We start from the raw sequence: 56700 nt of genomic DNA, 5'->3' as shown, positions 1-56700 counted from the left end.
GCACCGAAATGAACGAACGGTAATGTCCCTAACGTCGCTTTACCCAGGTTAAGAGCTGTTGAATACAGCGGCTTACCCAAATTATTGAACGAGGTGTTAGCAACAAACTGTGCGCCGTTAAAGATGAAACTGATCGCCACATAAGTACAAAATGCCGCTACGATAACCTGAGCGTCCCCTTGCAAACTGAACATGCTGACGATCAAGTCTTGAGCAAAATAGAGAATGGCACATACCGCTAGGGTATATACGGTTGTGACAATAAGTGAGTTGTTGAGTGTCTCTTTCACACGGTCCATACGTTCAGCGCCATAGTTTTGGCCAATGATCGGACCAACTGCCCCCGACAAAGCAAAGATGACAGCGAAACAAACCGGAGTTAATCGGCCAATAACAGCGAAGCCTGCAACATAGTTTTCACCGAACTGGGCGATGGATGAGGTAACAATAGCGTTACCAATCGGTGTGGCGATATTGGTAATAACCGCAGGGACGGCAATTGCAAGAATCAGTTTTAAATTGCTTCGCCACACTGAGTAGTTAAAACGCGCCACCAACTGATGCACTTTAATCAGTGGATAAAGGGAGAAGAATAGAACAGTAAAACGAGCAAACACCGAGGCTAACGCGGCACCTTCAACGTTCCACCCAAAACCAAAGATAAAAATAGGGTCAAGAATAGCGTTAACGATACCACCAGCAAGCGTTGCCCACATCGAACGCTTAGCATCCCCAGCAGCGCGAAGCCCAGCCCCCGCAGCCATCGCAACCGCAATGACCGGCGCACTCGGCAGGATAATTCTCAAATACGCTTCTGCGCGCTCCGCTGCAACACCTTGCGCCCCGATGGCCTGTAACAGTTCAGGGATATAGGTAAACATGATACCCGACACCAAAATACTGATGGCCACGGCGGTAAACATGATGCTCGTGGTGAGCTGTTTGGCATGCTGATGCTGCTTGGCCCCAATGGCTTTCGACACCAGCGCGCCCATCGCGATAGAGGTACCAATTGAAATCGATGTAGAGAAGAAAACCAGTGTGCCCGCAAACCCGACAGCGGCGGCCAATTCAACTTGGCCCAACATACTAATGAACAGCATGTCGATTAAATCAACGACAAACAAGGCCATCAGACCCACCGAGCCTGCTCCCGACATCACCAATATGTGGCGCATGGTAGACCCTTCGACGAATTTGGCTGTTTGATCGGTCATTGATTTTCTCTTCATTCTTTAGAACAAGAAAAGGCGCACACAGCGCCTTTTTCTAACAATTTGTAACAACATTCTATACTGGATGCTTAAAACAATCATCTAGGTTTTTGGCAACCGCTCTGAGCACATCACGTCGTGTGATAATACCGACTAACTTGCCTGCATCAATAACTGGATATACTTTCGGTCGCCCTACTTTCATCATATCTGCCAGATCAATAATCGAAGTCTCTGATGTCACTGAGAGCACATCTTTGTGCATGCAGTCTGAAACAATGTGGGTGTCTTGACAGTAATAACTGACCTTAACCAATTTATCGAGCAAATCCTGACCAGATAAAAAGCCAATGACTTCTCGTTGTTCATTGATAACCGGACCACCCAAATATCTTGAGTTCATAACCTTATCTAAAGCGGCACTTAACGACATTTCAGGGGTAAATGTCACCGCTTGTAGTGTCATATAGTCTTTTACTTTTAATGATTCCATTGACGTCTCCTTAACGTGCCAGCCACGCTGCCTATATTGTAATTGTTGTCTAATTTCTTGATTTTACTAAATGGAAATCAACAATTTTTACAATAGACGCTACCTATCACGTTTCGAAGTGCTATCAGTTCTATCCTGTTGAACACTGAAAGGCCTGTCAAACTGTGCGCTACAGCGACGAACCTTCGACTCCAATCTTTCATGACTTAATGCGTGGCTTTAAGCTCAAAGCGCTCTCTAACTCTCCATCTAGAGACTAAACTATATAAGGAGTGCGATGTAACCCAGAGGAGTACAGATGGTGAAATCCATTTTTTCGGCGGAAGTTACAAACAATCCGGACTTAATGCATGTGGTGTTTGAGGCAATGCCAGAGCCGACTTTTCTTATCGATAAGTCAGGGACCTATGTTGAAGCATGGGGAGGTAGAGACACCAAGCGTCACCATAATCCCTCCGCTTTGATTGGCCTCAATCAATACCAAGTACTCCCTGCTGACAAAGCAGTCTGGTTTAGCCAAGTCATTGTCGATGTGATTGAAAGCCAAACAGCGACAGAAATTGAATACAACTTAGATCCAAACGATCTTACATGCTTCGAAGGTATTGAGGGGCCAACCGACACCCAGCACTTTAGCGCCCTAGTGATCCCATTGCCCAATACGTCACTCGTATTATGGACAGTGCGCAATATTACCGAATACAAGAGAACACTCGATAAGCTGGCTCAAAATCAGCTAGAACTAGAAAAGCTCACCTATATTGACCACCTAACCCAAATCTACAACCGCTATGCATTGGATTCGCTGCTACCTGACGCGATTGAACTGGCTAAGCTCGAACTCTCTGGCGCTGCTCTCTTAATGATCGATATCGACTGTTTTAAGCAATATAACGACAGCTACGGACATATCAAAGGAGATCGAGTCCTTTCTTCTCTAGGTCAAACGATTAGAGCTTGGGCAAAACCAAGTGACCTTTGCTTTCGATATGGTGGTGATGAGTTTTTGGTATTTGTTCCCAATACCTCTGATGATGAAATCTTATCAAGGGCAAAACAACTTCAAACGGATGTAAAAAGTCTAGCCATTCCACATAACGCCTCGACTGTCGGCAATATATTCTCAATCACCATCGGTGTTCAACAATATAAGCTCATGCCTGAAACGATGAAAGCCGAAGAGTTTATCGCCATTGCAGACAAGGCACTGTTCTTTGCTAAGAGCCAACAGCGCGGCTCGATTCATCAATTGAGTGGAAATGAAAAAAGCTCCCTATCACTAGGGAGCTTTAAGTAAAACAGAGTTAAGTGCTAAGGCGTTACTTTTGCCAGCGCTCAGCCGCTTTAGCGTCGGAGTCTCTTGAATCGACCCAGCGAGTTTCTTCAGTGGTGCGCTCTTTCTTCCAAAACGGGGCTTTGGTCTTCAAGTAGTCCATTACAAACTCACACGCTTCAAAGGCTGCGCCTCGATGAGCACTGGAGACACCAACAAACACGATCTGGTCACCAATGTCTAAGTCGCCAACACGATGAATCACTCGGATATTCAGTAACGGCCAACGCTTTTCTGCCTCGTCACAGATTTCTCCCAGAGCTTTCTCAGTCATTCCAGGATAATGTTCAAGGGATAAGCCAGTCACATTGTCGCCTAGGTTCATGTCGCGAACTTTACCAACAAAAGTCACCACAGCGCCGGCAGCCGTACCTTGCGCTAACGCGTCATATTCCGCGCCAATAGAGAAATCATCAAACTGTACAGAAACTCGATTGTCCATCATTAACCACCTGTTACTGGCGGGAAAAAGGCAACTTCATCACCTGCTTGAATTGGGTGTTCAAGAGGAACAATGGATTGGTTTACCGCAGCAAGCAACTTGCCTTGCTCTAAGGCGATATCCCATTTACCTTCTTGCTTAGCAAGGTGACTACGAATCGCTTCTACCGTTTGAAAGTCACCTTCTAGCTGAAGTTCATCGACACCCACTAGCTCGCGAGTTTGCGCAAAAAATAGTACTTTAATCATGCTTCCACCTTAAAGTGACCCGATTTTCCGCCCGTTTTCTCTAACAGTCTAACTTGGCCAATCACCATATCTTTCTGTACCGCTTTACACATATCGTAGATAGTCAATGCAGCAACAGAAGCGGCTGTCAGCGCTTCCATCTCTACCCCAGTCTTACCTGCTAGCTTACACACAGATTCAATACGAACCATATTTTCAGCTTCAATCGCTTCAAGTTGAACTTCAACTTTTGACAACAATAATGGATGGCAAAGAGGAATCAAATCCCAGGTTTTTTTCGCCGCTTGAATACCTGCAATACGTGCCGTTGCAAACACATCACCTTTATGGTGAGAGCCAGATACGATCAGTTGCAATGTTTCAGGAGCCATGTGAACAAACGCTTCCGCGCGCGCTTCGCGTACGGTTTCAGCTTTCGCTGACACGTCAACCATATTCGCCTCGCCAGAAGCATTGATATGAGTAAATTCGCTCATGGTTTGCTCCGGATGTTAAACAGATAGGTGAGGCATGAAGTTACATGGACGGTGACTTGCATCTAGCTGTTGCTTGATGATCTTAGTCCAACCCGTGCGGCAAGCACCTGTAGAGCCAGGCATTGCAAAAATAACCGTATGGTTAGCAAAACCTGCAATCGCGCGAGATTGAATGGTTGATGTACCAATCTCTTCGTAAGACACTTGGCGGAACAACTCACCAAAGCCTTCAACTTCTTTATCAAATAGTGGTTTTAGCGCTTCTGGAGTGCTGTCACGTGAAGTAAAACCAGTGCCGCCAGTAATCATGATTGCTTGAACGTTTTCGTCAGCAATCCACTGAGAAACAATCGCACGAATCTTGTACATATCATCAATAACAATTTGCTTATCAACAACATTATGGCCTGCTTCTTTCGCGTTCTCGACTAGGTAACCGCCAGAAGTGTCATTCTCTTCTGTACGAGTATCTGAAACAGTTAGTACGGCAATATTAGCTGGTTGGAATTTGCTTTCTGCGTGACCCATTTGTTCACCTATTTTTCTTAAAGTATTGTTCGCTCTAAGCTCATGCTTAGTCGATAAATTGATATTGATTGGAAAGATCAGCCGCCAATAGAGGCTAAATGCGGCGTCATGCCTGAATTTCCATCATGAAGGAAATGGCTGACTGATTTAGTTTGCAACTGCTCTTGAATTCGCTTGATCAGCGCAGCTTCTTGAGAATCTTCTTGCAGTAAATCTCTTAGCTCTACGCCGTGATCGCCAAATAGACAAAGGTGAAGCTTACCAAGCGCAGAGACACGCAGGCGGTTACAGCTTTCACAAAAGTCTTTTTCATAAGGCATAATCAGACCGATTTCACCTTGGTAATCAGGATGGACAAAAACCTGCGCAGGTCCGTCATTGTGATCACGAACCTTCAATAGCCAACCGTTGGCGATAAGTTGATTACGAATCGCGACGCCAGAGACATGATGACGTTGGAATAACTCATCCATTTCACCGGTTTGCATCAGCTCGATAAAACGCAGTTGGATTGGGCGGTCTTTAATCCAGTTTAGAAAGGCTGGCAATTCATGAGCATTTAAGTCTTTCATCAGTACAACATTGACTTTAACTTGCTCATAGCCCACTTCGAATGCACGGTCGATACCGCCCATTACTTGAGTGAACTTATTTTCGCCTGTAATTTGATGAAACATTCGAGGATCTAGGCTATCGACACTGACATTAATATGAGTCAGGCCAGCATCTTTCCAATCCGCGACTTGTTTCTCCATACGATAGCCATTGGTTGTGGTTGCCACTTTACGAATACCCTTCGTTGAAGCGACTGCATGGATAATGTCATTGAAATCTTTGCGTAAACTCGGCTCACCACCGGTAATACGCACCTTAGACGTTCCGCAATCTGCGAACGCTCTAACGACACGTTTAATCTCTGGTAGTGCTAAAAAAGACGAGTTTTTCTGCCCCGAAGGTTTGTAACCATCAGGTAAACAGTATGTGCATTTAAAGTTACAGACGTCTGTAACGGAAAGTCGCAAGTAATAAAACTTACGATGGAATCTATCTTCGAATTGTTGCGCCACGGAACACCTTTCCAAACACGGGAGGCAGAGTCATTTCCAACTTTGCCCTTGTGACAACATGTCACTGGCTCAGCACGCTTATTCATTGTGAACTTAGCTTATTGAGCTCGGAGTTATGGCAACTACCTCACGTATGGGTAGCAGCTAGCCTATAAAATACTTAATAATTGTGTGTGTTTCTACCTTTAAAGCCAAAAAATCCTGCTTACTGCTCATTTTACCTATTCTTGAGTAGGGGATATTAATGCAATAATCTAAATTGTAGTTGGTTATAAATAGAATAGAAGCTCAGCATGACAATTTACGCTAGCAAAAAAATCGTAGCTGTTGGTGGTGGTCACGGTCTTGGCCGTATGCTTGCCGCGCTTAAAGAGTTTGGCTCGAATGCCACGGGGATTGTTGCCACCACGGATAATGGTGGCTCAACTGGTCGAATCCGCAATTGCCAGGGGGGCATTGCTTGGGGTGATACACGCAACTGCATCAATCAGCTTATCACTGATCCTTCCATCAGCTCGATGATGTTTGAATACCGTTTCAAGGGAGCTGGTGAGCTAGATGGCCATAACCTTGGTAACCTAATGCTGACTGCGTTAGACAACCTTTCAGTAAGACCATTGGATGCAACCAATCTTATCCGCAATATGCTCAAGGTGGACGTCAATATCATCCCGATGTCCGAACACCCTTCAGACCTTAAAGCGCTCTCGCCAGATGGACGTTGGGTCACCGGTGAAACCAGTGTCGATGAAATGCCGGATAAGCTACTAAGGCTCGACCTAGAACCAGAAGTCCCAGCGACGAAAGAAGGCGTGATGGCCATTGAACAAGCGGACGCGATCATTTTAGGGCCAGGCAGCTTTTTAACCAGCATCATGCCACCGCTTCTCCTACCAGAAGTCGGTAGAGCCATTTCTTGCAACACCAAAGCGCAACTTATCTTTGTCGAGAACCTATCGCCTGAATATGGGCCTGCAGGCAAAATGACTCTGAAGGAAAAGTTAGAATGGTGTGAGCGTTCATGCCGTGGACGCAAAATTGATGTTGTGCTTGGAGAGGAGCCTCACCCTGAGCTCTCTGAGTGGAACTGCGTTACCGTACCGCTTGCTTCACCTAACCGAGACTGGCGTCACGATCGCACAAAGCTTCAGCAAGCGGTAGAGTTTTTGTTAGCTGACTAACGTCTGATATCTCTGCTGAGTTTCTCTGAGCAGAGATATCATTTTCGCTACATCCTGCTCAATATTAAGCAAAGCACCTGACTTTGCCACGCTATCAATTTCAACCGAATACGCACACAAAGCTTCGGCACCAAAACTGGCGGCACTGCTTTTCAAAGCATGACAAATCTCTTTCATATAGGCGTCATGCTCACTTTGATCTTGCTGAGTTAGGTTGTCGATATACATAGTTAGTTCACCCAAGAATATATCAAGCAAAACCGGCACATTATCTGCTCCAATTTCACCCGCTAATCGATCAATCTTACTCTGGTTTAAAATATCCACTATTGTACTTCCTTGGCGTTCCATGCCTGTAATTTTCTATAAATGGTCGATGGACTGACATCCAAATATCCTGCCGCTTTTGGAATATTGCCATCACAGGCTTTAATTGCCTGCTCAATAGCATTCTTTTCAGTTAGCCATAGCGGGAAAATATCTTGTACCGATACCGAATCTGGTTGCGGCAGCATCACTCGAATTTCATTGGCTGAAGGTTGATTTAATGGCGGTGGCAGCATCTCTAAATGAATTTCTCGGCCATTGTTCAACACAACCACATTACGCAGCACATTTTGTAGCTGACGTACATTGCCCGGCCATTCATACCGCGCGAAACGTTCAACCACTTCAGGCGCTAGTCGGATAAAGTCTTTCCCTTCTTCTTTCGACATGAAACCAAGCAATGAATAGGCAATTTCAATAATGTCGTCACCACGTTCTCGAAGTGGTGGAAGGTGAAGTGGTATCACGTATAAGCGGTAGTAGAGATCTTCTCTAAAGCGCCCTTCTTCGACCTCTTTCCATGGATCTCGGTTGGTGGCACAAACAAAACGCACATCCACGCTCTTCATTTTAGAAGACCCCACCTTTTGGAAGGTACCCGTTTGGATAAATCGCAAAAGCTTGGTTTGTAATTCTAGGTCCATTTCACACAGTTCGTCGAGAAACAGTGTGCCGCCATCAGCAAGTTCGGCAGCCCCTTGTCTATCGGTCGCTGCACCAGTAAAGGCCCCTTTGACGTGACCAAACAGCTCACTTTCAATCAGGTCTTTTGGAATAGCCGCACAGTTGATTGCGATAAACGGTTTATCACCACGCTTACTCGTCGCGTGAATCGCTTCTGCGCACACCTCTTTACCGGTACCACTTTCACCAGTAATGAAAATACTCGCTTTACTGCTGGCGGCCGAGTCAATGGTTCGATATACAGCTTGCATGGTATGGCTACTGCCGATAAAGCCTTGATAACCTTGGCTACCAGAACTGTCCGCATCATTCTTCAGCTTGTTCGCTTTGCGTAGCGCGTTATTGACGGTGACACGTAAGCGGTCTGCTTCACAGGGCTTAATCAAGAAATCCTGAGCGCCATGTCGCATCGCTTCAACAGCGGTATCAATCGAACCGTGCGCCGTCATAAAGATAACAGGAACATCAGGGTTCTTTTCTTTCACCGCGTGCAGTACGTCCATGCCTGTCATATCTGGGAGACGTAAATCAAGCAGGATCAGATCTGGTGTTCTAAAATTCAGGCTATCAATTGCGTCACGTCCAGTGCCAACAATATTGATATCAATTTGAAGTGGTGTGAGATAAGAACGATACAAGGCCGCCACTGAAGCGGTGTCTTCTACCATTAATAAATATTTTGCGTTTTTCTTTTGCGTATTATGTTGCATAACCTAGCCAGGGTATTCTTCGCATTTTGTATAAATCATTGCATTAGGCTTTGCATTATGCAATTTAAAAGCTAATAAATACTCAATTATGGTGATGAATGGCTCATTTTCACCAGAATTATTTTGGCACGCTATCTGCTAAATATCTTATGACCCGCAAGGGTCACCTAGCCAACTGACGTTGTTAGTGAACTTAGTATTCACAAATTACAGCCAATAGAACCCTGTTTCTACTGGCTATTTTTTTGCCTCAAATTTAAATAACTTAGCTATTAGTAATAAACTGGCTACGTAATTTATCTATTTGGTCGCGCTTCTGCGCTGCTAGCTCAAACTCCAAGTCTTGCGCATGCTGGTACATCTGAGCTTCGAGTTTGCTGATCTCTTTATCCAGTTGTTGAGGGGTCATCACATCATAACTTTGTGACGGCTCGGCCACTTTAGACAGTGGTACCGCCTTGCTAGTGCGTTGCTTCTTACCCTTAGCGATATCACCAAGCTCCATAATATCTTTGATATTACGTTTCAGCGCTTGTGGCTCAATCCCCATTTTAGCATTGTATTCTTGCTGCTTCTCACGACGGCGGCTAGTTTCACCCATAGCTTTTTCCATCGATTTAGTAATCGAATCAGCGTACAAGATAGCTTTACCGGCGAGGTTACGCGCTGCACGACCAATGGTCTGAATCAGAGAACGCTCAGAACGTAGGAAGCCCTCTTTATCGGCATCAAGAATCGCCACTAAAGAAACCTCTGGCATATCTAAGCCTTCTCGCAGCAAGTTGATCCCGACGAGTACATCAAACTCACCTAAGCGTAAGTCTCGAATGATTTCTACTCGTTCTACAGTATCGATATCTGAGTGCAAGTAACGCACCTTAACATCATGCTCGGTGAGATATTCGGTTAAATCTTCTGCCATACGCTTGGTCAGCGTCGTCACAAGCACGCGTTCATCTTTTGCCGCTCGAATGCGAATTTCAGAAAGTAGATCATCAACCTGAGTTGCAACGGGCCTCACTTCAAGTTCAGGATCTAAAAGACCGGTTGGGCGCACAACCTGATCAGCAATTTCACCGTCTGACTTTTCGAGCTCATAGTTGCCAGGCGTTGCCGAAACAAAGATAGTTTGTGGGGCAATCGACTCGAACTCTTCAAACTTCATTGGTCGGTTATCGAGCGCTGACGGCAAGCGGAAACCAAACTCCACCAGCGTCTCTTTACGTGAGCGATCACCTTTGTACATAGCGCCAATTTGCGGCACCGTTACGTGGGATTCGTCAATAATCAGTAAGCCATCATGAGGAAGGTAGTCAAATAACGTCGGTGGCGGCTCACCTTCACTGCGTCCACTTAAGTAGCGCGAGTAGTTTTCGATGCCCGAACAAAAGCCCAACTCATTCATCATTTCAATGTCGAACTGAGTACGTTGAGAGATACGCTGCTCTTCCAATAATTTATTGTTATCCAGCAGGTACTTTTTGCGGCTCTCCAGTTCAACCTTAATATCTTCAATCGCTGCAAGGATTCGCTCACGAGGCGTCACATAGTGCGTTTTTGGGTAGATAGTATAACGAGCAAGATCGCGTTGTTTTACCGCTCCAGTAAGTGGGTCGAACACACTGATACAATCAATTTCATCATCAAACATCTCAATTCTAACCGCATCTTGATCCGATTCCGCCGGGAAGATGTCGATTACTTCGCCACGCACACGGAACTGACCACGCTCAAACGCAACATCATTGCGGCTGTATTGAAGCTCGGCTAAGCGGCGAAGAATATCGCGCTGATCCATCACGTCCCCGCGACGAACATGTAGCATCATTTTCAAATAGGATTCTGGGTCACCTAAGCCGTATATCGCAGAGACAGAAGCGACAATGATGGCATCTTTTCGTTCGAGTAAGGCTTTGGTCGCCGACAAACGCATCTGTTCAATATGCGCATTGACCGACGCGTCTTTTTCGATAAACGTATCCGTGGTAGGAACGTAAGCTTCAGGTTGGTAATAGTCATAGTATGAGACAAAGTATTCGACCGCGTTGTTCGGGAAGAACGCCTTCATTTCACCATAGAGCTGAGCTGCCAGAGTTTTATTCGGCGCTAATAGAATCGCTGGCCGCTGTGCACTCGCGATCACATTGGCTAGGGTAAAAGTTTTACCTGAACCAGTAACCCCAAGTAAGGTTTGATGGGCTAGGCCTGAGTCTAAGCCTTCAAGCAACTGATGTATTGCGGTTGGCTGGTCACCTGACGGTTGATAGTCAGACACCAAATCAAAAACTTTACTCATATTCGAACTCTATTCGCAGGTAGTCAGTACCTCTATTGTGTCTGTATATATATACAGACACAATAGCTACAAAAGAAATTAATCGCTGTTTTATTGAAAGTCTTCATTAGTCACTAGATCATTACTGATGAACCTGATATTATTCTTCGCCCACCAGATCCACACCTTAGAAAAACTCACTTTTTCGCCCACAAGTTATTCACATTTTTCTCTAGAAATAGCAAAATACCCACAGCTAACGTCTGACACTCAACTTTTGTCACTTTATCCAGAATCAGCTATAAATACCCATTTTACAGTACGTTATGACTTCCTTTCGCCTTCCGACAATAGCGCTTGTCCGTTGATATTTTACATTATTCTGACTTACTCAATTTTAACCCACACACTTATCCACAATTTTGGTGGATAAGTAAATATAGCCCTTGCTGGATAAGGGATACAGAAAAGTAAAGCGAAAAAAGTGCGAATATTTGCAATTATTTTAACTGTCGAGAGTTGACACCCGATATTTCCATAGCTAAGATTCGCCTCGCTTTAAAGCAATTCCTCCTTAGCTCAGTTGGTAGAGCGACGGACTGTTAATCCGCAGGTCGCTGGTTCGAGCCCAGCAGGAGGAGCCAACTTTAGAAAAAGCCGCATCTACTGATGCGGCTTTTTTGTTTCTAGCAGATAGAACCTATTCGACACTTTCTATTCTGAGCATCACCGCATCAGGCCGCCAGTACTCATGCTCGCAGTCCATCACTTCACCATCTTGCTTATCGTTCACGCGACATATTTTTAATACAGGTTGGCCTTCTACAAGGTTCAACGCTTTAGCGACATGAGAAGGCGCTGAAGTCGGTATGACATCGAATCGAGAGCGCTGCGTCTCATAACCATACTTTTCACGATAAATTCCGGTCAGCGACATGGTTAAGTTTTCAGATAAGATGCCGTCAAATAGCGACGCTTTAAGCACGTTTTCAACAAATAACACCGGGCGCCCATCAATATAACGCAGTCGCTCTATAATATGGATTGGCGTCAAGAGCCCTACCTCTAAAGCCCTTGCGTATTCACCTGCAGCGACTTCGCTACGCACATTCACCAACTTAGTCTCGGCGATGCGGTGCTGATCTCGAATCATTTGATGAAAGTGAGTACGCGATAGCGGGTTGTAGCAAATCCGTTCTGGCGACACAAACCAGCCTCGCCGCTCTTCTCTATATATCAGTCCTTCTGTCTCTAGTGAGATCAGTGCATCTTTCAATGTGATGCGTGTGGTTGAAAACAGTTGGCTGAGGTCTCTTTCCGAAGGTAGCTTTTGCCCTTCAGCCAAACTTCCAGAATGAATTTGTTCTCTTAAGCTCTTTTTGATTTTTCCTAGCTGTGTCTGGGGTTGACAGCTTACGACGACGCTCATGTTGTGATTTAGCCCATTGGTAATGTAACCAAAACAATAAGAGCAGCAGATAACAAAAATATGACATACCTTAACGTAGGGTACATTTCGTACTGATGAAATATTACTGCCATAGAAACGCATCAAAACTGTCAAAATAGTTGCGCCAAATCGTCACACTTTCTGCCTAGGATAATTTTCGAACTTACTGACCTAGTCCAGAAGGATAGAGACAATGAAAACTTTGCTAAATCGTTCAACTACTTTTTCCGCAAAGAAAATCGTGCCAGCAGCACTGATCGCTGCAACATTATCACTGCCAGCAATGGCAAAAGATGCAGACCTAGAATCACTGGTTAAAGCCGCGCAAAAAGAAGGAGCAGTTTACAGTGTAGGTATGCCAGACAGCTGGGCCAACTGGAAAGATACTTGGCTCGACTTGAAAACAAACTACGGTTTGAGACATCAAGATACCGATATGAGCTCAGCGCAAGAAATTGCAAAGTTCGAAGCTGAGAAGAAAAACGCTACCGCTGATATTGGTGATGTCGGTTTTGCGTTTGCCCGAGTAGCAGTGAAAAAGGGCGTCACTCAACCTTATAAACCAACCACTTGGAGTAATGTTCCAGACTGGGCAAAAGACAAAGATGGCCACTGGGCTCTAGCCTACACTGGCACTATCTCGTTTATCTCAAATAACAACTTAGTTAAAGATGCGCCTAAAACATGGGCTGACATACTGAAAGGTGACTACAAGGTTACCGTTGGTGATGTCGGTGTTGCGTCTCAGGCCAACAACGCAGTCCTTGCTGCTGCTTTTGCTAACGGCGGTGACGAGTCTAACCTAAAGCCTGCGATCAAGTTCTTCGCTGAGCTATCCAAGCAAGGTCGCCTATCGTTCACTAACCCAAGTATCGCTAACCTAGAAAAAGGCGAAGTGGAAGTGGCGATTCTGTGGGATTTCAATGCACTTAGTTACCGTGACCAAATTGACCGCGAGCGTTTCTCGGTCAATATTCCTCAAGATGGCTCGGTCATTTCAGGTTACACCACCATTATCAACAAATACGCTAAGAACCCTAACGCAGCTAAACTTGCTCGCGAATATATCTTCAGCGACCAAGGCCAAATCAACTTAGCCGAAGGTTATGCGCGCCCAATCCGTACTGATGTGACTCTACCTCAATCGGTACAAGACAAATTGATTGCTAATGACCAATACAGCAATGTTCATCCAGTGACTGATTTCAAAGCGTGGGAAAAGTCAGCACGTAAGTTGCCTCGCCAATGGCAAGAAAGTGTCTTGATTCACCAGCAATAAGAGCCTGTAACTATGAGCAATAAGGTTATCCTTGTTGTTCTAGATGGACTGAACTATCAGGTAGCCCAAACTTGTATGGGCTACCTAAACGGTCTTTTAGAACAACGTCATCCGCAGCCAAGCATGCGTGCAACGCTGTATCCAATACAATGCGAATTACCATCACTGTCACGCCCACTTTATGAATGTATTTTGACTGGTGTTCGCCCGGTTGAAAGCGGCATCACTAACAATGATATCGTGCGCCTATCGACTCACGACTCCATTTTCAGCCTCGCTAAATCACAAGGTAAAGTGACTGCTGCAGCGGCTTATCACTGGGTTAGTGAGCTTTACAATCGCGCGCCGTTTATTCCAGTGCGTGACCGCTTTACCCATGACGAGTCACTCAATATCCAACATGGCTGTTTCTATCATTGGGACCACTACCCTGATGAAGCCCTGTTCCTAGATGCTGAGCACTTACGTCAAACCCACCAGCCGGACTTCTTACTGATCCACCCGATGAACATTGATGATATGGGTCATAAACACGGCTTAGATTCTCGTCAGTATCGTAATAGCGCTCGCCACGCCGACATTATTCTTTCTAACTATATCGAGCAATGGCTTAGCGATGGCTATCAAGTGATGGTGACCAGTGATCATGGCATGAACAACGATCTTTCTCACGGCGGTATTCTCGCCGAAGAGCGTGAAGTGCCGTTGTTTGTGATTGGTGACAAGTTCACTCACCAGGAGTGCCACATCAAACAAACTGATCTCTGCGGCACGGTTTGCCAGCTATTAAATCTCGACCACACAAAATCTTATACTCAGGAATTGTTAGCACTATGAGCAGCTCCGTTCTCACTCCCAGCACTAGTGAGCCACGCCAAGCGACCGTGGGCACATGGTTAAAGCGAGTAAGACCCGCCCTCTGGCTGGCCCCTTTCGCGCTATTCTTCTACCTGTTTCAATTAGCACCGATGATTTGGGTGCTGATCAACAGCTTTATCTACGATGATAAATTTGCTCTCGATAACTACATTGAAGTGTTCGATTCTGCGTTTATGATGCAGGCTTTTGGCAACAGTTTATGGCTGGCGGTGTGGTCAAGCATCATCGGCCTATTGATTGCCACTGTATTGGTTTCTTCGCTACGTTGGGTAAATTCTCGAATCCGTGATGGCGTGATTGCCTTTACCAACATGAGCAGCAACTTTGCTGGTGTGCCTTTATCCTTCGCCTTCATCATTATTTTGGGCACCAATGGGGCAATTACCTTGTTACTTAAGCAATATGGCTTGCTCGGTGATTTTGACCTGTATGGAAAATGGGGCTTGTTGGCGATCTATATCTATTTCCAAATCCCCCTTGCGGTATTGCTGCTCTACCCTGCCTTTGATGCCTTAAGTGATGATTGGCAAGCCGCGGCATCGTTACTCGGTGCGCGTACATCTCAATATTGGACAAAGGTGGCGTTACCTGTGCTTTCTCCGGCACTGTTGGGCACTTTCATTATCTTAGTTGCCAATGCGATTGGCGCATATGCCAGCGTTTACGCGCTAACTTCGGGTAACTACAACCTTATTACCATTCGTATTGCGAGCCTGGTTTCTGGTGATTTATTCCTTGAGCCAAACCTAGCCGCAGCAATTTCGGTCATTCTGATGCTTCTTCTCGCCTTCATTACAGTCATTAACCAATGGCTGATTTCTAAAAGCTACGCGGGCAAGAGTGCTAGGAAGTAAGTGATGCAAAATATTAATACTCGATTCCACCAAACCGTGGTGTACACCATCGTCACCATTATGTTGATACCGATACTGGCTACCTTTGTCTATTCAATCTCATCACGTTGGGGCGCGACCATTCTTCCTGACGGTTTTACATTAGATTGGTATATCAAACTACTTACAGACCCGCGATTTTTGCAAGCATTTGGACGTTCACTGTTTATCTGTATCGCCTCATTAACTCTGAGCGTTGCATTGATTCTACCGGCAATTTTTGTGGTGTTTTATTACTTTCCGAAACTGGATAAGCTAATGAACATCATGATATTGCTGCCTTTCGCCGTGCCGCCTGTTGTGTCATCGGTCGGCTTACTTCAGCTTTACGCCGACAGTGAAATATCCCTAATTGGCACGCCCTGGATCTTGATTGGTACATACTTCACCATCGCGCTGCCATTTATGTATCGTGCAATTTCAAATAGCTTTGATGCGATCAATCTGCACGACTTAATGGATGCCGCCCATCTGCTCGGTGCCAGCACCACCAAAGCGTTTCTGATGATCATTCTACCGAACGTGAAAAAGGGGTTAATGGCCTCACTGTTCCTATCGTTCTCGTTCTTATTAGGGGAATTCGTTTTTGCCAATATCTTAGTCGGCACTCGCTACGAAACCCTACAAATCTACCTATACAACATGCGTCAAACTAGCGGCCACTTTACCTCTGCTCTAGTGATGACCTACTTCCTATTTATTTTCTTACTAACTTGGCTAGCAAGTCGTTTTAGCCGAGGAGCACAATCATGAGTTACGTAACTGCACACAACCTGACGAAACGTTTTGGCGACAACACCGTATTTGAAGATATTCAGTTCACTATTGAGCAAGGAGAGTTCATCACCCTTCTCGGACCAAGTGGTTGTGGTAAATCGACATTGCTGCGCAGCCTTGCAGGGTTAAACCCAGTTGATGGTGGTGAGATTTGGGTCAACGATGAAGAGATCACTCACCAAGTGCCTCAGGAGCGTGGCATTGGCATGGTCTTTCAGTCTTATGCCCTATTCCCCAACATGACAGTTGAAGGCAATATCGCCTTTGGTTTGAAGATGAAAAAACTGGGTGCCGATACCATTCAAGCTGAAGTTGCCAAAGTGATTGAGCTGGTTGATCTCAAAGGTAAAAAGAAACACTACCCACACCAACTTTCTGGCGGTCAACGTCAGCGTGTTGCCCTCGCCCGCGCATTAGTGGTGAAACCGCGAATCTTGCTACTTGATGAACCCTTATCCGCACTGGATGCCAAAATCCGTAAGCATCTACGTCAGCAAATCCGTGATATTCAAAAAGAGATGAACCTGACCACCATTTTCGTTACTCACGACCAAGAAGAAGCGATGATCATGTCTGATCGTATCTTTCTAATGAATAAAGGCGAAATCGTCCAAGCAGGCACACCAGAAGAGATTTACACTCAACCCGCTAACGAGTTTGTCGCTGGGTTTATGGGTCATTACAACCTAGTTGAAGCAAATCATGCGAAGCAGCTTTTCAATATCGACACTGAGTGGAAAGTAGCGATTCGCCCAGAATCCATTTACGTCAAAGAGCAAGGCCGCCACTATGGTGAGCATATCTCGTCACCGCAAGTTGCGACGATCAAAAACCATCAGCTATTGGGTAACGTGATCCGCTACCAAGTAGACGTTGAAGAGTGCGAACTCACGGTTGATTTACTCAATCGTTCATCAGAGCGGCTACTGGCTAATGGCAGTCAATTAGAGCTACTGTTTAACCTTAACGAAATCCAACCTGTGAGTGCCTAAACATGCCTAAACCTTTGTACGTATTCGATATGGACGAAACCCTAATCAACGCCGATTGCGCGATGATTTGGAATCAGTTTATGGTTGAGAAAGGCATAGTCACCCAACCTGACTTTATCGAACAAGATCAGCGCTTAATGAAGCTCTACGCTGAAGGTAAAATGGATATGGAAGACTATTTACAGTTTTCCATCGCGCCGCTGGCTAATATGCCTACCGATCGAGTCAATGCGCTGGTGGAAGAGTGTGTAGAGAACCACATTCTAAATAAGCAATTTGCCCAATCAAAGACCTTAATCGAGCAGCTCTCACGTGATGGGATTGATATGGTGATCATTTCAGCTAGTGTGACATTTTTAGTCGAAGCGGTCGGTCGTCGACTTGGCATTAGCACTGCGCTTGGCATCGACTTGGTTGAAAGGAACGATTACTACACGGCCGAGATAGCGGGAGTTCCAAGCTATCGAGAAGGCAAGGTGACTCGCTTAAAACAATGGCTAGACGCACAGCCAAAAGCCTACAGTGAGATCCACTTTTATACGGACTCGATCAACGATTTACCTTTATGCGAATATGCAGATTACGCTTACCTGGTCAATCCATGTCCTCAATTAGCTCAACAGGCCACTCATCACAACTGGCCAGTTCTAAAGTGGGATTAGTTTTCAATCCAAACTTTAGCTTAGTTCCTCAATAAACCTTCTCCTAAAGAGCAGTATTTGCTGCTCTTTTCATCTAGAAAATATTCATATCGTGAAAGATAAGCGTTCGATTTCCTTCACCTAGACGTATTTATTCAACTTTTTTAAGACAATCTCGTATAATTTTTACTCAACAATATAAAACCTTATCTTTCCTTGGTTGTTATTGAACTGGCAAAGCAGGATAATGTTGGGATCGGAATTTCTTAAATAAATAACTATGACCGAATATCTTTTGTTGTTGGTCGGCACTGTGCTGGTTAACAACTTTGTACTGGTGAAGTTTTTGGGCTTATGTCCATTCATGGGCGTTTCTAAAAAACTAGAAACCGCGATTGGTATGGGGTTAGCAACGACTTTCGTGCTGACTCTCGCATCCGTGTGCGCCTACCTAGTTGAAAGTTACATCCTTGAACCATTACATCTGCAATATCTGCGTACGATGAGCTTTATTTTGGTGATTGCCGTTGTGGTGCAATTTACCGAAATGGTGGTCCACAAAACCAGCCCGACCTTGTATCGATTGCTAGGCATCTTCCTGCCACTGATCACCACTAACTGTGCAGTGCTCGGTGTTGCGCTGCTGAACATCAACGAAAACCATAACTTCATTGAATCGATCATTTATGGATTTGGTGCTGCTGTAGGCTTCTCACTTGTACTGATTCTATTTGCCTCAATGCGTGAGCGTATTGGCGCTGCTGACGTCCCAGCTCCTTTTAAAGGTGCCTCTATTGCGATGATCACCGCAGGCTTGATGTCACTAGCCTTTATGGGCTTTACAGGTTTGGTGAAGTTGTAATGAGCTCAATATTAATCGCAGTTATTGCTATCGCTGTTCTTGCCGCGATATTTGGCGCCGTTTTAGGCTTTGCCTCGATCCGTTTCAAAGTAGAAGCGGATCCTATCGTCGATCAGATCGACAATATTCTTCCGCAAACCCAGTGTGGCCAGTGTGGCTACCCAGGCTGCCGTCCTTATGCGGAAGCTATCGCTAATGGCGATGAGATCAATAAGTGCCCTCCGGGCGGTCAAGCAACGATCGAAAAGCTTGCCGATCTAATGGGCGTTGAAGCAACTGACTCTGCACATGACCTTGAAAATGCGGTAAAGACTGTCGCATTTATCCACGAGGATATGTGTATTGGCTGTACTAAATGTATTCAAGCTTGTCCTGTTGACGCGATTGTCGGCGGTACAAAAGCACTTCACACCGTCATTAAGGATGAGTGTACAGGTTGCGACCTTTGTGTTGCCCCGTGCCCTACTGACTGTATTGAAATGATACCTGTAGAAACCACTACAGCGAGCTGGAAGTGGCAAATGGACGCCATTCCTGTTGTTGATATTACCGATTCTGCTGCTGAGCAGAAAAGTGTGAATTAAGGACTGGTATGTTGTCACTAATCGAACAAATCAAATCTGGTGCGCTGTGGACATTTCCCGGCGGTGTACACCCAGCAGAAAACAAAACTCAGTCGGTCAAGACCGCCATTGCGCGCGCGCAAATACCCGCTGAAATTGTTTTACCGGTAAAACAGCATATTGGTAAACCCGGAACCCTAACAGTCGAGGTTGGCGAACAGGTGCTAAAAGGCCAAGCGCTAACCAAATACGACATGAGTTTCATGCTGCCAGTCCACGCGCCGACTTCTGGTCGCGTGGTCGCTATCGAGCCAAGAACCACCGCGCACCCATCAGGTCTGAGTGAAACTTGTATCGTTATCGAACCTGATTTTGAAGACGCTTGGGTAGAACGTGAAACATGGGGTGACTTTTCCCAGCGCACACCTGACGAACTGATCGAAAAAATCCGTTTAGCGGGGGTCTCAGGTATGGGTGGTGCAGGTTTCCCTACCGCGAAAAAAATTCAATCGGGTTTAGCTCGCACAGAGATTCTGATCATCAATGCGGCGGAGTGTGAACCTTACATTACTGCCGATGATATGCTGATGCGTGAACACGCAGATGAAATCATCCAAGGCATTGAGGTCGTTGAACATATTCTAAAACCAAAACTGACGGTTATTGGTATAGAAGACAACAAACCTGAAGCCGTTAAAGCCTTACAGAAAGCAGCTGAGCATAAAGATATTGTTATCCGCGTGATTCCGACCAAATACCCATCTGGTGGTGAAAAGCAGCTGATCAAAATCCTAACTGATAAGGAAGTGCCAAATGGCGGTATTCCTGCAGACATCGGTATTTTGGTTCAGAACGTCGGTTCTCTCTACGCTATCAAACGTGCTGTGGTTGACGGTGAGGCACTGGTCGATCGAATCGTGACATTAACTGGTGACACCTTCAAGCAACCACGTAATGTCTGGTCACTGCTTGGTACTCCAGTTCAGTCATTACTTGATGAGTTTGGTTACAAAGCCGATAAGAAGTTACCTCGGCTAATCATGGGTGGTCCAATGATGGGCTTTACCCTGCCCCATGCACAGGTGCCGATCACCAAAACATCTAACTGTATTCTAGCGCCAACACGCAAAGAAATTTCACCAAACCAGTATGAAATGGCCTGTATCCGCTGCGGACAATGTGCCGAAGCGTGCCCTGCATCTCTACTGCCACAACAGCTTTTATGGCATTCAAAAGCCGAAGAGTTAGATAAGTGTGAAGAACTCAATATCAAAGATTGTATTGAGTGTGGCGCTTGTGCCTTCGTCTGCCCAAGTGAAATTCCACTGGTGCAATATTACCGCCAAGCAAAAGCGGAAATCCGTACCCGTAAAGAAGAGTCAGAATCAGCAGAGCGCGCTAAGGTGCGTTTCGAAGAGAAGAAAGCACGTCTAGAACGCGATAAAGCGGCACGCGAAAACCGCTTTAAGAAAGCCGCTGACGATCGTCGTAAAGAGATGAAATCGACAGGCAGTGATGACGCTATTGCGGCAGCGATTGCACGCGTTAAAGCTCAGAAATCAGAAGCAAGCTCGCCAGAAGAGAAAGCCGTTAAACCTGCAGTTGCAGCTGCGATTGCCAAAGCGAAAGCAAAACAAGCTGCCGCGAGTGGTCAAGCTGAACCTGATAACTCAGAAATGGCTAAACTGCGTGAAGAGCGTAAGCAACAAGCTCGCGCACGCAAAGCAGCCAAAGAGCAACAAGATACTGCAAGCTCAACGGACAACAAGAAAGATGCTGTCGCAGCAGCCATTGCCCGTGCCAAGGCGAAAAAAGCCGAACAGGCACAAAACGCTAGCTCAGATGCTCCTGCAGAAGATAAGAAAGCTGCAGTTGCCGCTGCTATTGCTCGCGCAAAAGCGAAGAAAGCGCAAACAAGTGAGTCAGTTGAGTCTGATGCACCAGTAGCTTCAGACGATAAAAAAGCCGCTGTAGCTGCTGCGATTGCCCGTGCTAAAGCGAAGAAAGCGCAAGCAAGCGAGTCAAATGAATCGGATGTTCCACCAGCTTCAGACGATAAGAAAGCCGCTGTAGCTGCTGCGATTGCCCGAGCTAAAGCGCGTAAAGCTGAGCAACAAGCGGCAAAAACAGATGTAAGCAATGACTCTATCGAGGAACAACCTGCCGAGGAAGATCCGAAGAAAGCCGCCGTCGCTGCTGCCATTGCCCGTGCCAAAGCGCGTAAAGCTGAACAGCAAGCGGCAAAAACAGATGAAAGCAATGACGCTACTGAGGAACAACCCGTTGAGGAAGATCCGAAGAAAGCGGCCGTTGCTGCTGCCATCGCCCGTGCCAAAGCACGTAAAGCTGAGCAACAAGCGGTAAAAGCAGACGAAAGCAATGGCAATGACGCTACCGAGGAACAACCTGTCGAGGAAGATCCAAAGAAAGCGGCCGTTGCTGCTGCTATTGCCCGAGCTAAAGCTCGTAAAGCCGAAAAAGAACAACAAAAACAAACTGAGGAGAAAGAGTAGTGGCCTTTTTTATTGCCAGCTCACCCCACGCGCATAGTCGTAGAAGCACTCCTGACCTAATGAAATGGGTAGCGCTTTGTGCCCTACCCGGCTTAGCCGCTCAGACATACTTTTTTGGTTGGGGCACGATCATCCAACTACTATTGGCTATTGTCATTGGCTTAAGTCTTGAAGCACTTGTTATGCTCGCAAGAAAGCGCCCACCAATGTCTGCACTAAGAGACAACAGTGCCTTAGTGACAGCGTGGTTACTTGCAATTGCGATACCGCCACTTTCTCCGTGGTGGGTAATCACTATCGGTTTGATTTTCGCCATTGTAATTGCGAAGCATCTATACGGCGGTATTGGCCAGAACCTTTTCAACCCAGCAATGGTCGCTTACGTTGTGCTGCTTATTTCATTCCCAGTACAAATGACCAGTTGGATCTCTCCACAAGAGCTTCAAGCTACACCTGTATCTAGTGGCGATGCATTCTCGCTCATTTTCACCGGCTTTAACCTTGAAGGGCTTTCGCTGCAACAAATTCGAACTGGTATTGATGGCATAACCATGGCGACGCCACTGGATGCATTCAAGACAGCCTTAACTGCAGGAAATACCGCTAGTGAAGCACTAACTCAACCCCAGTTCGGCGGCTTAGCGGGTATTGGTTGGGAATGGGTTAACCTCGCTTATTTAGTCGGCGGCTTGCTTCTTATTAAACTGCGAGTCATTAATTGGCATATTCCGGTAAGCTTTTTAGTTAGCTTAACCCTGATTAGTGGCCTATTTATGTTGCTAAGCCCTGGTACAACGGCATCACCAACCATTCACCTGCTTTCAGGTGCGACCATGCTGGGTGCATTCTTTATCGCGACTGACCCAGTTTCAGCTTCAACGACCGTCAAAGGTCGATTGATCTTTGGTGCATTCATTGGGGCAATGGTCTTTATCATTCGTTCTTGGGGTGGCTTCCCTGATGGTGTTGCATTTGCAGTGCTACTCGGCAATATGTGTGTACCATTGATTGATTACTACACCAAACCAAGAACCTACGGTCACTAAGGCGTTATCATGTTAAATGCAATTAAAAAAAATGGTGCTGTTTTAGCGATTTTTGCCTGTGCATCAACGGGGGTTGTTGCGCTGACCAACTATTTAACAAAAGATCGTATTCAACTACAGGAGCAGAAGCAGCTTCTTTCAGTATTAAACCAAGTCATTCCCCACGACTTGCACGATAACGACCTTTATCAAGCGTGTACCTTAGTCAGCGATCCTAAACTAGGTACTGACCAAGCAATGCCAGTCTACATGGCGACACTCAACGGTGAACCGTCAGCCATGGCGATTGAAGCCATCGCACCTGATGGCTATAACGGCGCGATTAAAATTATTGTGGGTATTGAGCAAGATGGCACGATTTCCGGCACTCGCATCTTAAGCCACCAAGAAACACCGGGGCTTGGTGATAAAATAGACCTACGTATCTCTGACTGGATTCTTGGCTTTACCGGTAAACAAGTGACTGACAACAATCAAGCCGATTGGAAAGTACGCAAAGATGGTGGCCAATTTGATCAGTTTACTGGCGCAACCATTACACCACGCGCGGTAGTGAAGGCGGTCAAGAACACAGTAGATTTCGTCAATAGCAATCGTGACCAGATTCAGTCTCAGCCACTAAATTGTGGAGGCAATAATGAGTGACCATAAAACACTGATTAAAAATGGCATGTGGGATAACAACCCTGCGCTGGTTCAGCTACTGGGTCTATGTCCACTACTGGCGGTTTCTTCAACCGTCACTAACGCGTTGGGCCTCGGTATTGCAACCCTACTGGTATTGGTCGGTTCAAACGTCACGGTTTCACTGGTACGTGATTACGTGCCGAAAGAAGTGCGCATCCCAGTATTCGTCATGATCATTGCCGCGCTGGTTACTTGTGTACAGCTATTGATGAACGCATACGCTTACGGTCTATACCTATCGCTAGGTATCTTTATTCCATTGATCGTAACCAACTGTATCATCATTGGTCGTGCAGAAGCGTTTGCTTCAAAAAATGATGTGTTACCTTCTGCTCAAGATGGTTTTTGGATGGGGCTAGGTATGACAAGTGTGTTAGCCATACTCGGCGCAATGCGCGAAATCATCGGTAATGGCACCCTATTCGACGGTGCGGATTTACTGCTCGGCGAATGGGCAACATCACTCCGTATTGAAGTATTCCAATTCGATAATAGTTTCTTATTAGCACTGCTCCCACCAGGTGCCTTTATTGGTGTGGGACTGCTTATTGCACTTAAGAATGTTATCGATAAACAGATTGCCGCTCGTCAGCCAAAACCAGAAAAACAAGCGATTGAACGAGCAAGAGTGACTAACCAATAATAGTCATCAAACAAACTCTGTATTGATGAACACAAGCACTGGAAAGCAGCCTCAACATGAACAAAGACAAACGAAGATTAATCCTAGAGCGTCTTAGAGAGAACAATCCCAACCCGCAAACAGAGCTCAACTGGAGTACCCCATTTGAACTTTTGATCGCGGTACTGCTCTCAGCTCAGGCAACCGACGTAAGTGTTAACAAAGCGACCGATAAACTCTATCCGGTCGCGAATACGCCACAAGGGCTATTTGACTTGGGTGTGGATGGCGTCAAAGAGTACATCAAGACCATCGGCTTATTTAACTCAAAAGCTGAGAACGTCATCAAAACGTGTAGGATCATCCTTGATAAACACAACGGTGAAGTTCCAGAAGATCGCGAAGCGTTAGAGGCCCTACCTGGTGTTGGTCGAAAAACGGCAAACGTAGTGCTTAACACTGCTTTTGGCTGGCCTACCATCGCGGTTGATACTCATATCTATCGTGTTTCCAATCGAACTAAGCTGGCCATGGGCAAGAATGTCGACCAAGTAGAAGAAAAGCTTCTCAAAGTCGTGCCTAAAGAGTTTAAGTTGGATGTTCATCACTGGTTGATTCTTCATGGGCGTTACACCTGTGTCGCGCGAAAGCCACGCTGTGGTAGCTGCATCATCGAAGACCTGTGTGAATTCAAAGAAAAAGTTTACCCAGAAGATTAGGAGAACAGACAATGTCAAATGGACGTATTCTTCACACCATGCTACGTGTTGGTGACTTAGATAAATCGATTCAGTTTTACACTGACGTAATGGGTATGCAGCTACTGCGTACCAATGAAAACAAAGAGTATGAATATACTTTGGCTTTTCTTGGCTTCGGAGATGAGTCTCAAGGCGCCGTCATTGAGCTAACGTATAACTGGGGTACAACTGAGTACGACCTCGGTTCTGCGTTTGGTCATATCGCAATTGGCGTTGATGATATTTACACTACGTGCGATGCAATTAAAGCGGCAGGCGGTAACGTAACTCGTGAACCTGGCCCAGTAAAAGGCGGTTCAACTCATATCGCTTTTGTAAAAGACCCTGACGGCTACATGATTGAATTAATTCAAAACAAACAAGCTTCAGCCGGTTTAGAAGGCTAAGCCACAGCCATCAATGCTATTAAAAATGGGACAGCACTTCGCTGTTCCATTTTTTTAACTTTACTCGATAATAATTATCATTTAACCTCTACCTATTCGGAGTTAGGAGATCACAACAATGGCTATTGCAGAATGGGAGAAACATACTCTACTCGCTGATATGGCATTAAAGGAAAATGACCACTTGCGCAGTATTCTTCACTACCAACAGGCCCTTACCTTAAGTGAGCGTATCGGTGATGAAACTGACGTTGATGTCGAAGACCGACTGATGATTTCTGTGATTTCATGCCACAATATGGCAATGTTTTGGCGCAATATTGGCGATATTAAGTACGAGCTTAAATATCTACAGTTAGCCTCAGAAAAAGTGCTGACCTTGGTACCGCAATGCCCGAATACCGATTGTGACGCTTTCATCGACTCGATGGGATGTTGTAAAAAAGCCCTTGTAGAGTTTATGAAGCGCCACCCGAATCCGAAGATTGCTCAGTTGGTACAAGATATCGATACCGCGACAAACTGCAATCTCATCGCTAAGTTCCGTCTCAACTAAACCCTAGCTCCAGCATGATCAAAAAAGGCCACTCTCTGTGGCCTTTGTGCTTTATACCTGTGTTCTTCCTAAAGAAATCACTACGCGTCGGTTTCTGTCTTTACCAATCGGTGACGCGTTATCATCAATTGGTCGACGCTTACCATAGCCTTGCACACGGATGCGGTCTTCAGGCAAGCCTAGCGACTTAAAGTAGTTCTGTAGTACTTCAGCGCGGCGCTCAGATAAGTTCTGACTTGCGCTCTTACTGTCTTCCGCATCGGTGTATGTCGATACCAACACCAAATCAATATATTGGTTGTGTTTAATGTACTCAGCGATTTGCGCCAGACGTTTTTGCGATTGCTTGTTCAGCTCAACGCTGGTTCGATCATAATGAAGAATCGTGAAGGCAATATCTTCAAAGCTATATGGCAATAAATTAGCGATACAGTCACTAAAAACATTGTATGAACGTTGGAATAATACCGAGGACAGCGCGACTTCTACACGTTGATCTCGGCTTCGCCACTCTTGATAACTAAAAGTCGGGTAACGTCCCTTCTCTAGCTCACCGAGAACATTCCAAGCCGTTTGACCACCTACATAGCCATCAAACTGTTGGAAGAATCGAATGTTCGTAATGCGGTCAGCACTATCACCTGGTCGCCATGCTGGTGGCATAGAAATTAGGCTCACATCACGGGTCTGACCCATTGGCCGTTTCATCTTCAACTCAAGGTCGAGATTAATTTTTTTACTCGCGTAAGATGAGAACACGGCTTCGCCATAATTAGGAATTGGATGAACCAAGCGACACTCTAATGGCGTATTGGCAACCATTTGCCATGTCGACTGTTGAGGCGTTGCAACGTACTGCTTTTCAAGCGCGAACACCGAGGGTGCTAACGTTATCAAAGACATAGCGATACTGGTTGCAAACAACTTCTTCATACAAACTTCTTCTCTCATTAGGGCTGGCGGAACTTAACTTGCCGCTAGAAAATCTTCTATCTGATTAATGCAAAAACCTAGCCAGAATATTTGTATAGTACAAATCACCACTGTTTCTTTTTCAATCAGCATTTACGGTTTTTCTTCCGCCTAGAATCTGCAATAATGCCAGCCCTGTCACATTATATGAAGTACACATGACTATAGAAAACGAAGCATTGACGCTTAAAAAACGATTCCGTGGCTACTTTCCGGTAGTTATTGACGTGGAGACTGCGGGTTTCAACGCCAAGACGGACGCGCTTCTGGAAATCTGCGCCGTTACTTTAAAAATGGATGAAAACGGCAACTTAGTACCTGCTTCAACCATTCATTATCATGTCGAACCTTTTGAAGGTGCCAACCTTGAAAAAGAAGCGTTAGAGTTTAATGGTATTCGCGACCCATTTAGCCCTCTACGCGGTGCTGTGACAGAAGCGGAAGCCCTCAAAGAGATCTACAAACTCGTCCGCAAAGAACAAAAAGCTGCAGACTGTAGCCGTGCCATCATGGTGGCCCACAATGCCACCTTCGATCACAGCTTTGTGATGGAAGCGAGCGAGCGCTGCAAGCTTAAACGTGTCCCTTTTCATCCCTTCGCGACGTTTGATACCGCTGCACTAAGTGGCTTGGCTTACGGCCAAACCGTGTTAGCTAAAGCGTGTAAAACCGCTGGGATGGATTTTGACAATAAAGAAGCCCACTCTGCCCTATACGATACTCAAAAAACGGCAGAACTCTTCTGCGGTATCGTCAACAAATGGAAAGCCCTTGGCGGTTGGCCAGTGGTTGAACCCGACACCGACAAAAAATAAAAACGTAAACACAACACACGAGTAAATTATGAACCCTGTTGTCATTTCTGTATGTATCATGCTTGCCTTAGCACTGATGCGCGTGAATGTCGTCGTTGCTTTGACATTCAGTGCCATCATCGGTGGTTTGGCTTCCGGCATGGAGCTCAATCAAGCCGTGGCTGCTTTTGAAAGTGGTTTAGGCGGTGGTGCAACCATCGCATTAAGCTACGCAATGTTAGGTACATTCGCCGTTGCGATCTCTCGCTCTGGTATCACTGACCTACTAGCCAATAGCGTTATCAAACGCATTCACGGTAAAGAGAATGCGGCTGCATCGACTGGCCTAAAATATGCGGTATTAATTGCATTAGTTCTTGTGACTATGTCGTCTCAGAACGTTATTCCTGTCCATATCGCCTTTATCCCGATTTTAATTCCACCTTTATTGGGCGTATTCGCTAAGTTAAATCTTGACCGTCGTATGATTGCCTGTGTGCTGACATTTGGTCTAGTCACACCTTATATGGTTCTTCCAATCGGTTTTGGTGGTATTTTCTTAAACAACATTCTATTGAAAAACTTGCATGACAACGGTTTAGAAAACGTTGTTGCAAGCCAAGTACCTGTCGCAATGTTATTGCCTGCTGCAGGTATGATCTTTGGTCTTATCACAGCGATCTTCTTTAGCTACCGTAAACCACGTCAGTATAAAGAGACTGAGCTAACTCGTGTTGATACTGATACAAAAGAGATCCAACCAAAGAACATTCTGGTTGCTGCTGCTGGTATTGTTGCTGCGCTAAGTGTTCAGCTTATGACTGGCTCAATGATCATCGGTGGCCTTGCTGGTTTCATGGTGTTCACCTTTGGTGGTGTGATTGCTTGGAAAGAGACGCACGACGTCTTTACTAAAGGCGTACACATGATGGCGATGATCGGCTTTATCATGATCGCGGCAGCAGGTTTTGCCGCAGTAATGAAGCAAACTGGCGGTGTTGAGTCTTTGGTTGAAGCGCTAGCAACAAGCATTGGCGATAATAAGCCTCTAGCGGCACTATTGATGTTGGTTGTTGGTCTACTGGTTACTATGGGTATTGGCTCATCGTTCTCCACGATTCCAATCCTAGCGACAATTTACGTTCCACTGGCAGCAGCGTTTGGCTTCTCACCAATGGCAACGATTGCTCTAGTGGGTACTGCAGCAGCACTTGGTGATGCAGGCTCACCAGCGTCAGACTCAACGTTAGGTCCAACGTCAGGCCTAAACGCTGATGGCCAGCACGAGCATATTTGGGAAACTGTAGTTCCGACCTTCATCCACTACAATATCCCACTGATTGTGTTTGGTTGGATTGCCGCAATGGTTCTGTAGCCTAAATTAGGCTCAGATATTCAAGGCATAAAAAAGCTGACATCATGTCAGCTTTTTTTATTACCTGTCATTTCTGGCTACTTCGATTGTTTTTCAACAACAGCAGCTAGCACAGGCGCCATATCTTGCAGTAACTGCTCTTCAACCGGCTTGCCCGTTGAGTCTGTCACGTTGATTGAAGTTCGGTTACCAAGGTCACCAAATAGGAAAGTATAAGTGCCAGATTTAAGTGCAATCGGCTTAACACCAATATCATTCCAGAACTCATCATCCGGAGAAGCGTACTTCGCTTTAACATGACCTTGAGATTGATTACGCTCTTCTAAAGTAAAGCCCATCTCTGGAAGCAGTTTCGGTAGACGCTGCCACAATACGTTATATGGCGTACGAGCGATAATAACCGGGAAGCCACTGCGGTCGGTGCCCATAGTAACCGGAATTTTCTTCACAAGTTCTTGCGCTTTACGTGCCGCTTCTTCACGCAGATCTAAGTCGTAGCGCGCAGTCACTAAGTTGGTCATCAGAGCGTTATAGCGCTCTTTATTGGTTGCAGTAACAGGCATATCTTTGCCTGCTTCACGCCAATCAATCAATGAGATCTTAAAGCCATGACGTCCACCAGCAGCAACACGTTCGATAGCGTAACGAGCGCCAAGCTCACCGTCTTCATCTTCTGATGTCCAAGTAACCCAGTCGGTCTCAATGCGCGTTTCCGTTTGCTCTCGAACACCGATTTGACGTTCTTCTAGCATGGTTAAAGCTGTCTGCCACACCTTATCTACTTCGTCTTCACGCAGTAGCCATAGTGTAGTTTCGCCCTGCTGCCTTTCAGCACGTGCACCTGGAATAAGCTCTAATACTTGTTGCGGTGGTCGAATATCAACTTCACGACCAACACCACCAGTAAACTCTCCCTGAGGGATTTTGTAGTCAATGTAAAACTGACGTTTTGCACCGTCAGCTAACGTCCACTCTTCTAACGGTGGCGTATTTAAGTACTCAAAGTCATCTTTAGCCTGACGACGTTGAGTCGCACTACCTGAACATGCACTTAAAACAAAAACAGCTAGTGAACTGACGACTAGCTGGTGTGACAATTTCATTGAAACTCCTGATACCTATATGCCGGAGCATTAAACTCCGGCAATCCATCTTTAATTTAGTAAATGCAAGCTTCTGTCATTGCTTGAGCAACAATCGGGCGAGCTTTTTCTGACAACTCGGTCAGCGGCAAACGTAAATCGCCATGCTCAATTAGACCCATTTTGTGTGCTGCCCATTTTACTGGAATTGGGCTAGATTCAACGAATAAGTTCTTGTGTAGCGGCATCAAACGTTGGTTGATGATTTCTGCTTCTTCAAACTTACCTTCTTTCGCTAATCTGAACATTTTTGCCATGTCTTCAGCAGCAATGTTGTTCGTTACCGAGATAACACCGTGGCCACCTTGCTTAACGAATTCAAGGCCAGATGAATCATCGCCACTTAGTAAGATAAAATCTTCGCCACAAAGTTCACGATGAATTGCAATTCTGCTTAAATCACCCGTCGCATCTTTCAATGCAACAATGTTTTCGATCTCTGCTAGACGCGCCACAGTCTCTGGTAACAGGTCTACCGCCGTACGGCCCGGTACATTATACAGAATCTGTGGCACATCGCTTTCTTCAGCGATCGCTTTATAGTGTTGGAACAAACCTTCTTGAGTTGGCTTGTTGTAGTAAGGTGTCACGCTTAGGCAGCCTGCAATGCCTGAGTTATTCAATAGGCGGCTAAAAGTAACAGACTCATGTGTTGCATTGGCACCTGTGCCTGCAATCACTGGAATGCGCCCTTCAGCAAACTCAACCACCTTAGTGACAACCTTGACATGCTCTTCAATAGTCAGCGTCGCCGATTCACCAGTGGTACCTACTGCAACGATGCCATCGCTTTTTGCTGCAACATGGTACTCAACCAGTTTCTTCAGGCTTACGTAATCAACTTCGCCATCATTATTAAACGGTGTAATTAACGCTACAATACTTCCTGAAAACATGTCTTTCTCCCTAATTTAGATACTAATCGCATGGTACTGTAAGGCGATTGAAAAAGACAAGCACTGAGACCCGCTTAAATCACCTATTTGAGTGAATATTTATCAGATGTTAGAACTTTGGCAACTTACTCCTTTAATTTCGGCTAATGTCAGTTCCTAGCAAGGAATACGCATGGTCGCTCACAGCTGTCTAATTTACACCCTAACACACTCATAAAATGCGTTTGAGGTGCATTTCTATAGCGGTCTAATGTGCTAAGCTATCTGATTAATAATTGGAACATTGATAAGTGAAGTTATGACTCAACATTTAGTGATTACTGCCGTAGGAACGGATCGCCCTGGGGTGTGCAACCAAGTTGTACATTTAGTCACTCAATCCGGATGCAATATTGTTGATAGTCGTATTGCTCTATTTGGTAACGAATTCACACTCATCATGCTTCTTTCTGGCAATAACGCGGCCGTCACTCGCGTGGAAACAACATTGCCACTACTTGGCCAAGAACATGATCTCATTACTATCATGAAGCGTACATCAACCCATGCGCACTTGGACAATGCCTACACATTAGAAGTTTTTGTCGAATCTGAAGACAAGCCTGGGTTAACGGAAAAGTTCACTCACTTCTTTGCTCAAAAGAATATTGGCCTGTCATCGCTCAGTGCCCAAACCATCGACAAAGACAAAATTAATGCAGAGACAAACCAGTTCCACATTGCGATCACCGCAACTGTCGACTCTGAGTGCAATTTAATGCAACTACAAGAAGAGTTTGACAATCTGTGTCAGCAATTGTCAGTTCAAGGCTCTCTAAACTTTATAAAAAACAGTCAATAAAAAGGAATCTCCATGAACACGCTTACCGCAGGCGCTCCAGCTCCAGCGTTCTCTCTTCTCGACCAAAATGGCGAAACAGTTTCTCTAAACGACTTTAAAGGTAAAAAGGTTCTGTTTTACTTCTACCCTAAAGCGATGACTCCAGGCTGTACGGTTCAAGCTCAAGGTCTGCGTGATGTAAAAGCAGAGCTAGATGCGCACAATGTTGTCGTACTAGGCGTGAGTATCGATCCAGTGAAACGTCTAGGCAAGTTCATCGAACGTGACGAACTCAACTTTACGCTACTGTCAGATGAAGACCATGCTGTTGCCGATCAATTTGGCGTATGGGGCGAGAAGAAATTTATGGGTAAGATCTATGACGGTCTGCACCGCATCAGCTTCCTAATCAATGAAGAAGGCGTGATTGAACACGTCTTCAACAAGTTCAAAACCAAGACTCACCATGAAGTGGTGCTTGATTACTTAAACGAAAATAAGTAATTCAACCAAATAAAAAGACGCCAGCGATATCGCTGGCGTTTTTGTTTGCTGTATCCAATAAGTTTATACGATGAACTTATTCAAAATTGCATCTTGTTCACGAACATTTTCAGTCTGAACTTGCATCGCCATGTTAGCTTCTTCTGCTGAATCAGCCACTTGAGTCGACAGGTCTTTGATCTTAACCGTATTACTGTTGATCTCTTCTGCCACTAAGCTTTGCTCTTCTGCCGCTGAAGCAATCTGCATGTTCATATCACTGATGCGCTGAATTGCCTCACGGATTCTCTGTAGTGCACCGTCAGCCGCTTGAGCTTTATCGACCGCATCGACCGCGGTGTTTTTACTTTCGTTCATCGCTGCAGACACCGAGCTTGCGCCCGCTTGAAGCTGCTCGATCATGCTACGGATTTCAGTGGTTGACTCTTGAGTACGCTGAGCAAGAGTTCTTACTTCATCAGCTACTACCGCAAAGCCTCGACCTGACTCACCCGCACGTGCTGCCTCAATCGCTGCATTGAGTGCCAACAAGTTAGTTTGGTCCGCGATATCATTGATAACCTTCAAGATGGTTTCGATATTTGCCGTTGCTGACTCTAGGCCTTGAACTTCTTCCACCGCCTGATCTATACGGGCTGAAAGCGTATCAATCGACGCTGTGGTATCACTCACAACCGACGAACCATCTTGAGTCGCATCATCCGCTTCTTTCGCTGCGCCCGCTGCACCCTGTGCATTGTTCGCGACTTCTGTTGCGGTCACAGCCATTTCGTTCATCGCCGTTGCAAGTTGCTCAAGCTCTTCAAGCTGACTGCGCATTGCGCTCGCTGAATGTTGCGCACCTTGAACGGTCATTTCAGTACCACGCAGAATTTCAACCCCAATCGCTTTCGATTGCTGAATTTGCGTCTGCAGTGTTTGCGTAAAGGTGTTAAAGCCTTCTGCTAGTTCAGCAAATTCTTTATCGGTATTGGTATCTAGACGCTTGGTCAGGTCACCTTGGCCCGAAGCCACATCTTTAATCGCATCATTCAAAGTTGCAAGTGGACGCATCAACGCTTTGATTAGGAAGCTAAGAATAACGATACTCAGCACTACACCAATTAGGACATAGATAATTGAGCTATTACGCATGTCTGCAATTGCTGCAAATGCGATATCTTCATCTACAACCGCACCCACATACCAGTTTTCTGATGGCACTTTAGTAAAGCGAACCATTAGGTTCTTACCATCTTGCTCAAAGTGCTGAGCACCTTCTTGTACTTTGGCACTTGGTAAGTATTTTGTCAGGTTTTCGCCATTGTTCGCCGCTTCTGGGTGAGCGATAGTGGTACCGTCAGCCGTGACAATAAATAGGTAACCCGCATCCAACAGGTTGACGCTATTGACGAGATCTGCCAAACCGCCCAACTCCATGTCGTAGAACATACCAGCCATGAAGCTGCCATTTTCTTTAACAGGCGTACCAATTGAAATGATCACTTTTTTCGAAGAAACGTCGACGTATGGATCTGTTACCACCAAGCGGCCTTGAGCCTTAGCATCTTTAAACCATGGACGAACACGTGGATCATAATCGGGACCAGCTTCCCAACCATCATCATTTTCAACAACGAAACCATCTGCCTCATAACCAAAGCCTACGGCTAGGAAACTGCTTTTGATCTCAGGTTTCTCTAGAATCTCTTTTACTAACTGTCGATTTTGCGGATCAATCTCAATCACCTCGGTGGTTGATTGAGCCAGAGATTTCTTACTTTCCATCTCTGAAACGACGGTGTTTTTCACCCCTTTCACCATCTCAGTAAGGCTGGTGTCTACCAGCGCTTCGACTTCCTGTTTAACGGTACTTAGCTGCTGAATAGACAGCAACGTCACGGTAACCAAAAGTAATGCTGAAGAAGCTGCAACGATTTTTTGACTGAATTTCATAGTATTCCTTTATGTTCGGCAAGCTTGTTATTATTGTTATTAGTATAGTTATCGTCTGATGTAACGTTTACTTAAGAAATTTCTTACAAATTTCTATATAAGTAAATTCCAAAGGGGTGAAAAATGCCAACTGGAGCACAAATAAAAAGCCCCAAGGCAGTTGCCTCGGGGCTTTTTATGTAATCGTTTGCACTTGTTTGAAGGGCTAAGTACTCAATTCTTCTTCATGGCTAGGGAGCGCATTCCACACCGCTTTCACCAAAGTCGCCAATGGGATAGCGAAAAATACGCCCCAGAATCCCCACAGTCCACCAAACACCAATACCGCAACAATAATCGCCACAGGGTGAAGGTTTACCGCTTCAGAAAACAACACTGGTACTAATACGTTACCGTCTAGAGCCTGAATAATACCGTAGGCAACAAGCAACCAATAAAACTGAGGCGTAAGACCCCATTGGAATAAGCCGACAATCGCTACAGGCACCGTCACAGCTGCGGCACCAATGTAAGGAATGAGAACAGAGAAGCCAACCGCTACCGCCAATAACACCGCATAACGAAGGTCAAGAATGGCAAAGGTAACGTAACTAACACCACCGACGATCAAGATCTCCATCACCTTACCGCGAATATAGTTCGAGATTTGTTCGTTCATCTCGTGCCAAACTTTGTTAGCAAGGCGACGGTTACGCGGCAGCATGCCACTCGCCATCTCTATCATCTCTTCTTTATCTTTCAGCAAGAAGAACACCAATAGCGGCACTAAAATTAAGTAAACGCCCAGTGTCGCGAGGCTGACTAATGAAGCAAGTGAACCTTTCACCACGGTTTCACCCATACCAATCACTTGGTTCTTAGCATTAGTGACCAAAGACTCGACTATCTGGAAGTTTTCTAATTCTGGGTAGCGATGAGGTAGCTCAGAGATAAAGCCTTGCAAGCCAACATACATTGATGGGATATCGTTGATAAGGTTACCAACCTGTTGCCAAATGGTCGGAACTAAGCCGAAAATGGCAACGATCATCAAACTGATAAAGCCAAGGATGACCAAAATTACTGCAAGGGTGCGCGGAATCCCCATACGAGAGAGCTGAACAACCGGCCACTCAAGTAAATAGGCCAGTACAATGGCAACCAATAGTGGTGCAATCAAATTGCCAAAGAAATAAATCGTAATGAAACCAAACAGCAGGATCGCGACTAGGCTCACTGCGTGCGGATCAGAAAAACGTCGTTTATACCAACGACTCACCATTTCAAACATTCAACTAGGTTCCTTAATCACTTGCATACGGTAATAGCCATTCATATCTTCACAAGTCAGGCTAAACAAGTGGTTATGAAGAAATCGGGTAATATCTTTCATTGAGTTAGAATCGGACACTAAGATTTGAGTTCGCTCACCAACGGTCAATACTTTTGTGTGACGCTTAGCAAGTAAAAGCGCCATAGGACACCGCTCTTGGCGTAAATCCAAAATATTAGGTTCCATTCTTTCGCCCGATGCATATTATTACGGCTAGATATTGTATAGTGTTTTTTTGCATGCGTCAGTGTAAATAGTCTGTATGAAGCCACTACTCTGACCTGACAACTGAATTCGAAGCTGGGATTGGAAACCATCTTGACTCTACGCTGTCCAAGCGTATACCCACCTTGTTAGTATAGACCTAACCCTAGGTGAAGAATTAATGGAGTATTATCTTTCATATATGTTTAAACGTACGCGTTCATTAGTCTGCCTATGTGTCGCAGCGGCTTTAAGCACACCTGCCCCATCACTCGCAAACAGTTTGGATTTGCCAGATATCGGTACGACCGCAAGTAGCACACTCACCATTGACCAAGAAATTCAATATGGTGATGCGTATATGCGCATGATTCGTGCGAGTCAGCCCATCGTGAACGACCCGGTTCTGAATGAGTACATTGATAGCTTAGGGCATCGATTAGTTGCCAACGCATCGGATGTAAAAACCCCGTTCACCTTCTTTATGATCCGCGATAGAAACATTAACGCATTTGCCTTCTTTGGGGGCTATGTTGCGTTGCATTCAGGTTTGTTTCTTCATGCACAAAGTGAAAGTGAACTGGCCTCCGTTGTTGCCCACGAAATCGCTCACGTGACGCAAAGACACCTAGCACGAAGCATGGAAGAGCAAGCAAGACGCTCCCCTGCCACTATGGCCGCGCTTGCTGGTGCTTTATTGCTTGCGATTGCCTCTCCTGAGGCAGGTATGGCCGCGGTCACAGCTGCGACAGCAGGTAATATGCAAGGGCAAATTAACTATACCCGCAGTAATGAAAAAGAAGCTGACCGTTTTGGTATTAATACATTGGCGAAAGCGGGGTTTGACGTCAATGCCATGCCTCGATTCTTCGGCCGCCTTGCTGATGAATACCGCTACGCAAGTAAGCCGCCGCCGATGCTGCTGACTCACCCATTACCCGAAGACCGTATTACTGACAGTCGTGCTCGAGCGCAAAATTACCCAGCGAGAAGAGTCGATCCTTCGCTGAATTACCATTTAGCACGTGCACGTATCGTGGCTCGCTATGCAGGCATTGAGAGCAAAGCCGCGCAAGATTGGTTCAAACGTACGCAAAAGAAAGTCGCGCCAAATCTAAAAGTCGCCTTTGAATATGGTAAAGCACTAGTCTATCTAGATAACAACCAGCTTGATCAAGCCGCCGTCATTTTGAATGACCTTATCAAGCAAGATCCTCACAACCTGTTTTATTTAGACGCGATGTCCGATCTGTATATCGCACAAAAACAAGCGGATAAAGCAGAGAGTCTACTAAAACAAGCATTGAAGTCAGCACCTAACAATGCCGTCATCACGATTAACTACGCCAACGCATTACTCAAACAAGAGAAAAATGAAGAAGCGGTAAAAGTGCTCCAGCGATACACTCACGACAACCCGAAAGACGTCAATGGCTGGCACTTACTTTCAGAAGCAAACATCCACTTAGGAAAAAGCGATGAAGACCTGGCTGCTCGCGCCGAAATCCTCGCATTAAAAGCTAACTGGAACAAAGCGATTCAATACTATACCCAAGCAAGTCAACTGGCTGAGCTGGGAAGCTTAAAACAAGCAAGATACGATGCCCGCATTGACCAGCTAATGGTTCAGCGCGATCGCTTCTTAGCCTTACAATAATAAATGGAGAAACTGCCATGTCAGTCGTGATTTATCACAACCCTCGCTGTTCAAAGAGCCGTCAAACCCTTGCACTGCTTGAAGAGAAAGGCATTCAACCTGAAATCATCAAATATTTAGACTCTGCACCAAGTGTAGAACAGCTAAAAGAGCTAATGTCTCAGCTAGAGCTTACTGACGTCCGCGATATGATGCGCACTAAAGAAGATATCTACAAAGAGCTTGAGCTAAAAACGGCCGATGATGAAACGCTATTTAAAGCGATGAGCGAAAATCCAAAACTGATTGAACGCCCTATCGTGGTTGCCAACGGTAAAGCGAAACACGGCCGTCCGCCGGAGCAAGTTCTCGACATTCTATGATGTGCCAAGTCATCATCCTCTATTACAGCCGTCACGGTTCTACACAGTCTGTTGCTAGACAGATCGCTAGAGGGGTGGAGTCCATCCCTCAATGTGAGGCTCTACTGCGCACCGTTGATGAGATCGAAGGAGAGTTTTCTGCTCAAGACCCGATCATTAGTCTTGAAGAGATCAAGCACTGTGATGGTTTAGCGCTAGGTAGTCCGACTTGGTTTGGGAACATGGCTGCGCCACTGAAACACTTTTGGGACAAAACAACACCGCTGTGGATATCGGGTGACTTAATCGATAAGCCAGCGTGTGTGTTTACCTCCTCATCCAGTTTACACGGTGGGCAAGAAACAACTTTACACACCATGATGCAACCTCTACTACATCACGGCATGATGATTCTTGGTATTCCCTATTCGGAGCCAAAGCTTCACTCGACACAAAGCGGCGGAACACCTTACGGTGCAAGTACAGTAAGCTCGTTAGGTGGCAAGCTGAGTGACGATGAAATAATACTCGCTCAGCAACTTGGTAAACGCTTAGCAAACGCTGCGTTAAAAATGAAGGAACGATAGATATGCACGAGATGCAACCCATCACAAAGCTATACCGCCTGTTAGCCTTGTTTGGCAACCTTGCACTGCTTACTTGGATAGCTCTTTGGCAACTGTCACTTTCTCCGCATCCACATATCAGCAGTACGACACTAGCCATCGCATGGGCGGTGCCGCTATTACTTCCTCTACCGGGTATTTTAGTTGGCAAGCCATACACTCATGCATGGGCGAACTTTGTTCTTATGCTTTATTTCTTGCATGGCTTCACTATTCTGTGGATCGATGACGGTGAACGCTGGCTAGCAGTGATTGAGATACTACTTACAACCATCGCCTTCTTTGGCAACATTCTTTATGCCCGAGCAAGGGGTAAAGAGTTAGGAATGAAGCTAAAGCGCCTTTCTAAAGTTGAGAAAGAAGAAAAAGCGCGATTTGAGTCTGAGTAATAAATCACGAATACAAAAAAGGGTCTGGAATTCCAGACCCTTTTCTATAAATCAATATTTATTCTGCTGAGTTTTCTTCTTGAATGACGGACTCTACATCACTTTCTGCCGAATCAGGATCAATCACAATCTCTCCTTCAATCTTAGGCGCTACATACACATACGGCTTACCTTGCCATTCATAGACTAAGATTTGCTCAGCTGGAACTAATGGTGCTGTCGGAGTATTTACTGTCTCTAGCGAGGTCGTCGAATCTGTCGACTGTGCATTCGATTCTACTTCGCCTTGAGTAGACTCTGGCGTTGCTTCAAATGCTGGTTCTACTGGTTCAGTAATCGCAACTAGCGGCGTTTCAACGACACTTTCAAGCTGCTTAATTGGGCCAGCGCGTAACACTTCTTGCTTAAATTCTTCTGGTGAAGAGAGCAAGTGCACGTTAAAGGTCACTTGGTTACCTTGAATCTTAAGAATATCGATGGAAGCGACTGAGCTCAGTTTCTTGAGCTTATTCTCTAAAGTGAAGAAGCCAACCGCGTCACTCAATTCGGTAAAGCGAACTTTGATCGCCTCAGATGATTCATTAGCAACAACAACAGCAGTCTTCTTCGCGTAGTAATCACTAAGTTGATTGACCATCTTAACCGCTGCATCTTCGCCATTATTTGAGCCCGATAACGGCGCCTGACGAGTCACGCCAATTGTCGCTGGTTTTTGATCGTAAAGCGTCCAACGCAGTGAATTACCTTGCGCTTTTACTACCAGTACCGCATCGACAGGGTAACGCTGGCTTGCTGCGCCTACTGGTTGGATGAAACCACCCCATAAATCGGAAACCGCGACACCGGTGATATCATCGAAATCGCCTACTGGCACTGTCAACGGAAGCCCGCGCTTGTCAGCCTGACTCTTAAGCTGTTCAAGCACTGCCGAAGGTGAATGTTCCCAGATAATGTTTCGGTCTGTTTGTTCTTCAACCAACCAAACAAGAATATTTGCACGGGCTGCAGGCCAGACGGGAAGTTGAGCTTGGCTCAGAAGAGAACGAATATGCGGCGCACTGAAGCCCATTCGTAAAGTTTGTTCTCCGTCCAACTGACCATAACTGATCTGAGTCAGATACTGACTGTTTTGTCTTAACGCTTTTTTGACCACTTCATTAGCTACTGCATCACGGTCACCTGAAGCTCGAACAATCACTTCTTTCATACCCTCGATTCGTGCATCTGAATCGGCATTTTTAGCCTCTTGATCAAGCACTACTTCTGAACGGTACAAATCTACATTGGTCAAAGCCATAGCAGGTAATGTAACCAGCCCTAAAACCAACAAAGCTAAATGGCGCATACTTTTCCTAAGATCGATTTACTACTCATTAAAGGCTGATGATAAGCAACTATCGCCAACGGGGCAACTAAAGGACTACTGCCGCTTCAAAAATCTAGCCTTCCGCTGATAACCCATTGAACCATTCAATCGATTAATCGCCAAATATTTGATCCAGTTCGAATTGCAATCGTTTGGCACAATGATAAAATCCCGCGAATTTTATTTTTGCCAAGCAGATTACCAAAGTCTGTTTTCATCCAGCCATATAAAGGAATAACAATATGAAAAATGCCATTCAAGGTGCACAAATGCTATTTGTCGCATTCGGTGCATTGGTGTTGGTACCTCTACTCACCGGATTAGACCCAAGCGTTGCTTTGTTTGGTGCTGGCGTCGGAACCCTTCTTTTCCAACTTGTAACCCGTCGCAGCGTACCAATTTTCCTTGCATCTTCTTTCGCATTTATTGCCCCTATTCTTTATGGCGTACAAACATGGGGCGTCCCTGCCACAATGGGTGGCCTAATGGCTGCAGGCTTTGTCTACATCGCAATGGGCGCGCTAATTAAAGTACGTGGTGTAGAAATCATTCACAGACTACTGCCACCAGTCGTAGTAGGCCCAGTGATCATGGTGATTGGTTTAGGGCTTGCACCTGTTGCTGTCAATATGGCGCTTGGCAAGGTTGATGGCGCGCAAGTTATTGATGCGGATGCATCTTTAGTTATTTCAATTGCTTCATTGCTGACAACCATTGTTCTCAGTGTCTTTGCGAAAGGCTTCTTAAAGCTGACACCGATTCTCGGTGGGATTATTGTCGGTTACTGCCTAAGCCTTGGCTACGGTATTGTTGACTTCACCCCTGTACAGCAAGCGGCTTGGTTTGCGCTACCGAACTTTACTTTCCCAGAGTTCAACATCAACGCAATCCTATTTATGATTCCAGTGGCGATTGCACCAGCGGTTGAGCACGTTGGCGATATGCTAGCGATTTCAAACGTAACAGGTAAGAACTACATTAAGAAGCCGGGCCTGCACCGCACCATCGCTGGTGACGGGGTGGCAACCATTGCGGCATCGATGGTAGGTGCGCCACCAAATACGACTTATTCAGAAGTAACCGGCGCGGTAATGCTGACTAAAGCCTTTAACCCTGTGATCATGACTTGGGCTGCAGTTTCTGCCATCGTGCTGGCACTGGTTGGTAAACTTGGCGCAGTGCTACAAACCATCCCAATGCCGGTTATGGGCGGTATCATGATTCTGCTGTTTGGTTCGATTGCTACCGTTGGTCTGAACACCTTAATTAAGAACAACGTCGATCTACATAAGTCACGTAACCTTGTTATCGTCGCAATCACGCTGGTATTTGGTATTGGCGGCATGGCTTTCGGTGTTGGCGAGTTCAGTCTTCAGGGTGTGAGTCTATGTGGTATCGTGGCAATTCTGCTTAACCTAGTCCTGCCAAGAGATTTAGGTGAGAACCATGTCGTAGATAATGCGCAGATGGAAGAAGAAACGAAGTAGTTTCGAGTTTCGAGTTTCGAGTTTCGAGTTTCGAGTTTCGAAAAATTACGAGGGTTGGCGCTTGGTGCCAACCCTTTTTTATTGTTGTTATTTTGAGACAGGGCATAAACTTTAAGTGAGCAAGAAACTGGATGAGATTCCCTACTCGCTCCTTCGTCACTCTATGGAATGACTGCAGGTGGTTAAATACATAACTCCGCAAATTGGCCGCGTGTCAGCATCGCTAAGTCCTGTGGTGCAAGCTCAATCTCTAAGCCTCGCTTACCCGCACTGACGCATATCGTATCTAACACTTGCGCACTTTGATGAATGAATGTCGGGAGCGCTTTCTTTTGCCCCAGTGGACTAATACCACCGACAACATATCCGGTCGTCTTCTGTGCGATATCTGGATTAGCCATTTCTGCCTTTTTCGCTTTAGCGGCTTTTGCTGCGTGCTTAAGGTTAAGCTTGTGGTCAACGGGGATAATGGCAACGGCAAGATTTTTCGGCTCACCATTTAGGCTAAATAGTAGCGTCTTAAACACTTTCGCCGGATCTTGGCCGAGCACTTCGGCTGCCTCTAACCCATAGCTTTCAGCACGCGGGTCATGTTCATATTGGTGGATGGTGTGGGTAATTTTTTTCTTCTTAGCGAGATTGATTGCAGGAGTCATACTCCCTCCTGATTGCAACAAATAAAGGTAATAAAAACAAAAAGCGCCACTCCTAAGAGTAGCGCTTTAGCTTAATGAGATTTATAAGTTTGAGTCAACTTACTTGTAAACCATTTCACCTGATGGTGCGTATTTGTTTACGTCTACTGGGCTGTTAGCTTCTAGGTACTCTTTTAGTACTTCAGCGTCTACGAAACCAGTGTTAACGTGACCTGGGTGGCCAGTCAGTTTAGGGTAACCGTCACCACCAGCTGCGTTGTAGCTAGGCACTGTAAAGCGGTACGTTTCGTCTAGACGAAGCTGCTTACCGCCGATGAATACGTTAGATACTTCACCATTTGCCACTGTCATTGAAATACCAGCGAACTGAGCGTAAGCACCAGAATCAACAGGCTTAGTTGCAACAACGTTTAGGTAATCCATAACTTCTTTACCAGACATGTCTGTGTAAGTCAGGATGTTTGCAAATGGTTGTACTGTTAGTACGTCTTTGTATGTTACGTCACCCGCTTCAATAGAGTCACGTACGCCACCAGAGTTCATTACAGCAAAATCAGCTTTCGCACGCTCCATGTGAGCCGTTGCAATTAGGCGACCTAGGTTAGTCTGTTGGAAACGCACAACGTTACGGTCGCCTTCTAGCTTACCGTTAGTTTCTGCGATCTTAACATTAAGCTGCGCTTGACCTTGCTCTTGGTAAGGACGTAGGAATTCAAGTAGCTCTTCGTCTTGCTTGATTTCATCTTCGATTAGAACACGTTGTTTCTTACCGTCGATCTTAACTTTCTTCTTCAGGTTCACAGGGATCAGATCGTAGCTTACCATTTCAAGTTCGCCGTTACGGAATTCGTAATCTGCACGACCTACGTATTTACCCCACTCGTGAGCCTGAACGATGTAAGTACCGTTTTGCATGTCTGGCTTACACTCGTCAGAAGGCTTGAAGTTTTTCTTAACAACGTTTGGCGCTTCCATACATACAGGCTCTTGAGAGTGACCACCAACGATCATATCTAGAGAACCTTCATCTACGTAACGAGCTAGAGCAACGTCACCCGGCGCGTTTACGCCACGCTTGCCATCTTCGTAGTGACCCATGTGCGTCACAGCAAAGATTAGATCTGGTTTTTCAGTTTTCTCAAGCTCCGCAATTAGGGCCTTCGCTTCTACTTTAGGGTCGCGGAAGTCTACGCCACCGATAAACTCTGGGTTACCGATTTTAGCCGTATCTTCAGTTGTTAGACCGATAACCGCGATTTTGATGCCTTGCTTGTTGAACATCTGGTAAGCCTGGAACATACGCTCGCCAGTCTTTTTGTCGTAGATGTTCGCTGAAAGCATTGGGAAGTTAGCCCACTCTTTCTGCTTGAATAGTACTTCTAGAGGATTATCGAACTCGTGGTTACCCAGTGCCATTGCATCGTAACCAATCTTGCTCATACCTTTGAAATCTGGTTCAGCGTCTTGAAGATCTGACTCTGGAACACCTGTGTTGATGTCACCACCAGATAGTAGTAGTGAACTACCACCTTCTGCAGCGATTTCAGCGCGTAGCTCGTCAATTAGCGTCTTACGAGCAGCCATGCCGTACTCGCCATATTTGTTCTGCCAGAAGCGACCATGGTGGTCATTGGTGTGAAGAACTGTCAGCTTGTAAGTTTTATCTGCTTCCCACTCATGCTGAGGTGCTGTTGCACAACCAGCTAGAGTTGCCAGGATTGCTGCGCTAATTGCGCTTTTTACGATCAGGCCTTGCTTCATTGTCATACCTTTTGAACTTTTTGGGGTTTCCACTGCTTTTAACACCACTCTCTTGGAATAGACATACGCGGAAGATTGCGCATCAAGAAAGTAGTAAAACTTGAACTAGTTTAAATTAACCTTAATAACGTGACAGCCTGATTTCATATTTATGTCGGATTGATCACCTTAATCTCATATCGAATGTGTAACAAACCATCAAAATTGCACTTGTACTCATAAATGATCACAAGCAAACGTTTTCATGTGCTTTCGAGTGGTTTGTGAGGTTGATTAACCATTCAACAGATTATGATAACGCTAACAGAATTCTCTTCGCTTTCAGCGACTTATTGTTACGTTATAACATTCCAACTCAATACCTAATTCGCTGTTAACTCACCTTTTTCAGTGTGTTTGAAGTATAAAAAAACCGGCTAAATGCCGGCTTTCTCGAACCATAAATTAGGCTTACTTAATGTCGATGTGGTCAAAACCTTTGATCAGATCATCCAGTGCTTTCATTTGTGCTAGGAACGGTTCCAGTTTATCAAGCGGCAGTGCCGATGGACCATCACAACGAGCCTGATCTGGAGTCGGGTGCGCTTCAATAAATAGACCTGCGATACCTGTCGCTAAACCTGCTTTCGCCAGTTCAACAGTTTGCTCACGACGACCACCTGACGCTGCACCTGAAGGATCACGCATTTGCAGTGAGTGCGTTACATCAAAGATGATTGGGCTGCCGCTAGATGCTTTCTTCATTACACCAAAGCCAAGCATGTCTACGACTAGGTTATCGTAACCGTGACAAGAGCCACGCTCACATAAGATGATGTTGTCGTTACCACACTCGCTGAACTTATCAACGATGTTGCCAACTTGACCTGGGCTCATAAACTGAGGTTTCTTCACGTTGATTACCGCACCGGTTTTCGCCATCGCTTCAACAAGGTCTGTTTGACGAGCAAGGAATGCTGGTAACTGAATAACGTCAACTACGTCTGCAACAGGCTGTGCTTGTGCTTCTGTGTGAACATCGGTGATGATCTTTACACCAAAAGTATCTTTTAGCTCTTGGAAGATTTTCATACCTTCTTCAAGGCCAGGGCCACGGTAAGAGTGAACAGAACTGCGGTTAGCTTTATCGAAAGACGCTTTGAATACGTAAGGAATGCCCAGTTTTTCTGTCACTTTTACGTAGTGCTCACAAATCTGCATCGCAAGATCACGAGATTCTAGAACGTTCATACCTGCAAACAACGTGAATGGCTTGTCGTTCGCTACAGGAATATCACCAACGTGGACAATTTTCTGTTCCATTTTCTTCTCTCTATTTTGTGTAGTGCCAGCTTTACGGGCTGGGCTTAATGTAAGGTAACTTGAGTGTTGCTCATCGCTGACACTTGATTCTTTAGCAGTTCAGCAGCAGGGTCATCGGGACACTGTTCAATGAAAAACTGGTAGTCCGATAAAGCGACCTGATGGCAATCTAGTTGCTGATAGATAAACCCTCGATCTCGAATTTCATAAGGGTCATCAGGCACAAACGTTAAGGCTAAATCAGTACATTTCAACGCCAAAGTATAGCGCTCTTCACGGAGTAGAGCACTTTTCAGTAGCGCCAACCAACGGCCAATTACCGTTGGATTGTCCGTTTCCTCAAGATGCTTTGATTCTAACTTTGCTAATGGACCTTTGTGGCCGATCATCCATGCATTTAAGGTATGTTCAGAAACATACTCACCATTAAATGGGTTGATATAGAGCGGCTTCTCACCGTACCACTCCAACTTAAGCAAAAACTGAGTCGGGAAAGTCACTCCCACTAAAGGAAAACCAAGCTTACGAGCGATAAATAACAGTATCGCACCGAGGCTCACGGGAATGCCTTTACGCTGCTCAAGAACCTTGTCGATAAAGCCATTTTCTGAACGAAAGTAACTGTCTCTATCTCCTTGGAACCCCCACTCGTAGTAGAACAGGCGAAGAAGTGACTCAAAGCGCTGCTTTTCATTCACCTCATGCGATAAAGCCAATTCAGCCTCGCGAACTAATCGGTTTAGTTCAGCTTCAGCCCATTCAACTTCTGTCTGAGGAGAAATCGCTTTGTTCAATGCTAGAGCCCCTTGTGCGAGCTCCATAGCGTCGAAATCTTCATCAAATAACTCAAGCATATTGGCTATTAGACCTTCTTAACCAAATCATTAACCGAAGAACATCGGTGTTTTGCTCACAGCCACCTTGCCAGCCATCGCTAACCAACCAAGAGCGCCGAAAAATGAGAATGTTTTTAGCAATTTATTCTTACCCAGCTTCAAGGCAAAAAAGCCTAGTGCAATGTACGCCAATACGCAGGTAATTTTCTCTGTTAGCCAAGGTGCTGCTGGCGTGAAAGGAATAAAGCCAGTGATAAAGATCAAACCGATACCTGATAGCAATAGAGCGGTGTCATTGATATGCGGAAACACCTTAAAGAATTTTTTTTCTAACAGGTTTGAGTTTGCCATCATCATTGCAAAGCGTACCGACAGTAAGGTTGCGCTAATTGCGATAGTTAGCAGGTGGAAATGTTTTAAACCTTCGTACATTGTTATTCTCTCTTACTTCACTGATGAAAACTGACCAATCGTTACTCGGTCTTTGTCACCATAGTCCTTGTAGGTTGCCACTTGGTCATAACCAAGCGAGCGTAATAATTCTCTGACAGGCTCACCTTGTTCGAAGCCATGCTCAAACATCAGCCAGCCATTATCCATTAAGTAATCTCGAGCTTGCGTAGCAATATGTCTAATATCTGCCAAGCCTTTTTCATCAGCCACCAAAGCGCTTAATGGCTCAAACCGCACATCACCTTGCGTTAAGTGCGGATCTTCTTTCTCGATATAAGGAGGATTTGACACAATCAAAGCAAACTCTGTACCAGCGGCAAGTGGCTCAAACCAACTGCCCGCAAGAAACTGAGTATTGGTGAGATTCAAAGCACTCGCATTGCTTTGTGCCAATTGCTGTGCATCTTCCTTAAGATCGATTCCGGTTACTTGTCGCTTCGGTAGCTCTGATGCCAGCGCCAACGCGATTGCCCCCGTCCCAGTACCAAGATCTAAAATGTCGCCTTCCATTTGCATCGCTTTATCTAACGCGATTTCAACCAGACGTTCAGTGTCCGGCCTTGGGATCAAAGTGGTAGGAGAGACTTTTAATGGCAATGACCAAAACTCGCGCTCGCCAACGATATAAGCGACAGGTTCACCTGTTAGGCGACGCTGCAACAAATCATCAAACGCAGCAAGTTGCTGAGCATCTAAGATTTTGTCAGGCCAAGTAAGAAGAAATGAGCGAGGCTTGTCGAGTGCATGGCAAAGAAGCACCGCGGCATCAAGAGAGGGCGAATCACTGCCACTCTCTTGAAGTTGCTGTACGGCCTGCTTTAGTGTGTATTCAACACTGTTTTCAGCCGACATTTGATTAGTTGTTCTCTGCTAGAGCAGCGAGCTGATCAGCTTGGTGCTCTTGGATTACCGGATCAACAAGGCTTGATACATCCCCTTCCATCACTTCACTGAGTCGGTAGATGGTCAGGTTGATACGGTGATCGGAAACACGGCCTTGCGGGTAGTTGTACGTACGGATACGGTCACTACGGTCGCCCGAACCCAGTAGGTTACGACGTGTATCAGACACTTCCGCAGCACGCTTCGCTTCTTCTGCTTGGATAATACGCGCAGCAAGAACCGCCATTGCTTTCGCTTTGTTCTTATGCTGAGAACGCTCGTCCTGACACTCTACAACCGTACCGGTTGGTAAGTGAGTAATACGGATTGCAGAATCGGTGGTGTTAACGTGCTGACCACCCGCGCCTGATGCACGGAAGGTATCAATTTTAAGGTCTGCCGCTTTAATTTCTGGGATTTCCGCTTCAGGGATTTCCGCCATTACTGCAACGGTACACGCAGATGTATGTACTCGGCCTTGAGATTCAGTCGCTGGAACACGCTGTACGCGGTGGCCACCTGACTCAAACTTAAGCACACCGTATGCGCCATCACCAGACACTTTAGCAATCATCTCTTTGTAACCGCCGTGCTCTGATTCGTTAGAAGACATGACTTCTACGCGCCAGCCTTTCTTCTCAGCGAACTTACTGTACATACGGAATAGATCACCAGCAAAGATACCAGCTTCATCACCACCCGCGCCTGCACGGATCTCGAGGAAACAGTTACGGTCATCGTTAGGATCTTTTGGAAGAAGTAAGATTTGAAGCTCATCATTTAGGCGCTCAATAGTTTCTTTCGCATCTTTGATCTCTTCTTGCGCCATTTCACGCATTTCTTCATCGTCTTCTTTTGCCATTTCTTCAGCGGCAACAAGATCTTCCTGAGCTTGCTGATAAGCTTGGAAACACTTAGTCACTTCTTCAAGCTGAGAGTACTCTTTTGATAGCGCACGGAATTTATCTTGGTTTCCAATCACATCTGGATCACCAAGTAGGTGTTGAACTTCTTCGTAACGCTCAACTAGGGTTTCTAGCTTAGTTAAAATAGAGGCTTTCATAGTTTTCTTTAACTCAGGGGTTTGATGAAGTCTGTCGCTCTTAGTTACTAAGAGTTATCCAGACCTAAACTTTGTCTAATAGTGGCAAGCTTGGCTGGCTCACCATGCTCTGCAGCACTTTGTAATGCTCTGGTCGGCGCATGAATTAATTTGTTAGTCAGCTTATTGCTCAGCTCTAACAATACCTTTTCTGCATCAGCGCCCGCTGCAAGGGACTGTAAACTTTTATTCAGCAAGTCTTCGCGAATTTCATTGGCTGATTGGCGGTACTCTCGAATACTATCCACCGCTTGGAGTGAACGCATCCAAGACATGAATGCCGCACTTTCTTCACTAACGATCGCTTCCGCTTGAATGGCTTCAACTTTGCGTTGTTCGATATTGCTATCGACGATCGATTGAAGATCATCAACCGAATATAGGTAAGCATCGTTGAGCTCACCGACTTGCGATTCAATATCACGAGGAACGGCAATATCAACCAATAACATCGGTTGGAATCGTCTCGCTTTAAGCGCTGATTCCACCATACCTTTACCAATAATAGGTAACGGACTGGCCGTTGAACTGATGACAATGTCTGCGCGAGATAAGTGCTCTGGGATCTCTGGTAGCCCAATAACTTCAGCGCCAAACTGCTCAGCAAGCGGCATTGCGCGCTCTTTAGTTCGGTTGGCAACAATCATCTTGGTGCAACCATTACCGGCTAAATGTTTAGCAACCAATTCAATCGTCTCACCCGCACCGACCATTAATACCGTCGACTGCTCTAGAGATTCAAAGATATGTTTCGCTAAAGTACACGCTGCATAAGCGACAGAAACAGCGTTACCACCGATATCAGTTTCAGTACGAACTCGCTTAGCAACCGAGAAAGCTTTTTGAAATAGCTTCTCCATCGCGGAGTCTACCGCTTTATGGTCACGAGAGTCCGAATACGCTTGTTTGACTTGCCCCAAAATCTGAGGTTCACCCAACACCAATGAATCTAACCCACAAGACACTCGCATGAGATGACGGATAGCCGCCTGCTCTTCATGGATATAGAGGCTCGGTTTAAGATCTTCTGGGCTAACTTGATGAAATTGAGATAACCAATCGATGACTTTTGTTTTCGTACCGTTTTTTACATCACAGTAAATCTCGGTGCGATTACAGGTTGAGACGACCACACTGCCGTTTACCAGTGGATTGTCGCCAAGCTGTTTTAACGCTTCAGGTAACTTTTCCGGGCCAAATGCGACTTTTTCACGCAGTTCGACTGAGGCCGTATTATGGTTGATACCTATAGCAAGCAAAGACATGTATCGATGGTTCTCTGAATCAGATAATGGATAAATAGGGACGGAATTTTACTTGATGACCCCGTTTATTGAAAGGGGAATCCCGATATGTTTTCTTGAGTTCGTGATTTCAATGATATAGTGAAGACGAACTTTGGGAAAAACTGGATAAATATTCGACAATGATGACACATTTTCGCGCCTTCTTTTTACTCCTTGTTACCAGCCTGATTCTACCGGGCTGTGCTAGCATAGACAGTACAACCAATGTCGAATGGGAAAGCCATCAACAACGCCTCGCGATGATCGAAAACTATCAAGCCTCTGGTAAGCTTGGCTATATTGCACCGCAGCAACGCCAATCGCTCAACTTTCAATGGCAAGACTCAGCTCAAGAGACGAAATTACGCATGACCACTTTCCTAGGTCAAACCGTTCTAAACCTCAATGCGACCCCAACTTTAGCAACCGTTGAAACCTATGAAGGGCAAACTTACTCGGCATCGACCCCTGAAGCCCTAATTAAACAACTTACTGGGCTCAACATTCCTGTCGAACAGCTAAATGACTGGATGTTAGGACGCCCAACCCAAGCCGACGACTATCAATTAAATCAAACCAACACGCTGGCTTCACTCACTAAGCAAGTGAATGCGCAAAATTGGACACTTGATTACTTAAGCTACCAAGATGTTCAGCATTTGGGTGCTGCGCTTCCTTTGCCTAAAAAGCTAAAGCTTACCCAAGGTAGTACCTCTATCAATATTGTTATTTCGAAGTGGACGTTCGACGAATGATCTCAGAGACCACACACTGGCCTTCTCCTGCCAAACTGAATCTATTCCTTTACATTACTGGTCGCCGCGCTAATGGCTACCATGAGCTACAAACCCTATTTCAATTTCTCGACCATGGCGATGATTTAACTATCACAGCTACCCAGTCAGGAGAGATCACACTCTCTCCTGAAATCCCAGGCGTCCCATTAACAGACAACTTGATTTGGAAAGCGGCAAAGGCGCTGCAAGAGAAAAGTGGTTGTCAGTTTGGGGCTCATATAGAACTCAATAAGATACTGCCAATGGGCGGTGGTATTGGTGGCGGGTCATCAAATGCTGCAACCACATTAGTTGCCTTAAACCACTTATGGCAAACCGATGCTAGCGAAGATGAGCTAGCAGAGATCGGGTTAAAGTTGGGTGCTGATGTGCCAGTGTTCACTCGAGGATTTGCCGCCTTCGCTGAAGGTGTTGGTGAGCAGTTGACTCCCGCTGAGCCAGAAGAAAAATGGTATCTCGTCGTAAGACCGGACGTATCAATTGCAACCGTAGACATATTCACTCACCCAGAACTGACGAGAAATACGCCGAAACGTTCACTGGCAACGCTTCTTGACAGTAATTACGGAAACGATTGCGAAAAAATTGTTCGAATGCTGTACCAAGAGGTTGATAAGCAACTTTCTTGGCTGCTACAATACGCGCCGTCGCGATTGACTGGCACTGGATCGTGCGTTTTTGCTGAATTTTCCAGCAAAAGTGACGCCGAAACAACGCTAGCCGAACTGCCTGACACAGTCTCTGCTTTTGTTGCAAAAGGCAAGAATATTTCGCCTCTGCACGAGAGACTGGCTAAGTATCGCTTAGCCCACACACAATCTATTTAAAAACTGGACGCAACCCTGAGGTTTCCACCGTGCCTGATATGAAGCTATTTGCTGGTAACGCTACACCTGAACTAGCCCAACGTATTGCTGATCGTCTATACATCTCTCTTGGTGATGCTACTGTTTCTCGTTTTTCTGACGGCGAAGTCGCTGTTCAAATCAACGAAAACGTACGTGGTAGTGATGTTTTTATCATCCAATCTACTTGTGCACCAACTAACGACAACCTAATGGAACTTGTAGTGATGATTGACGCAATGCGCCGCGCTTCAGCGGGCCGTATTACAGCAGTTATCCCTTACTTTGGTTACGCTCGCCAAGACCGTCGTGTACGTTCTGCTCGTGTGCCAATCACTGCAAAAGTAGTTGCTGATTTCCTTTCTAACGTTGGTGTTGACCGCGTTCTAACTATCGACCTTCACGCAGAGCAAATCCAAGGCTTCTTCGATGTACCTGTAGACAACATCTTCGGTACACCAGTACTTCTTGAAGATATGGAAGCTCGTGGTCTAGAGAACCCTGTAGTTGTTTCTCCTGACCTAGGCGGTGTTGTTCGCGCTCGTGCAACTGCAAAAGCACTAGGTGACATCGATATCGCAATCGTTGATAAGCGTCGTCCACGTGCTAACGTTTCTGAAGTAATGAACCTAATCGGTGATGTTGAAGGTCGCGACTGTGTGATCGTTGATGACATGATCGATACTGGTGGCACACTATGTAAAGCAGCAGAAGCGCTAAAAGAACGTGGCGCTAAGCGTGTATTCGCTTACGCAACTCACGCTGTATTCTCAGGTAACGCTGCACAGAACATCGGTAACTCTGTTCTAGACCAAGTAATCGTCACTGACTCAATTACTATGTCTAAAGAAATGGCAGACACAGGTAAAGTAACAACGCTAAGCCTATCTCGCATGCTTGCTGAAGCGATTCGTCGTATCAGCAACGAAGAGTCTATCTCAGCGATGTTCAGCTAATCACTGTTGAAATCATTTTTAAAAGCCCGCTTCTAGCGGGCTTTTTTGTATCTGTTCTTACCTAACTATTCATGACAACGCTCAGGACAAAAGCCGTTTAGACGTCTAGATGTTGACGCATCTAATCCCTAAGCGTACTCTTAGCGCCAATTTCAGCTTATTGAGACTTTTGTCATGCCCGTAACACCTTCGGCGAAAGCCCTATTGCCTCTAGCGCTCTTTCTAACTCTGTTCATCGGCGTTGGAAGCTATCTCACTTTTCAAGGGGTAGATTTTGCCTTCTATCAACTGCCTGCACCAGTAGCCGCATTGCCTGCGATCATAGTCGCGATACTACTTAGCAAAGAGAAACTCAACAAAGCGATTGAACAATTTGTGCGGGGTGTTGGACATAGCGACATCATCGCAATGTGTATTATCTACCTGCTTGCTGGGGCATTTGCCGCTGTAGCTAAAGCAACGGGCGGGGTAGACGCTACCGTAAACCTTGGTCTTTCATTGCTACCACCAAACCTTATCTTGCCGGGTATGTTCCTAATTGCTGCTTTTATCGCAACTGCAATGGGGACCTCCATGGGTACAATTGCCGCTCTTGCGCCCGTTGCGCTAGGTATTGCGGATACCGCTGGAATTGATCATGCGATTGCTGCAGGCGCGGTGCTAAGTGGTGCGATGTTTGGTGATAACCTGTCGATCATTTCTGATACCACCATTGCCGCGACTCGATCTCAAGGCTGTGAAATGAAAGATAAGTTCAAAGAGAACGTCGCTATTGCTCTACCAGCTGCAATTGTCTCATTAGTTCTATTCACGCTGCTCAGCACGCCAAGTGAAGTACCAGCAACCATCGAGATCGAATGGCTTAAAGTAGCACCTTATCTCACTATCTTAGTACTGGCTGTTTCTGGCCTTAACGTGTTTGCAGTATTGACCGTAGGTATTCTATTAGCAGGCGCAGTAGGGTTGTTTAATACTGAGCAATACTCTCTCACTCAGTATGGTCAAGATATTTACGCCGGTTTTGGCAACATGCAAGAGATCTTCTTACTCTCGATGTTTATCGGCGGCTTAAGTTCACTAATGAAATACCAAGGTGGTCTGGCTTGGATAACTCAGTCTCTGAGTAAACTTCTCAACTCATCAAGCCGTAAAAGTGGCGAGTTTGGTATCGCCCTACTGGTGAGCTTAGTTAACAGCTGTACAGCAAACAACACTGTTGCCATTTTAGTTTCAGGCAGCATCGCCAAAGATCTAGCTGAGAAGCATGATATCTGTGCTAAGCGTGCCGCTAGTTTGTTAGATATATTCTCTTGTGTCGTTCAAGGTGTTTTGCCTTATGGCGCGCAGGTACTTTTGGCCGGTTCTATCCTCAAACTTTCGCCTCTTGAAGTCACTATGCACTCTTATTACTGCTTTGCTTTAGCCGCTGCAGCGCTACTTGCGATTATTTTCAAGTCCACAAAAGGTAGGGAGACAAGCACGGCTGTCGCTTGATCACAAAAAACTGTGCTATCATACCGCGCTTTTTGAGATTCCAAGAGAGATCCTAACCTTGAGTCAACCAATTAAACTGCTTGTCGGCCTAGCCAATCCTGGGCCTGAATACACTAGAACTCGCCATAATGCGGGCGCTTGGGTAGTAGAAGAACTAGCACGCGTACATAACGTTACCCTGAAGAACGAACCAAAGTTCTTTGGCCTAACAGGACGCATTATGGTCAACGGACAGGATCTTCGACTACTCATCCCAACGACGTTTATGAACCTTTCAGGCAAAGCGATTGCTGCATTAGCAAAGTTTTATCAGATCAAACCTGAAGAAATCATGGTCGCGCATGATGAGCTAGATTTACCACCTGGTGTTGCTAAATTTAAGAAAGGCGGCGGCCATGGCGGTCATAACGGCCTTCGCGACACCATCAGTAAACTTGGAAACAACAAAGATTTCTATCGTCTCCGCATTGGCATTGGCCATCCGGGGCACAAAGATAAAGTAGCCGGTTTTGTTCTAGGCAAAGCACCGGCAAAAGAGCAAGAGCTTCTTGATGCAGCAGCAGATGAGTCTGTTCGCTGTTTAGATATCCTGATTAAGGATGGTCTATCAAAAGCACAAAACCGTCTACACACGTTCAAAGCTGAATAAGGTTACTATCATGGGTTTTAAATGTGGCATCGTTGGTCTACCAAACGTTGGTAAATCAACTCTGTTTAACGCACTTACTAAAGCAGGCATCGAAGCAGCAAACTTCCCTTTCTGTACTATCGAACCAAACACAGGCGTAGTACCTGTGCCAGATCTTCGCCTAGACGCACTAGCGAAAATCGTAAACCCACAGAAAGTACTGCCAACTACGATGGAATTCGTAGATATCGCTGGTCTAGTTGCAGGTGCATCACGCGGTGAAGGTCTAGGTAACAAATTCCTAGCGAACATCCGCGAAACTGATGCGATTGGTCACGTTGTTCGTTGTTTTGAAAACGAAAACATCGTTCACGTAGCGGGTAAAGTGTCGCCAATCGAAGATATCGAGGTAATCAACCTTGAGCTTGCAATGGCTGACCTAGACTCTTGTGAGCGTGCAATCCAACGTAACGCTAAGAAAGCAAAAGGCGGCGATAAAGACGCTAAATTTGAACTGACTGTTCTTGAAAAACTGCTTCCAGTTCTAACTGAAGGTGGCATGGCTCGTACAGTTGAGCTTTCTAAAGAAGAGCTTGCAGCAGTAGGTTACCTAAACTTCCTAACGCTTAAACCAACAATGTACATTGCTAACGTTAATGAAGATGGTTTTGAAGACAACCCATATCTTGATGCGGTACGTGACTACGCAGAAAAAGAAAACAATGTGGTTGTAGCGGTATGTGCTGCTATTGAATCTGAACTTTCAGAGTTAGAAGACGAAGATCGCGAAGAGTTCCTTGCAGACATGGGTATCGAAGAACCTGGTCTTAACCGTGTGATCCGTTCTGGTTACGAACTGCTTACTCTACACACTTACTTCACTGCCGGTGTTAAAGAAGTGCGCGCTTGGACGATCCCTGTAGGTGCAACTGCGCCACAAGCTGCAGGTAAGATTCACACTGACTTCGAAAAAGGCTTCATCCGTGCAGAAGTTGTTGGCTATAACGACTTCATCGAGTTCAACGGTGAAAGCGGTGCGAAAGACGCAGGTAAGTGGCGTCTAGAAGGCAAAGAGTACATCGTAAAAGATGGCGATGTGGTTCACTTCCGCTTCAACGTATAATTTATATACAAGTCTTTGACTTAAAAGGTCAGCGCTCATGCTGGCCTTTTTGCTATTTGTTAATTTAGTTTTCACTTAACTCCTTCAAGTTGCGTCATTTTGTTATCAGTTTTCGATGATTAACACGCCTCTTTGTTTAAAAAGAAATCGAACAGTCCATTTATGCCGATTTATTCAAAAAAACTATTGACGCTTTTGACTCAACTACGCATAATGCGCCCCGTTCCCAACAAGACGGCAACGCATTGTTGGAGCAAAAACATGGTATGGCTACGTAGCTCAGCTGGTTAGAGCACATCACTCATAATGATGGGGTCACAGGTTCGAATCCCGTCGTAGCCACCATTCCTAAATACTTTTTAGAAAGTAATTAGGAATAGATGCGGAAGTGGCGGAATTGGTAGACGCACCAGATTTAGGTTCTGGCGCCGCAAGGTGTGAGAGTTCAAGTCTCTCCTTCCGCACCATTATTTGAAGCCTCTTTAATTAGAGCACTGCAGGTCTATCGCCAAGCGGTAAGGCAGCGGCTTTTGATGCCGCCATTCCCTGGTTCGAATCCAGGTAGACCTGCCACTATTTATAGTGCTAAGCCTAATTAAAAAATGGCTTGTCACTAAGAGCGCAACAGTTTATATTGTCTCGCTCACGAGTGGCTACGTAGCTCAGCTGGTTAGAGCACATCACTCATAATGATGGGGTCACAGGTTCGAATCCCGTCGTAGCCACCATTCCTTTTTTAGGAAACAAATATAAAGTTATTAGTTTTTACCAATTAACTAGTAACTATGTAGATTCAAGATGCGGAAGTGGCGGAATTGGTAGACGCACCAGATTTAGGTTCTGGCGCCGCAAGGTGTGAGAGTTCAAGTCTCTC

At 45.6% G+C, this 56700-nt stretch carries 58 protein-coding genes, 5 tRNA genes and 1 riboswitch (1 of these 64 only partly in view); of the genes, 37 read left to right on the top strand and 26 right to left on the bottom strand.

Features of this window, described 5'->3' with window-relative positions:
* Both ACHUFZ_RS14555 and ACHUFZ_RS14550 read right to left on the bottom strand, forming a co-directional pair.
* Positions 1-1217: the 5' portion of an MATE family efflux transporter gene (locus ACHUFZ_RS14555; protein WP_394127713.1), read on the bottom strand. It extends 250 nt beyond the left edge of the window; only the first 1217 of its 1467 coding nucleotides appear in the window; it begins with the start codon at positions 1215-1217; its stop codon lies beyond the left edge, outside the window.
* 73 nt (positions 1218-1290) lie between these two features.
* Positions 1291-1707: a CBS domain-containing protein gene (locus tag ACHUFZ_RS14550; protein ID WP_394127712.1), complete on the bottom strand. Its 417-nt coding sequence runs from the start codon at positions 1705-1707 to the stop codon at positions 1291-1293.
* A gap of 301 nt (positions 1708-2008) precedes the next feature.
* Here ACHUFZ_RS14550 and ACHUFZ_RS14545 point away from each other — a divergent pair, with 301 nt between their 5' ends.
* Positions 2009-3004: a sensor domain-containing diguanylate cyclase gene (locus ACHUFZ_RS14545; protein ID WP_394127816.1), complete on the top strand. Its 996-nt coding sequence runs from the start codon at positions 2009-2011 to the stop codon at positions 3002-3004.
* A 22-nt stretch (positions 3005-3026) separates the two neighbouring features.
* Here ACHUFZ_RS14545 and moaE read toward each other — a convergent pair whose 3' ends face one another.
* The 5 genes from moaE to moaA form a co-directional block, all read right to left on the bottom strand.
* Entirely contained in the window at positions 3027-3482 is a 456-nt protein-coding gene (gene moaE / locus ACHUFZ_RS14540; protein ID WP_394127815.1) for a molybdopterin synthase catalytic subunit MoaE, read from the bottom strand.
* A 2-nt stretch (positions 3483-3484) separates the two neighbouring features.
* Positions 3485-3730, bottom strand: a complete 246-nt coding sequence (gene moaD / locus ACHUFZ_RS14535) for a molybdopterin synthase sulfur carrier subunit (RefSeq protein WP_394127711.1) — start codon at positions 3728-3730, stop codon at positions 3485-3487.
* A complete protein-coding gene (moaC, locus tag ACHUFZ_RS14530) occupies positions 3727-4206 on the bottom strand; it encodes a cyclic pyranopterin monophosphate synthase MoaC (RefSeq protein ID WP_004414902.1) in 480 nt (159 codons plus the stop codon). The genes moaD and moaC overlap by 4 nt, the downstream gene beginning before the upstream one ends.
* A 15-nt stretch (positions 4207-4221) precedes the next feature.
* Positions 4222-4734: a molybdenum cofactor biosynthesis protein B gene (moaB, locus tag ACHUFZ_RS14525; RefSeq protein ID WP_004414904.1), complete on the bottom strand. Its 513-nt coding sequence runs from the start codon at positions 4732-4734 to the stop codon at positions 4222-4224.
* Positions 4735-4811: 77 nt separating this feature from the next.
* A complete protein-coding gene (gene moaA, locus ACHUFZ_RS14520; protein WP_394127710.1) occupies positions 4812-5801 on the bottom strand; it encodes a GTP 3',8-cyclase MoaA in 990 nt (329 codons plus the stop codon).
* Positions 5790-5926, bottom strand: a riboswitch (molybdenum cofactor riboswitch). Its footprint overlaps the gene before it by 12 nt.
* A gap of 168 nt (positions 5927-6094) precedes the next feature.
* Here moaA and ACHUFZ_RS14515 point away from each other — a divergent pair.
* Positions 6095-6982, top strand: a complete 888-nt coding sequence (locus ACHUFZ_RS14515) for a YvcK family protein (RefSeq protein WP_394127709.1) — start codon at positions 6095-6097, stop codon at positions 6980-6982.
* Here the strand turns inward: ACHUFZ_RS14515 and luxU are convergent.
* The 3 genes from luxU to uvrB all read right to left on the bottom strand — a co-directional run bounded on the left by luxU (position 6971) and on the right by uvrB (position 10999).
* Positions 6971-7309: a quorum-sensing phosphorelay protein LuxU gene (gene luxU / locus ACHUFZ_RS14510; protein ID WP_394127708.1), complete on the bottom strand. Its 339-nt coding sequence runs from the start codon at positions 7307-7309 to the stop codon at positions 6971-6973. The two genes, ACHUFZ_RS14515 and luxU, sit on opposite strands and share 12 nt — an antisense overlap.
* Positions 7309-8703 (bottom strand): quorum-sensing sigma-54 dependent transcriptional regulator LuxO, encoded by a 1395-nt coding sequence (gene luxO / locus ACHUFZ_RS14505; RefSeq protein WP_394127707.1) that lies wholly within the window; start codon positions 8701-8703, stop codon positions 7309-7311. The genes luxU and luxO overlap by 1 nt, the downstream gene beginning before the upstream one ends.
* Positions 8704-8968: 265 nt before the next feature.
* The gene (gene uvrB / locus ACHUFZ_RS14500) at positions 8969-10999 is read right to left on the bottom strand and encodes an excinuclease ABC subunit UvrB (RefSeq protein WP_394127706.1); all 2031 of its coding nucleotides are present in this window, start codon (positions 10997-10999) and stop codon (positions 8969-8971) included.
* A 547-nt stretch (positions 11000-11546) separates the two neighbouring features.
* Here uvrB and ACHUFZ_RS14495 point away from each other — a divergent pair.
* Positions 11547-11622: transfer RNA gene (locus tag ACHUFZ_RS14495), tRNA-Asn, on the top strand.
* Positions 11623-11678: 56 nt separating this feature from the next.
* On the opposite strand, the gene ACHUFZ_RS14490 is transcribed toward ACHUFZ_RS14495, so the two are convergent.
* A complete protein-coding gene (locus ACHUFZ_RS14490; RefSeq protein ID WP_394127705.1) occupies positions 11679-12407 on the bottom strand; it encodes a UTRA domain-containing protein in 729 nt (242 codons plus the stop codon).
* Between the two features lie 214 nt (positions 12408-12621).
* Between ACHUFZ_RS14490 and ACHUFZ_RS14485 the strand changes: the two genes are divergently transcribed.
* The 15 genes from ACHUFZ_RS14485 to ACHUFZ_RS14415 all read left to right on the top strand — a co-directional run bounded on the left by ACHUFZ_RS14485 (position 12622) and on the right by ACHUFZ_RS14415 (position 25885).
* The gene (locus ACHUFZ_RS14485) at positions 12622-13707 is read left to right on the top strand and encodes an ABC transporter substrate-binding protein (RefSeq protein ID WP_394127704.1); all 1086 of its coding nucleotides are present in this window, start codon (positions 12622-12624) and stop codon (positions 13705-13707) included.
* A 12-nt stretch (positions 13708-13719) separates the two neighbouring features.
* Positions 13720-14544, top strand: a complete 825-nt coding sequence (locus ACHUFZ_RS14480) for an alkaline phosphatase family protein (RefSeq protein ID WP_394127703.1) — start codon at positions 13720-13722, stop codon at positions 14542-14544.
* Positions 14541-15440 carry an ABC transporter permease gene (locus ACHUFZ_RS14475; protein ID WP_394127702.1) on the top strand — a complete coding sequence of 300 codons (900 nt, stop codon included), beginning with the start codon at positions 14541-14543 and terminating at the stop codon, positions 15438-15440. The genes ACHUFZ_RS14480 and ACHUFZ_RS14475 overlap by 4 nt, the downstream gene beginning before the upstream one ends.
* Before the next feature lie 3 nt (positions 15441-15443).
* Complete coding sequence (locus ACHUFZ_RS14470; RefSeq protein ID WP_394127701.1) at positions 15444-16232, top strand: ABC transporter permease; 789 nt, start codon at positions 15444-15446, stop codon at positions 16230-16232.
* Positions 16229-17248, top strand: a complete 1020-nt coding sequence (locus ACHUFZ_RS14465; protein ID WP_394127700.1) for an ABC transporter ATP-binding protein — start codon at positions 16229-16231, stop codon at positions 17246-17248. Before ACHUFZ_RS14470 ends, ACHUFZ_RS14465 begins: the two co-directional genes overlap by 4 nt.
* 2 nt (positions 17249-17250) lie before the next feature.
* Positions 17251-17910 (top strand): HAD family hydrolase, encoded by a 660-nt coding sequence (locus ACHUFZ_RS14460; protein ID WP_394127699.1) that lies wholly within the window; start codon positions 17251-17253, stop codon positions 17908-17910.
* Positions 17911-18169: 259 nt separating this feature from the next.
* Complete coding sequence (gene rsxA / locus ACHUFZ_RS14455; protein WP_004418311.1) at positions 18170-18751, top strand: electron transport complex subunit RsxA; 582 nt, start codon at positions 18170-18172, stop codon at positions 18749-18751.
* Positions 18751-19335 carry an electron transport complex subunit RsxB gene (gene rsxB / locus ACHUFZ_RS14450; RefSeq protein ID WP_004414935.1) on the top strand — a complete coding sequence of 195 codons (585 nt, stop codon included), beginning with the start codon at positions 18751-18753 and terminating at the stop codon, positions 19333-19335. Before rsxA ends, rsxB begins: the two co-directional genes overlap by 1 nt.
* A gap of 8 nt (positions 19336-19343) precedes the next feature.
* Entirely contained in the window at positions 19344-21827 is a 2484-nt protein-coding gene (gene rsxC / locus ACHUFZ_RS14445; RefSeq protein ID WP_394127698.1) for an electron transport complex subunit RsxC, read from the top strand.
* Positions 21827-22873, top strand: a complete 1047-nt coding sequence (rsxD, locus tag ACHUFZ_RS14440; protein ID WP_394127697.1) for an electron transport complex subunit RsxD — start codon at positions 21827-21829, stop codon at positions 22871-22873. Before rsxC ends, rsxD begins: the two co-directional genes overlap by 1 nt.
* 9 nt (positions 22874-22882) lie before the next feature.
* On the top strand, positions 22883-23518 hold the full coding sequence (rsxG, locus tag ACHUFZ_RS14435; RefSeq protein ID WP_394127696.1) for an electron transport complex subunit RsxG: 636 nt from the start codon (positions 22883-22885) through the stop codon (positions 23516-23518).
* Positions 23511-24203 carry an electron transport complex subunit E gene (locus ACHUFZ_RS14430; protein WP_394127695.1) on the top strand — a complete coding sequence of 231 codons (693 nt, stop codon included), beginning with the start codon at positions 23511-23513 and terminating at the stop codon, positions 24201-24203. The genes rsxG and ACHUFZ_RS14430 overlap by 8 nt, the downstream gene beginning before the upstream one ends.
* 56 nt (positions 24204-24259) lie before the next feature.
* Positions 24260-24901, top strand: a complete 642-nt coding sequence (gene nth / locus ACHUFZ_RS14425; protein ID WP_134835129.1) for an endonuclease III — start codon at positions 24260-24262, stop codon at positions 24899-24901.
* A gap of 11 nt (positions 24902-24912) precedes the next feature.
* Positions 24913-25329: a lactoylglutathione lyase gene (gloA, locus tag ACHUFZ_RS14420; RefSeq protein ID WP_053440322.1), complete on the top strand. Its 417-nt coding sequence runs from the start codon at positions 24913-24915 to the stop codon at positions 25327-25329.
* 118 nt (positions 25330-25447) lie between these two features.
* On the top strand, positions 25448-25885 hold the full coding sequence (locus ACHUFZ_RS14415) for a DUF2753 domain-containing protein (RefSeq protein WP_394127694.1): 438 nt from the start codon (positions 25448-25450) through the stop codon (positions 25883-25885).
* A gap of 51 nt (positions 25886-25936) precedes the next feature.
* On the opposite strand, the gene motY is transcribed toward ACHUFZ_RS14415, so the two are convergent.
* Entirely contained in the window at positions 25937-26818 is an 882-nt protein-coding gene (gene motY / locus ACHUFZ_RS14410; RefSeq protein ID WP_394127693.1) for a flagellar protein MotY, read from the bottom strand.
* Positions 26819-27015: 197 nt separating this feature from the next.
* Between motY and rnt the strand changes: the two genes are divergently transcribed.
* Positions 27016-27672: a ribonuclease T gene (gene rnt, locus ACHUFZ_RS14405; protein WP_394127692.1), complete on the top strand. Its 657-nt coding sequence runs from the start codon at positions 27016-27018 to the stop codon at positions 27670-27672.
* A 28-nt stretch (positions 27673-27700) separates the two neighbouring features.
* Positions 27701-29026 carry a Na+/H+ antiporter family protein gene (locus ACHUFZ_RS14400; RefSeq protein WP_394127691.1) on the top strand — a complete coding sequence of 442 codons (1326 nt, stop codon included), beginning with the start codon at positions 27701-27703 and terminating at the stop codon, positions 29024-29026.
* Between the two features lie 77 nt (positions 29027-29103).
* Here ACHUFZ_RS14400 and bamC read toward each other — a convergent pair whose 3' ends face one another.
* Together bamC and dapA are read right to left on the bottom strand one after the other, a co-directional pair.
* Positions 29104-30129 (bottom strand): outer membrane protein assembly factor BamC, encoded by a 1026-nt coding sequence (gene bamC / locus ACHUFZ_RS14395; protein ID WP_394127690.1) that lies wholly within the window; start codon positions 30127-30129, stop codon positions 29104-29106.
* A 56-nt stretch (positions 30130-30185) separates the two neighbouring features.
* Entirely contained in the window at positions 30186-31064 is an 879-nt protein-coding gene (gene dapA, locus ACHUFZ_RS14390) for a 4-hydroxy-tetrahydrodipicolinate synthase (protein ID WP_053440328.1), read from the bottom strand.
* A gap of 298 nt (positions 31065-31362) precedes the next feature.
* Here dapA and ACHUFZ_RS14385 point away from each other — a divergent pair, with 298 nt between their 5' ends.
* Both ACHUFZ_RS14385 and bcp read left to right on the top strand, forming a co-directional pair.
* Complete coding sequence (locus ACHUFZ_RS14385) at positions 31363-31905, top strand: glycine cleavage system transcriptional repressor (protein WP_053440329.1); 543 nt, start codon at positions 31363-31365, stop codon at positions 31903-31905.
* A gap of 12 nt (positions 31906-31917) precedes the next feature.
* Positions 31918-32388: a thioredoxin-dependent thiol peroxidase gene (gene bcp / locus ACHUFZ_RS14380; protein WP_394127689.1), complete on the top strand. Its 471-nt coding sequence runs from the start codon at positions 31918-31920 to the stop codon at positions 32386-32388.
* Between the two features lie 63 nt (positions 32389-32451).
* Here the strand turns inward: bcp and ACHUFZ_RS14375 are convergent, their stop codons facing one another.
* From ACHUFZ_RS14375 to ACHUFZ_RS14365, 3 genes are all read right to left on the bottom strand, one after another.
* Positions 32452-34323, bottom strand: coding sequence for a methyl-accepting chemotaxis protein (locus tag ACHUFZ_RS14375; protein ID WP_134835164.1), 1872 nt, complete (start codon positions 34321-34323; stop codon positions 32452-32454).
* A 205-nt stretch (positions 34324-34528) separates the two neighbouring features.
* A complete protein-coding gene (locus ACHUFZ_RS14370) occupies positions 34529-35593 on the bottom strand; it encodes an AI-2E family transporter (protein ID WP_394127688.1) in 1065 nt (354 codons plus the stop codon).
* Complete coding sequence (locus ACHUFZ_RS14365) at positions 35594-35821, bottom strand: sulfurtransferase TusA family protein (RefSeq protein ID WP_394127687.1); 228 nt, start codon at positions 35819-35821, stop codon at positions 35594-35596.
* Positions 35822-36041: 220 nt separating this feature from the next.
* On the opposite strand from ACHUFZ_RS14365, the gene bepA reads away from it, so the two are divergent.
* The 4 genes from bepA to ACHUFZ_RS14345 are packed head-to-tail and all read left to right on the top strand — an operon-like array spanning position 36042 to position 38852.
* On the top strand, positions 36042-37496 hold the full coding sequence (bepA, locus tag ACHUFZ_RS14360) for a beta-barrel assembly-enhancing protease (protein ID WP_394127814.1): 1455 nt from the start codon (positions 36042-36044) through the stop codon (positions 37494-37496).
* Positions 37497-37513: 17 nt separating this feature from the next.
* Positions 37514-37858: an arsenate reductase (glutaredoxin) gene (gene arsC, locus ACHUFZ_RS14355; RefSeq protein ID WP_394127686.1), complete on the top strand. Its 345-nt coding sequence runs from the start codon at positions 37514-37516 to the stop codon at positions 37856-37858.
* Complete coding sequence (wrbA, locus tag ACHUFZ_RS14350; protein WP_394127685.1) at positions 37855-38424, top strand: NAD(P)H:quinone oxidoreductase; 570 nt, start codon at positions 37855-37857, stop codon at positions 38422-38424. Before arsC ends, wrbA begins: the two co-directional genes overlap by 4 nt.
* Before the next feature lie 2 nt (positions 38425-38426).
* Entirely contained in the window at positions 38427-38852 is a 426-nt protein-coding gene (locus ACHUFZ_RS14345) for a DUF2069 domain-containing protein (protein WP_394127684.1), read from the top strand.
* Between the two features lie 58 nt (positions 38853-38910).
* Here the strand turns inward: ACHUFZ_RS14345 and ACHUFZ_RS14340 are convergent, their stop codons facing one another.
* The gene (locus tag ACHUFZ_RS14340) at positions 38911-40197 is read right to left on the bottom strand and encodes a DUF2066 domain-containing protein (protein ID WP_394127683.1); all 1287 of its coding nucleotides are present in this window, start codon (positions 40195-40197) and stop codon (positions 38911-38913) included.
* 263 nt (positions 40198-40460) lie between these two features.
* On the opposite strand from ACHUFZ_RS14340, the gene ACHUFZ_RS14335 reads away from it, so the two are divergent.
* On the top strand, positions 40461-41705 hold the full coding sequence (locus tag ACHUFZ_RS14335; RefSeq protein WP_394127682.1) for a uracil-xanthine permease family protein: 1245 nt from the start codon (positions 40461-40463) through the stop codon (positions 41703-41705).
* A 182-nt stretch (positions 41706-41887) separates the two neighbouring features.
* On the opposite strand, the gene ybaK is transcribed toward ACHUFZ_RS14335, so the two are convergent.
* The 8 genes from ybaK to hemA form a co-directional block, all read right to left on the bottom strand.
* Positions 41888-42361, bottom strand: coding sequence for a Cys-tRNA(Pro) deacylase (gene ybaK / locus ACHUFZ_RS14330; RefSeq protein ID WP_394127681.1), 474 nt, complete (start codon positions 42359-42361; stop codon positions 41888-41890).
* A 99-nt stretch (positions 42362-42460) separates the two neighbouring features.
* Entirely contained in the window at positions 42461-44122 is a 1662-nt protein-coding gene (ushA, locus tag ACHUFZ_RS14325) for a bifunctional UDP-sugar hydrolase/5'-nucleotidase UshA (RefSeq protein ID WP_394127680.1), read from the bottom strand.
* A gap of 450 nt (positions 44123-44572) precedes the next feature.
* A complete protein-coding gene (kdsA, locus tag ACHUFZ_RS14320; RefSeq protein WP_394127679.1) occupies positions 44573-45424 on the bottom strand; it encodes a 3-deoxy-8-phosphooctulonate synthase in 852 nt (283 codons plus the stop codon).
* Positions 45425-45468: 44 nt separating this feature from the next.
* The gene (locus tag ACHUFZ_RS14315; protein WP_394127678.1) at positions 45469-46278 is read right to left on the bottom strand and encodes a SirB1 family protein; all 810 of its coding nucleotides are present in this window, start codon (positions 46276-46278) and stop codon (positions 45469-45471) included.
* Positions 46279-46308: 30 nt separating this feature from the next.
* Complete coding sequence (locus tag ACHUFZ_RS14310) at positions 46309-46692, bottom strand: SirB2 family protein (protein ID WP_004414994.1); 384 nt, start codon at positions 46690-46692, stop codon at positions 46309-46311.
* Between the two features lie 12 nt (positions 46693-46704).
* A complete protein-coding gene (prmC, locus tag ACHUFZ_RS14305) occupies positions 46705-47565 on the bottom strand; it encodes a peptide chain release factor N(5)-glutamine methyltransferase (RefSeq protein ID WP_394127677.1) in 861 nt (286 codons plus the stop codon).
* Positions 47566-47569: 4 nt separating this feature from the next.
* Complete coding sequence (gene prfA, locus ACHUFZ_RS14300) at positions 47570-48658, bottom strand: peptide chain release factor 1 (protein WP_394127676.1); 1089 nt, start codon at positions 48656-48658, stop codon at positions 47570-47572.
* A gap of 47 nt (positions 48659-48705) precedes the next feature.
* The gene (gene hemA, locus ACHUFZ_RS14295; protein ID WP_394127675.1) at positions 48706-49962 is read right to left on the bottom strand and encodes a glutamyl-tRNA reductase; all 1257 of its coding nucleotides are present in this window, start codon (positions 49960-49962) and stop codon (positions 48706-48708) included.
* A gap of 161 nt (positions 49963-50123) precedes the next feature.
* Between hemA and lolB the strand changes: the two genes are divergently transcribed.
* The 10 genes from lolB to ACHUFZ_RS14245 all read left to right on the top strand — a co-directional run bounded on the left by lolB (position 50124) and on the right by ACHUFZ_RS14245 (position 56554).
* The gene (gene lolB, locus ACHUFZ_RS14290) at positions 50124-50738 is read left to right on the top strand and encodes a lipoprotein insertase outer membrane protein LolB (protein WP_394127674.1); all 615 of its coding nucleotides are present in this window, start codon (positions 50124-50126) and stop codon (positions 50736-50738) included.
* Positions 50735-51607, top strand: coding sequence for a 4-(cytidine 5'-diphospho)-2-C-methyl-D-erythritol kinase (gene ispE, locus ACHUFZ_RS14285; RefSeq protein ID WP_394127673.1), 873 nt, complete (start codon positions 50735-50737; stop codon positions 51605-51607). Before lolB ends, ispE begins: the two co-directional genes overlap by 4 nt.
* A gap of 29 nt (positions 51608-51636) precedes the next feature.
* Positions 51637-52581, top strand: coding sequence for a ribose-phosphate pyrophosphokinase (locus tag ACHUFZ_RS14280; protein ID WP_053440350.1), 945 nt, complete (start codon positions 51637-51639; stop codon positions 52579-52581).
* Between the two features lie 174 nt (positions 52582-52755).
* A complete protein-coding gene (locus tag ACHUFZ_RS14275) occupies positions 52756-54075 on the top strand; it encodes a Na+/H+ antiporter NhaC family protein (RefSeq protein ID WP_394127672.1) in 1320 nt (439 codons plus the stop codon).
* Positions 54076-54133: 58 nt separating this feature from the next.
* Positions 54134-54724, top strand: coding sequence for an aminoacyl-tRNA hydrolase (gene pth / locus ACHUFZ_RS14270; RefSeq protein WP_053440356.1), 591 nt, complete (start codon positions 54134-54136; stop codon positions 54722-54724).
* Between the two features lie 10 nt (positions 54725-54734).
* A complete protein-coding gene (ychF, locus tag ACHUFZ_RS14265) occupies positions 54735-55826 on the top strand; it encodes a redox-regulated ATPase YchF (protein WP_134835182.1) in 1092 nt (363 codons plus the stop codon).
* Between the two features lie 268 nt (positions 55827-56094).
* Positions 56095-56171 (top strand) — tRNA-Met (locus ACHUFZ_RS14260).
* A 37-nt stretch (positions 56172-56208) separates the two neighbouring features.
* Positions 56209-56293, top strand: a tRNA-Leu gene (locus tag ACHUFZ_RS14255).
* Positions 56294-56324: 31 nt separating this feature from the next.
* A tRNA-Gln gene (locus ACHUFZ_RS14250) sits at positions 56325-56399 on the top strand.
* A 78-nt stretch (positions 56400-56477) separates the two neighbouring features.
* A tRNA-Met gene (locus tag ACHUFZ_RS14245) sits at positions 56478-56554 on the top strand.
* Positions 56555-56700: the final 146 nt, after the last annotated feature.

The sequence above is a fragment of the Vibrio hepatarius genome, assembly GCF_043642085.1.
Taxonomy (GTDB): Bacteria; Pseudomonadota; Gammaproteobacteria; order Enterobacterales; family Vibrionaceae; genus Vibrio; species Vibrio hepatarius_C.
Note: the sequence above shows the minus strand (reverse complement) of the source record. Positions and strands in the feature narration are given on the sequence as shown.

Bases quoted from the DNA above. Each gene is read 5' to 3' on its own strand.
- ACHUFZ_RS14550 (WP_394127712.1), bottom strand. From the start codon at position 1,707: ATGGAATCATTAAAAGTAAAAGACTATATGACACTACAAGCGGTGACA.
- moaE (WP_394127815.1), bottom strand. From the start codon at position 3,482: ATGGACAATCGAGTTTCTGTACAGTTTGATGATTTCTCTATTGGCGCG.
- moaD (WP_394127711.1), bottom strand. From the start codon at position 3,730: ATGATTAAAGTACTATTTTTTGCGCAAACTCGCGAGCTAGTGGGTGTC.
- moaC (WP_004414902.1), bottom strand. From the start codon at position 4,206: ATGAGCGAATTTACTCATATCAATGCTTCTGGCGAGGCGAATATGGTT.
- moaB (WP_004414904.1), bottom strand. From the start codon at position 4,734: ATGGGTCACGCAGAAAGCAAATTCCAACCAGCTAATATTGCCGTACTA.
- ACHUFZ_RS14515 (WP_394127709.1), top strand. From the start codon at position 6,095: ATGACAATTTACGCTAGCAAAAAAATCGTAGCTGTTGGTGGTGGTCAC.
- luxO (WP_394127707.1), bottom strand. From the start codon at position 8,703: ATGCAACATAATACGCAAAAGAAAAACGCAAAATATTTATTAATGGTA.
- uvrB (WP_394127706.1), bottom strand. From the start codon at position 10,999: ATGAGTAAAGTTTTTGATTTGGTGTCTGACTATCAACCGTCAGGTGAC.
- ACHUFZ_RS14490 (WP_394127705.1), bottom strand. From the start codon at position 12,407: ATGAGCGTCGTCGTAAGCTGTCAACCCCAGACACAGCTAGGAAAAATC.
- ACHUFZ_RS14485 (WP_394127704.1), top strand. From the start codon at position 12,622: ATGAAAACTTTGCTAAATCGTTCAACTACTTTTTCCGCAAAGAAAATC.
- ACHUFZ_RS14480 (WP_394127703.1), top strand. From the start codon at position 13,720: ATGAGCAATAAGGTTATCCTTGTTGTTCTAGATGGACTGAACTATCAG.
- ACHUFZ_RS14475 (WP_394127702.1), top strand. From the start codon at position 14,541: ATGAGCAGCTCCGTTCTCACTCCCAGCACTAGTGAGCCACGCCAAGCG.
- ACHUFZ_RS14470 (WP_394127701.1), top strand. From the start codon at position 15,444: ATGCAAAATATTAATACTCGATTCCACCAAACCGTGGTGTACACCATC.
- ACHUFZ_RS14465 (WP_394127700.1), top strand. From the start codon at position 16,229: ATGAGTTACGTAACTGCACACAACCTGACGAAACGTTTTGGCGACAAC.
- ACHUFZ_RS14460 (WP_394127699.1), top strand. From the start codon at position 17,251: ATGCCTAAACCTTTGTACGTATTCGATATGGACGAAACCCTAATCAAC.
- rsxA (WP_004418311.1), top strand. From the start codon at position 18,170: ATGACCGAATATCTTTTGTTGTTGGTCGGCACTGTGCTGGTTAACAAC.
- rsxB (WP_004414935.1), top strand. From the start codon at position 18,751: ATGAGCTCAATATTAATCGCAGTTATTGCTATCGCTGTTCTTGCCGCG.
- rsxC (WP_394127698.1), top strand. From the start codon at position 19,344: ATGTTGTCACTAATCGAACAAATCAAATCTGGTGCGCTGTGGACATTT.
- rsxG (WP_394127696.1), top strand. From the start codon at position 22,883: ATGTTAAATGCAATTAAAAAAAATGGTGCTGTTTTAGCGATTTTTGCC.
- ACHUFZ_RS14430 (WP_394127695.1), top strand. From the start codon at position 23,511: ATGAGTGACCATAAAACACTGATTAAAAATGGCATGTGGGATAACAAC.
- nth (WP_134835129.1), top strand. From the start codon at position 24,260: ATGAACAAAGACAAACGAAGATTAATCCTAGAGCGTCTTAGAGAGAAC.
- gloA (WP_053440322.1), top strand. From the start codon at position 24,913: ATGTCAAATGGACGTATTCTTCACACCATGCTACGTGTTGGTGACTTA.
- ACHUFZ_RS14415 (WP_394127694.1), top strand. From the start codon at position 25,448: ATGGCTATTGCAGAATGGGAGAAACATACTCTACTCGCTGATATGGCA.
- motY (WP_394127693.1), bottom strand. From the start codon at position 26,818: ATGAAGAAGTTGTTTGCAACCAGTATCGCTATGTCTTTGATAACGTTA.
- rnt (WP_394127692.1), top strand. From the start codon at position 27,016: ATGACTATAGAAAACGAAGCATTGACGCTTAAAAAACGATTCCGTGGC.
- ACHUFZ_RS14400 (WP_394127691.1), top strand. From the start codon at position 27,701: ATGAACCCTGTTGTCATTTCTGTATGTATCATGCTTGCCTTAGCACTG.
- bamC (WP_394127690.1), bottom strand. From the start codon at position 30,129: ATGAAATTGTCACACCAGCTAGTCGTCAGTTCACTAGCTGTTTTTGTT.
- dapA (WP_053440328.1), bottom strand. From the start codon at position 31,064: ATGTTTTCAGGAAGTATTGTAGCGTTAATTACACCGTTTAATAATGAT.
- ACHUFZ_RS14385 (WP_053440329.1), top strand. From the start codon at position 31,363: ATGACTCAACATTTAGTGATTACTGCCGTAGGAACGGATCGCCCTGGG.
- bcp (WP_394127689.1), top strand. From the start codon at position 31,918: ATGAACACGCTTACCGCAGGCGCTCCAGCTCCAGCGTTCTCTCTTCTC.
- ACHUFZ_RS14375 (WP_134835164.1), bottom strand. From the start codon at position 34,323: ATGAAATTCAGTCAAAAAATCGTTGCAGCTTCTTCAGCATTACTTTTG.
- ACHUFZ_RS14370 (WP_394127688.1), bottom strand. From the start codon at position 35,593: ATGTTTGAAATGGTGAGTCGTTGGTATAAACGACGTTTTTCTGATCCG.
- ACHUFZ_RS14365 (WP_394127687.1), bottom strand. From the start codon at position 35,821: ATGGAACCTAATATTTTGGATTTACGCCAAGAGCGGTGTCCTATGGCG.
- bepA (WP_394127814.1), top strand. From the start codon at position 36,042: ATGTTTAAACGTACGCGTTCATTAGTCTGCCTATGTGTCGCAGCGGCT.
- arsC (WP_394127686.1), top strand. From the start codon at position 37,514: ATGTCAGTCGTGATTTATCACAACCCTCGCTGTTCAAAGAGCCGTCAA.
- wrbA (WP_394127685.1), top strand. From the start codon at position 37,855: ATGATGTGCCAAGTCATCATCCTCTATTACAGCCGTCACGGTTCTACA.
- ACHUFZ_RS14345 (WP_394127684.1), top strand. From the start codon at position 38,427: ATGCACGAGATGCAACCCATCACAAAGCTATACCGCCTGTTAGCCTTG.
- ACHUFZ_RS14340 (WP_394127683.1), bottom strand. From the start codon at position 40,197: ATGCGCCATTTAGCTTTGTTGGTTTTAGGGCTGGTTACATTACCTGCT.
- ACHUFZ_RS14335 (WP_394127682.1), top strand. From the start codon at position 40,461: ATGAAAAATGCCATTCAAGGTGCACAAATGCTATTTGTCGCATTCGGT.
- ybaK (WP_394127681.1), bottom strand. From the start codon at position 42,361: ATGACTCCTGCAATCAATCTCGCTAAGAAGAAAAAAATTACCCACACC.
- ushA (WP_394127680.1), bottom strand. From the start codon at position 44,122: ATGAAGCAAGGCCTGATCGTAAAAAGCGCAATTAGCGCAGCAATCCTG.
- kdsA (WP_394127679.1), bottom strand. From the start codon at position 45,424: ATGGAACAGAAAATTGTCCACGTTGGTGATATTCCTGTAGCGAACGAC.
- ACHUFZ_RS14315 (WP_394127678.1), bottom strand. From the start codon at position 46,278: ATGCTTGAGTTATTTGATGAAGATTTCGACGCTATGGAGCTCGCACAA.
- ACHUFZ_RS14310 (WP_004414994.1), bottom strand. From the start codon at position 46,692: ATGTACGAAGGTTTAAAACATTTCCACCTGCTAACTATCGCAATTAGC.
- prmC (WP_394127677.1), bottom strand. From the start codon at position 47,565: ATGTCGGCTGAAAACAGTGTTGAATACACACTAAAGCAGGCCGTACAG.
- prfA (WP_394127676.1), bottom strand. From the start codon at position 48,658: ATGAAAGCCTCTATTTTAACTAAGCTAGAAACCCTAGTTGAGCGTTAC.
- hemA (WP_394127675.1), bottom strand. From the start codon at position 49,962: ATGTCTTTGCTTGCTATAGGTATCAACCATAATACGGCCTCAGTCGAA.
- lolB (WP_394127674.1), top strand. From the start codon at position 50,124: ATGATGACACATTTTCGCGCCTTCTTTTTACTCCTTGTTACCAGCCTG.
- ispE (WP_394127673.1), top strand. From the start codon at position 50,735: ATGATCTCAGAGACCACACACTGGCCTTCTCCTGCCAAACTGAATCTA.
- ACHUFZ_RS14275 (WP_394127672.1), top strand. From the start codon at position 52,756: ATGCCCGTAACACCTTCGGCGAAAGCCCTATTGCCTCTAGCGCTCTTT.
- ychF (WP_134835182.1), top strand. From the start codon at position 54,735: ATGGGTTTTAAATGTGGCATCGTTGGTCTACCAAACGTTGGTAAATCA.